The 54,673-nt window shown below is 69.0% G+C and carries 54 protein-coding genes and 1 pseudogene; 30 read left to right on the forward strand and 25 right to left on the reverse strand.

Annotation, left to right across the window (positions count from 1 at the left end):
* The first annotated feature begins 374 nt into the window (after positions 1-374).
* Both AX750_RS23005 and AX750_RS23010 read left to right on the forward strand, forming a co-directional pair.
* Positions 375-2,402: a M23 family metallopeptidase gene (locus tag AX750_RS23005; RefSeq protein ID WP_066734174.1), complete on the forward strand. Its 2,028-nt coding sequence runs from the start codon at positions 375-377 to the stop codon at positions 2,400-2,402.
* Between the two features lie 109 nt (positions 2,403-2,511).
* Positions 2,512-3,429 (forward strand): AEC family transporter, encoded by a 918-nt coding sequence (locus AX750_RS23010; RefSeq protein WP_066734178.1) that lies wholly within the window; start codon positions 2,512-2,514, stop codon positions 3,427-3,429.
* Between the two features lie 10 nt (positions 3,430-3,439).
* On the opposite strand, the gene gluQRS is transcribed toward AX750_RS23010, so the two are convergent.
* Positions 3,440-4,330: a tRNA glutamyl-Q(34) synthetase GluQRS gene (gluQRS, locus tag AX750_RS23015; protein WP_066734182.1), complete on the reverse strand. Its 891-nt coding sequence runs from the start codon at positions 4,328-4,330 to the stop codon at positions 3,440-3,442.
* 116 nt (positions 4,331-4,446) lie between these two features.
* Between gluQRS and AX750_RS23020 the strand changes: the two genes are divergently transcribed.
* Positions 4,447-5,091 carry a DNA-3-methyladenine glycosylase gene (locus tag AX750_RS23020; protein WP_066734184.1) on the forward strand — a complete coding sequence of 215 codons (645 nt, stop codon included), beginning with the start codon at positions 4,447-4,449 and terminating at the stop codon, positions 5,089-5,091.
* 7 nt (positions 5,092-5,098) lie between these two features.
* On the opposite strand, the gene AX750_RS23025 is transcribed toward AX750_RS23020, so the two are convergent.
* Both AX750_RS23025 and AX750_RS23030 read right to left on the reverse strand, forming a co-directional pair.
* Positions 5,099-5,878 carry an aldolase/citrate lyase family protein gene (locus AX750_RS23025; RefSeq protein WP_066734186.1) on the reverse strand — a complete coding sequence of 260 codons (780 nt, stop codon included), beginning with the start codon at positions 5,876-5,878 and terminating at the stop codon, positions 5,099-5,101.
* A 148-nt stretch (positions 5,879-6,026) separates the two neighbouring features.
* Positions 6,027-6,350, reverse strand: a complete 324-nt coding sequence (locus AX750_RS23030; protein ID WP_066734189.1) for a DUF1476 domain-containing protein — start codon at positions 6,348-6,350, stop codon at positions 6,027-6,029.
* A 338-nt stretch (positions 6,351-6,688) separates the two neighbouring features.
* On the opposite strand from AX750_RS23030, the gene purC reads away from it, so the two are divergent.
* From purC to purQ, 4 genes are all read left to right on the forward strand, one after another.
* Positions 6,689-7,483: a phosphoribosylaminoimidazolesuccinocarboxamide synthase gene (gene purC / locus AX750_RS23035; RefSeq protein WP_082733052.1), complete on the forward strand. Its 795-nt coding sequence runs from the start codon at positions 6,689-6,691 to the stop codon at positions 7,481-7,483.
* Positions 7,484-7,498: 15 nt separating this feature from the next.
* Positions 7,499-8,119 carry a hypothetical protein gene (locus AX750_RS23040; protein ID WP_068078829.1) on the forward strand — a complete coding sequence of 207 codons (621 nt, stop codon included), beginning with the start codon at positions 7,499-7,501 and terminating at the stop codon, positions 8,117-8,119.
* Positions 8,120-8,199: 80 nt separating this feature from the next.
* Positions 8,200-8,442: a phosphoribosylformylglycinamidine synthase subunit PurS gene (purS, locus tag AX750_RS23045; RefSeq protein ID WP_066734199.1), complete on the forward strand. Its 243-nt coding sequence runs from the start codon at positions 8,200-8,202 to the stop codon at positions 8,440-8,442.
* Positions 8,443-8,446: 4 nt separating this feature from the next.
* The gene (gene purQ / locus AX750_RS23050) at positions 8,447-9,142 is read left to right on the forward strand and encodes a phosphoribosylformylglycinamidine synthase subunit PurQ (protein WP_066734202.1); all 696 of its coding nucleotides are present in this window, start codon (positions 8,447-8,449) and stop codon (positions 9,140-9,142) included.
* Between the two features lie 152 nt (positions 9,143-9,294).
* Here purQ and AX750_RS23055 read toward each other — a convergent pair whose 3' ends face one another.
* Genes AX750_RS23055 through AX750_RS23060 form a run of 3 tightly spaced genes read right to left on the reverse strand, consistent with a single transcriptional unit; the run spans position 9,295 to position 10,845 of the window.
* Positions 9,295-9,900, reverse strand: a complete 606-nt coding sequence (locus AX750_RS23055) for a DsbE family thiol:disulfide interchange protein (RefSeq protein WP_066734205.1) — start codon at positions 9,898-9,900, stop codon at positions 9,295-9,297.
* On the reverse strand, positions 9,897-10,073 hold the full coding sequence (gene ccmD, locus AX750_RS25720) for a heme exporter protein CcmD (RefSeq protein WP_082735321.1): 177 nt from the start codon (positions 10,071-10,073) through the stop codon (positions 9,897-9,899). Before ccmD ends, AX750_RS23055 begins: the two co-directional genes overlap by 4 nt.
* A 10-nt stretch (positions 10,074-10,083) precedes the next feature.
* Complete coding sequence (locus tag AX750_RS23060; protein ID WP_066734208.1) at positions 10,084-10,845, reverse strand: heme ABC transporter permease; 762 nt, start codon at positions 10,843-10,845, stop codon at positions 10,084-10,086.
* A 319-nt stretch (positions 10,846-11,164) separates the two neighbouring features.
* On the opposite strand from AX750_RS23060, the gene AX750_RS23065 reads away from it, so the two are divergent.
* The gene (locus AX750_RS23065) at positions 11,165-11,407 is read left to right on the forward strand and encodes a hypothetical protein (protein WP_066734210.1); all 243 of its coding nucleotides are present in this window, start codon (positions 11,165-11,167) and stop codon (positions 11,405-11,407) included.
* Between the two features lie 2 nt (positions 11,408-11,409).
* Here AX750_RS23065 and ccmB read toward each other — a convergent pair whose 3' ends face one another.
* Both ccmB and ccmA read right to left on the reverse strand, forming a co-directional pair.
* Positions 11,410-12,078, reverse strand: a complete 669-nt coding sequence (gene ccmB / locus AX750_RS23070) for a heme exporter protein CcmB (RefSeq protein WP_066734212.1) — start codon at positions 12,076-12,078, stop codon at positions 11,410-11,412.
* Positions 12,075-12,671 carry a heme ABC exporter ATP-binding protein CcmA gene (ccmA, locus tag AX750_RS23075; protein WP_066734241.1) on the reverse strand — a complete coding sequence of 199 codons (597 nt, stop codon included), beginning with the start codon at positions 12,669-12,671 and terminating at the stop codon, positions 12,075-12,077. Before ccmA ends, ccmB begins: the two co-directional genes overlap by 4 nt.
* A gap of 258 nt (positions 12,672-12,929) precedes the next feature.
* On the opposite strand from ccmA, the gene acnA reads away from it, so the two are divergent.
* Entirely contained in the window at positions 12,930-15,629 is a 2,700-nt protein-coding gene (gene acnA / locus AX750_RS23080; RefSeq protein ID WP_066734214.1) for an aconitate hydratase AcnA, read from the forward strand.
* Positions 15,630-15,740: 111 nt separating this feature from the next.
* On the opposite strand, the gene AX750_RS26655 is transcribed toward acnA, so the two are convergent.
* Positions 15,741-17,675 carry a methyl-accepting chemotaxis protein gene (locus AX750_RS26655; protein ID WP_280939921.1) on the reverse strand — a complete coding sequence of 645 codons (1,935 nt, stop codon included), beginning with the start codon at positions 17,673-17,675 and terminating at the stop codon, positions 15,741-15,743.
* Positions 17,676-17,940: 265 nt separating this feature from the next.
* Between AX750_RS26655 and AX750_RS23090 the strand changes: the two genes are divergently transcribed.
* The 10 genes and pseudogenes from AX750_RS23090 to AX750_RS23130 all read left to right on the forward strand — a co-directional run.
* Entirely contained in the window at positions 17,941-18,222 is a 282-nt protein-coding gene (locus AX750_RS23090) for an acyl carrier protein (RefSeq protein WP_066473700.1), read from the forward strand.
* A gap of 180 nt (positions 18,223-18,402) precedes the next feature.
* Complete coding sequence (locus AX750_RS23095; protein ID WP_066734220.1) at positions 18,403-18,876, forward strand: 3-hydroxyacyl-ACP dehydratase FabZ family protein; 474 nt, start codon at positions 18,403-18,405, stop codon at positions 18,874-18,876.
* Positions 18,873-20,000 carry a beta-ketoacyl-ACP synthase gene (locus AX750_RS23100; RefSeq protein ID WP_066734223.1) on the forward strand — a complete coding sequence of 376 codons (1,128 nt, stop codon included), beginning with the start codon at positions 18,873-18,875 and terminating at the stop codon, positions 19,998-20,000. The genes AX750_RS23095 and AX750_RS23100 overlap by 4 nt, the downstream gene beginning before the upstream one ends.
* A gap of 10 nt (positions 20,001-20,010) precedes the next feature.
* Positions 20,011-21,324 (forward strand): beta-ketoacyl-ACP synthase, encoded by a 1,314-nt coding sequence (locus tag AX750_RS23105; RefSeq protein WP_066734225.1) that lies wholly within the window; start codon positions 20,011-20,013, stop codon positions 21,322-21,324.
* Complete coding sequence (locus AX750_RS23110; protein ID WP_066734228.1) at positions 21,321-22,067, forward strand: SDR family oxidoreductase; 747 nt, start codon at positions 21,321-21,323, stop codon at positions 22,065-22,067. Before AX750_RS23105 ends, AX750_RS23110 begins: the two co-directional genes overlap by 4 nt.
* A 112-nt stretch (positions 22,068-22,179) precedes the next feature.
* Entirely contained in the window at positions 22,180-22,362 is a 183-nt protein-coding gene (locus AX750_RS25725; RefSeq protein WP_197431921.1) for a ribbon-helix-helix protein, CopG family, read from the forward strand.
* Between the two features lie 115 nt (positions 22,363-22,477).
* The gene (locus AX750_RS23115; protein WP_066734231.1) at positions 22,478-23,500 is read left to right on the forward strand and encodes a zinc-binding dehydrogenase; all 1,023 of its coding nucleotides are present in this window, start codon (positions 22,478-22,480) and stop codon (positions 23,498-23,500) included.
* A 131-nt stretch (positions 23,501-23,631) separates the two neighbouring features.
* Positions 23,632-24,606: a lipid A biosynthesis lauroyl acyltransferase gene (locus tag AX750_RS23120; protein WP_280939922.1), complete on the forward strand. Its 975-nt coding sequence runs from the start codon at positions 23,632-23,634 to the stop codon at positions 24,604-24,606.
* A 67-nt stretch (positions 24,607-24,673) separates the two neighbouring features.
* The gene (locus AX750_RS23125) at positions 24,674-25,435 is read left to right on the forward strand and encodes a DUF1223 domain-containing protein (RefSeq protein ID WP_066734234.1); all 762 of its coding nucleotides are present in this window, start codon (positions 24,674-24,676) and stop codon (positions 25,433-25,435) included.
* Between the two features lie 142 nt (positions 25,436-25,577).
* Positions 25,578-25,931 (forward strand): annotated as a pseudogene (locus tag AX750_RS23130) (YbaN family protein); the annotation flags it as partial.
* 24 nt (positions 25,932-25,955) lie between these two features.
* Here the strand turns inward: AX750_RS23130 and AX750_RS23135 are convergent.
* From AX750_RS23135 to AX750_RS23145, 3 genes are all read right to left on the reverse strand, one after another.
* Positions 25,956-26,561, reverse strand: coding sequence for a TPM domain-containing protein (locus tag AX750_RS23135; protein WP_066734238.1), 606 nt, complete (start codon positions 26,559-26,561; stop codon positions 25,956-25,958).
* On the reverse strand, positions 26,561-27,352 hold the full coding sequence (locus AX750_RS23140; RefSeq protein WP_067255029.1) for a YgcG family protein: 792 nt from the start codon (positions 27,350-27,352) through the stop codon (positions 26,561-26,563). Before AX750_RS23140 ends, AX750_RS23135 begins: the two co-directional genes overlap by 1 nt.
* Before the next feature lie 109 nt (positions 27,353-27,461).
* A complete protein-coding gene (locus tag AX750_RS23145) occupies positions 27,462-28,022 on the reverse strand; it encodes a LemA family protein (RefSeq protein ID WP_245282501.1) in 561 nt (186 codons plus the stop codon).
* 191 nt (positions 28,023-28,213) lie between these two features.
* Between AX750_RS23145 and ggt the strand changes: the two genes are divergently transcribed.
* Positions 28,214-29,968 (forward strand): gamma-glutamyltransferase, encoded by a 1,755-nt coding sequence (gene ggt, locus AX750_RS23150; RefSeq protein WP_066735229.1) that lies wholly within the window; start codon positions 28,214-28,216, stop codon positions 29,966-29,968.
* Between the two features lie 142 nt (positions 29,969-30,110).
* Here ggt and AX750_RS23155 read toward each other — a convergent pair whose 3' ends face one another.
* The 3 genes from AX750_RS23155 to AX750_RS23165 all read right to left on the reverse strand — a co-directional run bounded on the left by AX750_RS23155 (position 30,111) and on the right by AX750_RS23165 (position 32,515).
* The gene (locus AX750_RS23155; protein WP_066735227.1) at positions 30,111-30,590 is read right to left on the reverse strand and encodes a hypothetical protein; all 480 of its coding nucleotides are present in this window, start codon (positions 30,588-30,590) and stop codon (positions 30,111-30,113) included.
* Between the two features lie 4 nt (positions 30,591-30,594).
* Positions 30,595-31,815: a 23S rRNA (adenine(2503)-C(2))-methyltransferase RlmN gene (gene rlmN / locus AX750_RS23160; RefSeq protein WP_066735225.1), complete on the reverse strand. Its 1,221-nt coding sequence runs from the start codon at positions 31,813-31,815 to the stop codon at positions 30,595-30,597.
* 85 nt (positions 31,816-31,900) lie between these two features.
* On the reverse strand, positions 31,901-32,515 hold the full coding sequence (locus AX750_RS23165) for a hypothetical protein (protein WP_197431975.1): 615 nt from the start codon (positions 32,513-32,515) through the stop codon (positions 31,901-31,903).
* Positions 32,516-32,719: 204 nt separating this feature from the next.
* On the opposite strand from AX750_RS23165, the gene AX750_RS23170 reads away from it, so the two are divergent.
* Complete coding sequence (locus AX750_RS23170) at positions 32,720-33,694, forward strand: NADPH:quinone oxidoreductase family protein (protein WP_066735223.1); 975 nt, start codon at positions 32,720-32,722, stop codon at positions 33,692-33,694.
* A gap of 4 nt (positions 33,695-33,698) precedes the next feature.
* On the opposite strand, the gene AX750_RS23175 is transcribed toward AX750_RS23170, so the two are convergent.
* Positions 33,699-34,034, reverse strand: coding sequence for a YkvA family protein (locus tag AX750_RS23175; RefSeq protein ID WP_066735246.1), 336 nt, complete (start codon positions 34,032-34,034; stop codon positions 33,699-33,701).
* 233 nt (positions 34,035-34,267) lie between these two features.
* Here AX750_RS23175 and AX750_RS23180 point away from each other — a divergent pair, with 233 nt between their 5' ends.
* A complete protein-coding gene (locus tag AX750_RS23180) occupies positions 34,268-35,053 on the forward strand; it encodes an SDR family NAD(P)-dependent oxidoreductase (protein ID WP_066735220.1) in 786 nt (261 codons plus the stop codon).
* Positions 35,054-35,055: 2 nt separating this feature from the next.
* On the opposite strand, the gene AX750_RS23185 is transcribed toward AX750_RS23180, so the two are convergent.
* Both AX750_RS23185 and ftsY read right to left on the reverse strand, forming a co-directional pair.
* Positions 35,056-35,673 carry a septation protein A gene (locus AX750_RS23185; RefSeq protein ID WP_066735243.1) on the reverse strand — a complete coding sequence of 206 codons (618 nt, stop codon included), beginning with the start codon at positions 35,671-35,673 and terminating at the stop codon, positions 35,056-35,058.
* A gap of 44 nt (positions 35,674-35,717) precedes the next feature.
* A complete protein-coding gene (gene ftsY / locus AX750_RS23190) occupies positions 35,718-36,899 on the reverse strand; it encodes a signal recognition particle-docking protein FtsY (protein ID WP_066735217.1) in 1,182 nt (393 codons plus the stop codon).
* Between the two features lie 169 nt (positions 36,900-37,068).
* Between ftsY and AX750_RS23195 the strand changes: the two genes are divergently transcribed.
* Positions 37,069-37,728, forward strand: coding sequence for an RNA pseudouridine synthase (locus AX750_RS23195; RefSeq protein WP_245282502.1), 660 nt, complete (start codon positions 37,069-37,071; stop codon positions 37,726-37,728).
* A gap of 9 nt (positions 37,729-37,737) precedes the next feature.
* Here AX750_RS23195 and AX750_RS23200 read toward each other — a convergent pair whose 3' ends face one another.
* The 4 genes from AX750_RS23200 to AX750_RS23215 all read right to left on the reverse strand — a co-directional run bounded on the left by AX750_RS23200 (position 37,738) and on the right by AX750_RS23215 (position 40,459).
* Positions 37,738-38,028, reverse strand: a complete 291-nt coding sequence (locus tag AX750_RS23200) for a 4a-hydroxytetrahydrobiopterin dehydratase (RefSeq protein ID WP_066735214.1) — start codon at positions 38,026-38,028, stop codon at positions 37,738-37,740.
* A 2-nt stretch (positions 38,029-38,030) separates the two neighbouring features.
* Positions 38,031-38,609 (reverse strand): RNA 2',3'-cyclic phosphodiesterase, encoded by a 579-nt coding sequence (thpR, locus tag AX750_RS23205; RefSeq protein ID WP_066735211.1) that lies wholly within the window; start codon positions 38,607-38,609, stop codon positions 38,031-38,033.
* Positions 38,610-38,695: 86 nt separating this feature from the next.
* Positions 38,696-39,751, reverse strand: a complete 1,056-nt coding sequence (locus AX750_RS23210) for an aldo/keto reductase (RefSeq protein WP_066735208.1) — start codon at positions 39,749-39,751, stop codon at positions 38,696-38,698.
* Positions 39,752-39,850: 99 nt separating this feature from the next.
* Complete coding sequence (locus AX750_RS23215) at positions 39,851-40,459, reverse strand: arylesterase (RefSeq protein ID WP_066735237.1); 609 nt, start codon at positions 40,457-40,459, stop codon at positions 39,851-39,853.
* Between the two features lie 174 nt (positions 40,460-40,633).
* Here AX750_RS23215 and AX750_RS23220 point away from each other — a divergent pair, with 174 nt between their 5' ends.
* The 4 genes from AX750_RS23220 to AX750_RS23235 all read left to right on the forward strand — a co-directional run bounded on the left by AX750_RS23220 (position 40,634) and on the right by AX750_RS23235 (position 45,592).
* Positions 40,634-41,371 (forward strand): ABC transporter ATP-binding protein, encoded by a 738-nt coding sequence (locus AX750_RS23220; RefSeq protein WP_066735205.1) that lies wholly within the window; start codon positions 40,634-40,636, stop codon positions 41,369-41,371.
* 1 nt (position 41,372) lies between these two features.
* Entirely contained in the window at positions 41,373-43,967 is a 2,595-nt protein-coding gene (locus tag AX750_RS23225) for an FtsX-like permease family protein (RefSeq protein WP_066735202.1), read from the forward strand.
* Positions 43,968-44,185: 218 nt separating this feature from the next.
* Positions 44,186-44,962, forward strand: coding sequence for a Bax inhibitor-1/YccA family protein (locus AX750_RS23230; protein ID WP_066735200.1), 777 nt, complete (start codon positions 44,186-44,188; stop codon positions 44,960-44,962).
* Positions 44,963-45,055: 93 nt separating this feature from the next.
* Positions 45,056-45,592 carry a GNAT family N-acetyltransferase gene (locus AX750_RS23235; protein WP_066735198.1) on the forward strand — a complete coding sequence of 179 codons (537 nt, stop codon included), beginning with the start codon at positions 45,056-45,058 and terminating at the stop codon, positions 45,590-45,592.
* Positions 45,593-45,601: 9 nt separating this feature from the next.
* On the opposite strand, the gene AX750_RS23240 is transcribed toward AX750_RS23235, so the two are convergent.
* Together AX750_RS23240 and AX750_RS23245 are read right to left on the reverse strand one after the other, a co-directional pair.
* Positions 45,602-45,970 carry a DUF2794 domain-containing protein gene (locus AX750_RS23240; protein WP_066735197.1) on the reverse strand — a complete coding sequence of 123 codons (369 nt, stop codon included), beginning with the start codon at positions 45,968-45,970 and terminating at the stop codon, positions 45,602-45,604.
* A gap of 342 nt (positions 45,971-46,312) precedes the next feature.
* Positions 46,313-46,861 (reverse strand): peroxidase-related enzyme, encoded by a 549-nt coding sequence (locus tag AX750_RS23245; RefSeq protein WP_082735121.1) that lies wholly within the window; start codon positions 46,859-46,861, stop codon positions 46,313-46,315.
* Positions 46,862-47,034: 173 nt separating this feature from the next.
* Here AX750_RS23245 and AX750_RS23250 point away from each other — a divergent pair, with 173 nt between their 5' ends.
* Both AX750_RS23250 and AX750_RS23255 read left to right on the forward strand, forming a co-directional pair.
* Positions 47,035-51,870, forward strand: a complete 4,836-nt coding sequence (locus AX750_RS23250; RefSeq protein WP_067255032.1) for an NAD-glutamate dehydrogenase — start codon at positions 47,035-47,037, stop codon at positions 51,868-51,870.
* Positions 51,871-51,896: 26 nt separating this feature from the next.
* Complete coding sequence (locus AX750_RS23255) at positions 51,897-52,097, forward strand: Trm112 family protein (RefSeq protein ID WP_066734022.1); 201 nt, start codon at positions 51,897-51,899, stop codon at positions 52,095-52,097.
* Positions 52,098-52,200: 103 nt separating this feature from the next.
* Here AX750_RS23255 and AX750_RS23260 read toward each other — a convergent pair whose 3' ends face one another.
* Positions 52,201-53,448: a ubiquinone biosynthesis hydroxylase gene (locus AX750_RS23260; protein WP_066734020.1), complete on the reverse strand. Its 1,248-nt coding sequence runs from the start codon at positions 53,446-53,448 to the stop codon at positions 52,201-52,203.
* Between the two features lie 142 nt (positions 53,449-53,590).
* Here AX750_RS23260 and tesB point away from each other — a divergent pair, with 142 nt between their 5' ends.
* A complete protein-coding gene (gene tesB, locus AX750_RS23265) occupies positions 53,591-54,460 on the forward strand; it encodes an acyl-CoA thioesterase II (protein WP_066734026.1) in 870 nt (289 codons plus the stop codon).
* Positions 54,461-54,673: the final 213 nt, after the last annotated feature.

Consider the following 54,673-nt stretch of genomic DNA (forward strand, 5'->3'; position numbering starts at 1 on the left):
CTCGATGGGCGGTTTATAGGCGGGGCCCTCACTCACTGTCAACACGGTTTTTGAAGTTTTTTCGACAGCCGCTCTTAGCCTCCCACAACAGGGCCCGCGCGACGTCCTTGGTGACTTCTCTCTACGCGCGCCGCGAGCGGAGACGCCCGACGCCCGCAAACAGCCGCATTCGCACCGCACAGGAGCGCCGCCCGCGCCGCCGGATTGATTCCGGCCGGCGAGACGGGCATGGTTCGCCCCGGCCGCGAGCACAGCCACGGCCGTCCGTTTTTCCGGTATCGTGCCGGCCCCGCGGCGCCGTCCGGCGTCCCCGCTCCGATGTGCTCGGACCTCACGGCCCGGGCCCTTCGCTCCAGGATCGCAGACCGCTCACGATGAACGCCCAGCCCGAGTTCAATCTGCCGGCCGAGCCGCTCGCCCCCGAGGCGGCGGCCCTTCTGGTCGATCTCGGGATCGAACCGCCGATCCGTCCCGACGGCGAGGATCCGCAGCCGCTTGACCGGCGCGGCGTTTCGCTGCGCTGGCTCGCCGCCTGCGCGCTGGTCGGATCCTGCGGCGCCGCTTTGCTGGGCGCCGCGATCCTGGTCGCGATGCGGGGCGACACGGGCGTACCGGAGCAGCCCGAGGCGATGACCGCGCGCGCCGCTTCCACCGCCGGCGACGGCGGCGGCGCCCGCAAAGGCGACAAGCTCGTCGCAGACCAGCCGGTCATGGCGGCGCGCCATTCGATTCGGGCCCCGATGTCGCAGCGCGTCGGCAATCGCGAGGTCATCCGCGTACGCCCCTTCGTGCGACTGGCGTCCAGCCTCTCGCTGACCACGGGCGTCTACGCCACCAACATTCCGCCCTTCAATCCGCTGCGCCTCTTCGCCGAGGGCGGCCAGCCCAATGAGCGCTACGCCGAGCCGATCGTCGACGTGCCCGATGCCGACGTCACCATCGTCAAGCGCGATCTCGCCGATATCGTCATCCCGGCCGGACGCCCGCAGCTCGGTGATGCCGAGGTCATCACCCAGATCGAGGAGGAGCGGGCCAATCTCGCCGCCTCCGGGCGCCAGCGCGCACTGCCGATTCCCCCGCAGCTCATGCTGAGCCGCACGCTCGGCAACGCCGCTGCCCCCGCCAGCACGCTCCTGTCCTATGCGCCGGCGACGGATACGCGGTTCTCCGGCATCGAGGTGCGCGTCGTTCCCGAGAACGTCACCAACGCGCCCAAGACGCCGATCGCCGCCTCGCGCGAGCCTCTGGTCGAGGAAAAGCTGCTGCTCGCCAAGCGCGGCGAGAATTTCGAGCAGGTGATGCGCGGCGCCGGCGCCGCGCCGGACCAGATCCGCTCGATGATGTCGGCCTTCGCCGGCCGGGTCCGCACCGCGCCGCTTCCCGATGGCCAGGTGCTGCAGGCACTCTACGCTCCGGGTCCCAATCCGGGCGACCCGCGCCAGATCGTGCGCGTCTCGCTGCTGACCAACGGCCAGCCGGACGGGACCGTCGCGGTCAATGATCGCGGTGTCTTCGTGCTGGTGACGCTGCCGCGCCAGGAACTCGCAGCGCCTCAGCGGCCCCAGCGCCGCTCGGAGGACAGCGAGGACGAGGATGAGGAGGAGAGCGGCGGCGCCCGTCTCTATGAGAGCATCTACGAGACCGGCATGCGCCACGACCTGCCGCGGCCGCTGATCGATGAGCTCGTCAGAATCTTCTCCTACGATCTCGACTTCCAGCAGCGCGTCCGCGGCGGCGACAATCTCGAGGTGATCTTCACCGAAGAGGACGAAGGCGAGCGCGCGGAGATCCTCTCGGCCTCGCTGACGATCGGCGGCGAGACGCGCCGTGTCTTCCGCTTCCAGGCGCCGGAGGACGGCCTCATCGATTATTTCGACGAGGAGGGGAAGTCGCTGAAGAAGTTCCTGCTGCGCAAGCCGATCGCCGATGGCGAGATGCGCTCGGGCTTCGGCATGCGCTACCACCCGATCATGCGCTATTCGAAGATGCATACCGGCGTCGACTGGGCCAACCGCATCGGCACGCCGATCCTCGCCGCCGGCAACGGCACCGTGATCAAGGCGGAATGGGATTCCGGCTATGGCCGCCGCATCGAGATCCAGCACGCCAACGGCTATGTTACCACCTATTCGCACCAATCGGCCTTCGCCAAGGGCATCGCGCCTGGCGTCAAGGTGCGCCAGGGCCAGGTCATCGGCTATCTCGGCTCGACCGGCCTCTCGACCGGGCCCCATCTCCATTACGAGGTCCTGGTCAATGGCAGCTTCGTCAATCCAATGAAGATCCGCGTGCCGCGCGGCCGCGAGCTGCAGGGCCCGGCGCTGGTCGAATACAAGCGCCAGCGCGACGAGATCCAGGGCCTCATCGAGCGGGCCGGCGGGGCGGTCGCGCAGCTGCGCTGAGCGCATGACGGAGGTTGCCGCCGCGGCGCGATCTGCTTGCGACGCTTGACTTGTCCCGGCTGAACCGACAGGCGCAGGGACAGTTCTCCTCCTGCGCCGGTGTCGCACCATGCTCGCCGCCCTGCTCGTCGTCCTGCCCGTCTTCGGGTTAATCGCCCTCGGCTATCTGGCGCGCTGGACGAAGCTATTGCGCGAGACCACGGGCGAGGGCCTGTCCGACTTCGTCTTCGTGCTGGCCGTGCCCTGCCTGCTCTTCCGCACGCTGGCCAAGGCCGATGTGCCGCAGACCCAGCCCTGGGGTTACTGGATCGCCTACTTCACCGGCCTCGCCATCGTCTGGGCGCTCGCCATGCTGATCGCGAGCCGCGTCTTCGCCCGCAAGGGGCCGGAACTCGTCGTCTCCGGCTTCGCCGCCGCCCAGTCCAACACCGTCTTCGTCGGCGTGCCGATGATCCTGAAGGCCTATGGCGAGGCCGGCGCCGTGCCGCTCGGCCTGCTGCTGGCGATCCACCTGCCGGTCACGATGACGGTCGCGACCTTGCTGGCGGAGGGCCGCACCGCCTCGCCCGCCCTGATGACCCGGCGCCTCTTCACCCATCCGATCATCATCGGCATCATCCTCGGCATGCTGGCCCGCCCCGTGGTCGGCCAGCTACCGACCCCGTTCTGGACGCTGATCGACCTGATCGCGGGCGCCGCCGTGCCCTGCGCCCTGATCAGTCTCGGCATCAGCATGCGCCGCTACGGGCTCGAATCGGGGCTCGGCCTGCCGGTGGCGCTGAGTGCGCTCAAGCTCGGCCTGCATCCGCTGATCGTCTATGTGCTGGCGACGAGGGTCTTCGACATGCCGCCGCACTGGTCGGGTGTGGCGGTTCTGTTCGCCGCCTGCCCCTGCGGGATCAACGCCTATCTCTTCGCCGAACGCTATCGCCAAGGCGTCGCCGACGCCTCCAGCGCGATCACGCTCTCGACCCTGATCTCGCTCTTCACCACGGCGGCCTGGCTGACCTGGCTCGGCGTCGGCTGAAGGACGGCGCTCAGAAGAAGCCGAGCTCGCGCCTGATCTCATGCGCCGTAACGCCCCTGGCTCGCAGATCGGCGAGACTTTCCGATCCGCGGCTTTTGGCGAGCTTGCGCCCCTCCGCATCCGCCAGCAGGTCGTGGAAGAGATAGAGCGGAGTCGGCAGGCGCAGCAGCCGCTGCAGCAGGACATGGATGTCGGTGGCGGCCTCGAGGTCGCGCCCGCGCACCACATGCGTCACGCCCTGCAGCGCATCATCGACCACGACCGAGAGGTGATAGCTCGTCGGCACGTCCTTGCGCGCCAGCACGACATCGCCCCAGCGGCGCGGCTGCGCGACCACGCGGGTCACACCGCCGGAGGCATCGAACACGTCATAGGCGAGCTCCTCCCCCGCGACCGCCAGCGCCCGCTCCAGATCGAGGCGCAACACATGCGGCCTCCCGATCTCGCCAGCCCCCTCGCTCCGGGCGCGCGCGCGACAGCTGCCGGGATAGAGCGGGGCGCCGTCCGGATCCGTCGGCCAAGGCTCACCCGTCTCGGCAGCGTGGACCGCCGCGACCGCCTTCACCTCCTGCCGCGAGCAGAAGCAGGGATAGACCAGCCCGCGCCGATGCAGATCGTCGAGGGCTGCGCGGTAGTCGCCGAAATGCTCGGACTGCCGCCGGACGCCGTCCTCGAAGATGATGCCGAGCCAGGCGAGATCCTCCCGCAGGGCGGTATCCAGCGCCGGCCTGCAGCGCTCGCGATCGATGTCCTCGATCCGCAGCAGCAGCCGTCCGCCCATCGCCTGGGCGAGGCGCTCATTCGTCAGGGCGGACAGCGCATGGCCGAGATGCAGCCGGCCGTTCGGGCTCGGCGCGAAGCGCAGGACCGGTTGTGCGGCGGCGGGAGGCGACGACGGCATTCGTCCTGTCTAGTGTCGCCGGGCGATGCGGCCAAGCGCTGGCCGTTCCGAGCGGGGAGCGGCGAGCGGCGACCTGCTGACAGCGATCGGCGGCAGCGTCCGGCAAATCAGGGGCTATGACCCAGCTCATCACCACGACAGCCGATCTCGAAGAGGGCATGGCGGCGCTTAGCCTGAGCGACCCCCGCTGGCAGCCCATCATCGCCCGCACCGGCATCCCGCCGCTGCGGCGCCGGGAAGGCGGCTTTCCGGGGCTGGCCGCCATCATCGTCTCGCAGCAGCTGTCGGTGGCCAGCGCGCGGGCCGTTTGGGCGCGCGTCGAGACGGTGCTGGCGCCGCTCACTCCCGAACGCATCCTGGTGGCCGACGACGAGGCGATGCGGCTGTCGGGCCTGTCGCGCCCGAAGCAGAAGGCGATGCGTGCGGTCGCGGCGGCGATCGTCGAGGGCCGGCTGCGCTTCGACCATCTGGCGGAGGCGACGGCCGAACAGGTCCACCATCATCTCACGGCGGTTTCCGGCATCGGCCCTTGGACGGCCGACATCTACCTGCTGTTCTGCCTCGGCCATCGCGACGGTTTCGCGCCTGGCGACCTGGCGATCCAGGAGGCGGCCCGGGTCGCCTTCGGCCTGCCGGCGCGGCCGGGAGCCGCCGCGCTCGAGGCGCTGGCCGAGGGCTGGCGGCCCTGGCGCGGCGTCGCCGCACGGCTGCTCTGGGCCTATTACGCCGTGCTGAAGGCCCGCGAAGGCGTGAACGCCTGAGCGATCGTCAGCGCCCCAGCACCGAAAGCGCGCTCTGCGCCGCCCCACGCAGGAAAGCGGTGTCGCTCATCACCGTCACGAGCTTCGCGCCCATCTGGAGGAACGCCTTCGCACGCTCGGCCGACTGCGCGTAGATCGCGACCGGCTTCCCGGCTGCCGAAGCCCGCGCGACGATGTGCCGGATCGCCTCGTCGACCTCGGCGGACAGCGCATTGACCGCCTTGCCGCCCGAGAGCGCGATGGAGAGGTCGGAGGGGCCGACGAAGACCGCGTCGATGCCCTCGAGCGCCAGAATATCGTCGAGGATCGCCATCGCCTCGCGGGTCTCGATCATCGCGAAGGAGAGCGAGAAACGGTTCGCCTCGCGCAGATAGCCGTTCTGATCGAGCCCGGAGGCGCCGAGCCCGCCATAGCTGCCCCAGCTCCGCTCGCCCATCGGCGGATATTTGGAATAGGCCGCGAAGGCGCGGGCGTCCTCCATGGTGTTGATCATCGGCGCGATCACGCCCGAGACGCCCGCATCGAACAACCGCGAGACATTCTGGAACTCGCCGACGGCGATGCGCGCCAGCGCCGGCTTGCCGGCGGCGTTGATCAGCGGGATCGCCCTGATCACCTCAGCCAGCGTGATCGGCCCGTGCTGCATGTCGAGGGTGACGGCATCGAAACCCTCCTTCGCCAGCAGGCCGGCAATGGCGGGATCCTGCAGGCCGCACCAGGCGGAAACGAGGCTGTCTCCCCGGGCGAGACGATCGGCGAGGGAGGACAGGACGGTCTGTGAGGCCATGGCGCATTTCATCCGTTGCAGATCCCGCTCTTGGCTGGGCCGGCGGGTCCGTCAGGTTGGACCGGGCCATGGCCGAAAAGCAAACGGGCGCCCATGCGCCCGTTTCAATCGCGACCTGCGTTTGGAGAGGTCGGCTCGGCCACCGGCCTCAGCGGCCGGCCTGGATCTCGTCCGCGGCGCGCAGCAGCAGCTCGCCCATCACGCGGCGAATCTCGTCCTCGCCGACCGCGACGTTGCCGGCGGCGAAATCGCCCTTCACCTTCCGCAGCACGTCGTCGTCCCCGGCCTCCTCGAAATCGGCCACCACGACGGACTTGGCATAGGCGTCGGCCTCAGTGCCCGACTTGCCGAGCTTTTCCGCCGCCCACAGGCCGAGCAGCTTGTTGCGCCGGGCCGTCGCCTTGAAGCGAAGCTCCTCGTCATGGGCGAACTTGTTCTCGAAGGCATCCTTGCGCTGATCGAAAGTCGACATGCGGTAAAGTCCTTTGCGGGGCATGGCCGGGACGGCTCTGGAAGCACGCCGCAGCCATATAGGGTGCCCCCGCGGAACAGGCCAGTCCGGATTGCGGCGGAAGCGCAGGGCGCACGCGAAAACACGCCGCGGCGGAGCGGTTTGTTGCGTTCGCAGTGCAGAAGCGCCATATAGCGCCGCATGGACGGCCCACTCGCCGTCCGCAAGATGAGCCGGCCGGGAGCGTGTTCCAGACCGATGTCGATTCTCTCGGATTCGACGCGGACGGGGGCCGAACCGGCTGATCAGGGGCCCAGATCCCGCCGCGGGGCCACCCGCGTCCAGAGAAAGGCCGACCTTTGGATTTCCTCAAGCCACGGTATATCCCAATGAATCGCCGCCGTCGCATCTACGAAGGCAAGGCGAAGGTCCTCTATGAGGGACCGGAGCCCGGAACGCTGATCCAGCACTTCAAGGATGACGCCACCGCTTTCAACGCCAAGAAGCACGAAGTCATCGACGGCAAGGGCGTGCTCAACAACCGCATCTGCGAGCACATCTTCTCCAACCTGAACGACATCGGCGTGCCGACGCATTTCATCCGCCGGCTGAACATGCGCGAGCAGCTCATCCGCGAGGTCGAGATCATTCCGCTCGAGGTCGTGGTGCGCAACGTCGCCGCCGGCTCGCTCTCGACCCGTCTCGGGCTCGAGGAGGGCACGCAGCTGCCGCGCTCGATCATCGAGTTCTATTACAAGAACGATGCGCTCAACGACCCGATGGTCTCCGAAGAGCACATCACCGCCTTCGGCTGGGCGACGCCGCAGGAGATCGACGACGTCATGGCGCTCGCCATCCGCGTCAACGACTTCCTCTCCGGCCTCTTCCTCGGCGCCGGCATCCGTCTCGTCGACTTTAAGATGGAATGCGGCCGCCTCTGGGAAGGCGAGATGATGCGCATCGTCGTCGCCGACGAGATCAGCCCCGATTCCTGCCGGCTCTGGGACATCAAGTCCAAGGACAAGCTCGACAAGGACCGGTTCCGCCGCGACATGGGCGGGCTGATCGAGGCCTATTCCGAGGTCGCGCGCCGGCTCGGCATCCTCGGCGAGAACGAGAAGCCCGGCCCCTCCGGCCCGCGGCTCGTCCAGTAAGCGTCGACGCCCCTGATGGCAGTCACCCAGCCGGCACTTCGGCTCATGACACGGGAGCGCCTGCGCTCCCGTTTTCATGTCGCGGGCCTGCTCGCGGCCCTGATGCTCCTGACGGGCTGCGCCGGATCCTTCGGTCGGGGCCTGGCGGAGCTGCCCGCCTCGCAGGGCTGGACGCCCCTCCCCATCGGCGACTGGGTGCTGAACGAGGGCATCGAGGCCCGCACCATGGTGTTCTGCCCGCGCGAGGCCTGCGCGCAGCAGGGCTTCGCCGCCGTGCTTGCCTTCTCCGGCCGCGAGGCCGGGCGAATGGAGCAGGCGCTGAAGGCCGAGCCGGAGCGCCTCGCCCGCCTGTTCTCGAAGCCGCCCCCCGATCCGGCGCGCAAGCCGGCCGCGACCAAGCCCGCCGCCGGCAAGGCGGATGCGCGGCCCGGGAGCACGACGCAGGTGAGTCGTTTCGAGGCCGGAGGCACGAGCGGCCTCGTCGTCGAGATCCGCGCCCGCGGCGACGGCGCCAAAAGCGCGACGACCGCCATCCTGCATGGACGCGAGGGCGGCCGGCTGGTCCTCGCCATCGCCGTCTCGCCCGATTCCGAGAGCGCCCGCCGCGATGCGGTGGCCGCATGGCGCAGCCGCTGATTCACGTGAAACCCGCCCCGGCGGTTGAGCCCGGTGCGATTCACGGTTAAGGCAGCCGCAGACCGCCTCCGGAGATCCCCATGAAAGCCCGCGTCACCGTCACCCTCAAGACCGGCGTGCTCGATCCGCAGGGTAAGGCGATCGAAGGCGCGCTGAAATCCCTCGGAATCGAGGGCGTCGGTTCCGTCCGCCAGGGCAAGGTCTTCGACATCGAGCTGGCGGGCTCCGACAAGACCGCGGCGGAAGCCGCGCTCAAGACCGCCTGCGAGAAGCTGCTCGCCAACACCGTGATCGAAAACTACCGCGTCGAGATCGGGGCCTGATCCGATGAAAGCCGCCGTCATCACCTTCCCCGGCTCCAACCGAGACGGCGACGTCGCCAAGGCGCTGAAGCAGGCCGGGGCCGAGGTGGCTCATATCTGGCACGCCGACACGGAGCTGCCGGCCGGCACCGATCTCGTCGTTCTGCCCGGCGGCTTCTCCTATGGCGATTATCTGCGCACCGGCGCCATTGCCGGTCGCGCCAACGTCATGGACGCGACGAGGGCGCACGCCGCCCGCGGCGGCTATGTGCTGGGCATCTGCAACGGCTTCCAGATCGCCTGCGAGGCGGGGCTCCTGCCCGGCATCCTGATGCGCAACGCCGACCTGAAATTCGTCTGCAGGCGCCAGCACCTCACGGTCGAGCGCGCCGACACGCCCTATACCGCAGCCTATGCGCCGGGTCAGGTCATCGATGTCTGCATCGCCCATGGCGAGGGCAACTACGTCGCCGACGACGAGACGCTGGCGCGGCTCGAGGGCGAGGGGCTCGTCGCCTTCCGCTATGCCGACGCGCAGGGGAAGGTCACGGCGGAGGCCAACCCGAACGGCTCGCTCAACAACATCGCCGGCATCTATTCGCCGGGCTTCAACGTGCTCGGCCTGATGCCGCACCCCGAGAACCTGATCGATTCGCTCACCGGCGGCACCGATGGCCTCGGCCTGTTCGAGAGCCTGATGGGCGGGAAGAAGGCGGCCTAAAGGCGTCACTCTCCTCGGAATCATCCCCGTCATCCCGGGCTTGCCCCGGGATCCATCGCAGGGCTCCGACGCTCGATGATGGATTCCGGACCTCCGCTTCGCTGCATCCGGAATGACGCGTCACGGTCGAGGCTTCGGCGAAGCGATCGGGCTCACTTGCCCGCCACCGCCCGCGCCAGCAGCCGCCCGGCGCTCGCGGCGTCGAGCGGGCCGACATGCTTGTCGAGGATCCGCCCGTCCGGACCGATCACGAAGGTCTCCGGCACGCCATAGACGCCCCATTCGATCGCGGCGCGGCCCGAGGCGTCGACGCCAACGGCGGAATAGGGATTGCCCAGCGCGCCCAGGAAGCGCCGCGCATTCTCCGCCTCGTCCTTGTAGTTGATGCCGACCACCGCGACGCGGCCCGCCTTGACCGGCGGCGCCTCGGCCATCGCCACCAGGAAGGGATGCTCGACCCGGCAGGGTGCGCACCAGCTCGCAAAGACATTGACGATCGTCGCCCGCCCGGCAGCGAGGTCTTTCATGGCGAAGGCCGGGACCGGCCGCCCCTCGCGTTGCAGGCCCTCCAGCGCCGTCAGCGTGATCGGCGGCGCGGGCTTTCCGATCAGCGCGGACGGCACCTTGCTGGCGTCGCCGGCGAACAGCCCGACGAGAAAGACGACCGCGAGCGCGCCGAACAGGATCAGCGGCAGCAGGAAGATCAGGGGCGAGCGCCGCCGCGGCGCGGCCTCGGCCGGGGCTTCGGTCTCGCTCATGACGGCTCCTTCCCGGAGCGGCGGCCGGCGCCGCGACGTTCCAACTCGGCGAGCGCCCGCTTCTGGGAGCGGTGATCGAGCAGGACGGACAGGACGAGCCCGCCCAGAACCACCACGACGGCGGCATAGGAGGCCAGGATGAAGGCGGCATGAGGCCCGAGCGCGCTCGTCATGCGGCCATCCTCACGCGGGAGAGCCGTCGGCGGCGAGCCGGTCGAGCCGCTCGGCCTCGAGGATCGTCAGCGTCCGCACGCGCCGCCGCATGATCTCGGCCCGCATCGCCACCAGATGAAGCGCCAGCGCCATCAGCGTGAAGCCGAGCGCGAGGATCAGCAGCGGCCACAGCATGGAGGCGTGGATCGTCGGCCCGTCTAGCCGCAGCACAGAGGCCGGCTGGTGCAGCGTGTTCCACCAGTCGACCGAGAATTTGATGATCGGCACGTTGACGAAACCGACCAGCGTCAGGATCGCGACCGCTCGTCCCGCCTGGGACGGCTCGTCCAGCGTCCGCCACAGCGCCATGATGCCGAGATAGATCAGGAGAAGCACAAGCATCGAGGTCAGCCGCGCATCCCAGACCCAGTAGGTCCCCCACATCGGCTTGCCCCAGAAGGCGCCCGTGAGCAGGCAGATCAGGGCAAAGGCCGCACCGATCGGGGCCGCCGCCTTCTGCGCGACATCGGCCAGCGGATGCCGCCAGACCAGCGTGCCCAGCGCCGAGAGCGTCATCATCGAATAGAACATCATCGCCAGCCAAGCGGCCGGCACATGCACGAACATGATGCGGATCGTCTCGCCCTGCTGGTAGTCGGGCGGGGCCACGAACCAGGCGAGGTAGAAACCGACGCCGAGCAGCAGCGCCGCCACCCCGGCGAACCAGGGCAGCAGGATGGCGGAGAGGCGCATGAAGCGCGTCGGGTTCGCGAGATCGATCAGGCCGGCCATGTCATCGCATCATGCTCGAAGGCTGCCGCCAGAGCTGCTCCCGCAGCCTTATCAAGGCCTGCCCCCCTCAGCAATCCGCGAGCCACCCATGCGACATCACAGCGTCATGCGCGGCTGCGATCCAGACGATCCGATGCTCACGGCCGGTGCGACGGGTTGCCTTCGGATCCGGCGGAGCGCGCCGCTCAGCGGCGCGGGTGATGACGGCTGCCCGATTGTTCAAATCCTAAGCAATTGGCGATATTGATATATCGGCTTCCGCGGGTTGCCGTCTCCCGGGTCGCTAGCTAGCATGTCGTCACTGTCGAGAGGAGCGGTCATGACGCGGCATCTGCCGGACGAGATCCAGCGTGAGGTCGAGACGACAATCCGCGCCAAGGCCGGCGAATCGCGTGTGGTCGATGTCGATGCGATGGCGCGGGAGATTCTCGGCCGGCATGCCCTGCCGGGCGTCGAGATCGGCACCGTCGCCGCCATCGTGGCCCGCCTCGCCGGCCGCTATGGTTGCGCCGCCGAATTCGGCGGTCGCCGCGAGGAACCCTGCCGGACCGGGACGGCCTGAAGCTAGTTCGACTGTCGCAGCGCCGCCGCAGCCGCCAGCGTTCCGACGACGATCGCCGCCAGCGACAGCGCGCACAGGATCAGGAAGGGCGTGCGGAACGGAATCGTCCCGCCCAATGCTGCATTGGCGGCGGACACGCCGAAGATCAGCACCGGCACCGTCAGCGGCGCCACCAGCACGGGCAGAATCAGACCGCCGCGCCGCAGGCTCGCCGTCAGCGCTGCGGCGCCCGCCCCGATGAAGCTCAGCGCCGGCGTGCCGACCAGCAGCGTCGCCGCCACCGGCAGCATCGCCTCGCCGGGCAGCGCCACAAGCAGGCCGAGCAACGGCGCCGCCAGCGCCAGCGGCAGGCCCGTCGTCAGCCAGTGCGCCAGCCCCTTCGCCACCACCGCGAGTTCCAGCGGCAAGACGCCGCTACGGATGAGATCGAGCGAGCCATCCTCCTCATCCGCCTGAAACAGCCGGTCGAGCCCGATCAGCACCGACAGCAGCGCCCCCAGCCAGAGGATCGCCGGACCGATCCGCGAGAGCAGGTTGAGATCCGGCCCCAGCGCGAAAGGCACCAGCACGACGATCGTCAGGAAAAAGACCAGCGCGAGTTCGCCGCCGCCGCCGGCTCGCGAGGCGAGGGCGAGGTCGCGCCTCAGAATGGCGAGGAAGGCGGCGGTCACAGGCCGATCCTCAGTTCGCGTGCGCCGTCGAGCCCCAGCGGTCCGTGCGTGGCCGCCAGGATGGCGCCGCCGTCCGACAGATGCGCGCGCATCAGCCCCGTCAGCATCGTCTGCGCCGCGACGTCGAGCGCGGCCATCGGCTCGTCCAGCAGCCAGAAGGGCCGGCGCGACACCAGAAGCCGCGCCAGGGCGACCCGTCGACGCTGGCCGGCGGAGAGATAGCCCACCGGCAGGCGCGCGACATGGGGCAGACCGACGGCCGCCAGCGCCTCGCCGGGCGAGAGCGCGGGATCACCCAGCAGCGCCTGGGCGAAGGCGAGGTTCTCCTGAGCCGTCAGCGCCGTCTTCAATCCGTCGCGGTGGCCCACGACATGGCTGAGCTCGACCGGGGCGACATCGGCCGCCCCCGCGATCCGGATCGTGCCGGCCTCCGGCCGCAGCCGCCCGCACAGCATCGCCAGGAGGCTCGACTTGCCGGCCCCGTTGCGGCCGGTGAGCGCGATCGCCTCGCCCGGCCCGAGGCGGAAGGAGAGCTCGGAAAAGATCAGCCTGCCCCCGCGGCGGCAGGCCAGCCGGTCGGCCTCCAGGGTCAGGATCGGGGCGGGCGAGGAGGTCAAGGGAGAGGCATCTTCCGCAGCGTCGGGTTCGCGCGCGAACGCGCTTCGTTCATGTAGCGGGCTTCTTGGAATTGCTCTATAGAGCCCGTGGCTACGCCGCACGCCGATCCGGCGCGGGGCTCGGGCACTCCCGGGGCGGCGCGCGCGACCTGCGCATCAGGCCTTCGAACCGGCGATCCCGCAAGGGGCCTCCGTCGGTTCGCGACCGCAACCCCTTGATCAGGATCAGCCCGCATGGCTTCCCTCGACTCTTTCAAGTGCCGCCAGACGCTCATCGTCGGCGACAAGACCTATGTGTACTACTCCCTGCCGCTCGCCGAGCAGAACGGACTCGCCGGCATCTCGAAGCTGCCCTTCTCGATGAAGGTGCTGCTGGAGAACCTGCTGCGCTTCGAGGACGGCCGCTCGGTCACCAAGACCGACATCGAGGGCTTCGTCGCCTGGCTCGACGACAAGGGCAGCGCCGGCAAGGAGATCGGCTTCCGCCCGGCCCGCGTCCTGATGCAGGACTTTACCGGCGTGCCGGCGGTGGTCGACCTCGCGGCGATGCGTGACGGCGTCAAGGCGCTCGGCGGCGACGCCCAGAAGATCAACCCGCTCGTGCCGGTCGATCTCGTCATCGACCACTCGGTCATCGTCGACGAGTTCGGTTCGCCCAAGGCTTTCGCTCGCAATGTCGAGCTCGAATATGAGCGCAACCAGGAGCGCTACAAGTTCCTGAAATGGGGCCAGCTCGCCTTCGACAATTTCCGCGTCGTCCCGCCCGGCACCGGCATCTGCCACCAGGTCAATCTCGAATACCTCGCCCAGACGGTCTGGACCCGGAAGGAGACGATCGACGGCGCCGAGGTCGAGGTCGCCTATCCGGACACGCTCGTCGGCACCGATTCGCACACCACCATGGTCAACGGCCTCGCCGTGCTCGGCTGGGGTGTCGGCGGCATCGAGGCGGAAGCCGCGATGCTCGGCCAGCCGCAATCGATGCTCCTGCCCGAGGTGATCGGCTTCAAGCTGACCGGCTCGCTCAAGGAAGGCATCACAGCGACCGACCTCGTGCTCACCGTCACGCAGATGCTGCGCAAGAAGGGCGTCGTCGGCAAGTTCGTCGAGTTCTTCGGCCCGGGCCTCTACAATCTGACGCTGGCCGACCGCGCTACCATCGCCAATATGGGCCCGGAATACGGCGCCACCTGCGGCTTCTTCCCGGTCGATACCGAAACGCTCGACTATCTCACGGTGACCGGCCGCAAGGCCGACCGGATCGCGCTGGTCGAGGCCTACAGCAAGGCTCAAGGGCTGTTCGCCACGCCGCAGACGGCCGACCCGGTCTTCACCGACACGCTCGAGCTCGACCTCGGCACGGTGAAGCCCTCCATGGCCGGCCCGAAGCGCCCCGAGGGCCGCGTCGACCTCTCGGCCGTCAAGGCCGGCTTCGCCGCCGCCATGGACAGCGACTATAAGAAGGGCGGCGAACTCTCGCGCCGCGTCCAGGTCGAGGGCGAGGATTTCGATCTCGGCCATGGCGACGTCGTCATCGCCGCGATCACCTCCTGCACCAACACCTCGAACCCCTCGGTGCTGATGGCGGCGGGCCTGCTCGCCCGCAACGCGGTCGCCAAGGGTCTGAAGGTCAAGCCCTGGGTCAAGACCTCGCTGGCGCCCGGTTCGCAGGTCGTCGCCGAATACCTCGCCAAGGCCGGCCTCCAGCCCGATCTCGACAAGCTCGGCTTCAACCTGGTCGGCTTCGGCTGCACCACCTGCATCGGCAATTCCGGCCCGCTGCCGGCGCCGATCTCGAAGACCATCAACGAGAAGGGCCTGATCGCGGGCGCCGTGATCTCCGGAAACCGCAACTTCGAGGGCCGCGTCTCGCCCGACGTGCAGGCGAACTACCTCGCCTCGCCGCCGCTGGTCGTCGCCTATGCGCTGGCCGGATCGGTCCAGATCGACCTGACGACCCAGCCGATCGGCCAGGGCTCCGACGGCAAGGACGTTTATCTGCGTGACATCTGGCCCTCAAACAAGGAGATCCAGGACTTCATCCAGAAGAACGTCACCCGCGCCATCTTCGAGGCGAAATACGCCGACGTCTTCAAGGGTGACGAGCACTGGCAGGCGGTGAACGCCCCCACCTCCGAGACCTATGCCTGGGACGACGAGTCGACCTATGTCCAGAACCCGCCCTATTTCCGCGGGATGGGCAAGCAGCCGGCGCCGATCGGCGACATCAAGGGTGCGCGCATCCTCGGCCTCTTCGGCGACAAGATTACCACCGACCACATCTCCCCGGCCGGTTCGATCAAGGCGGCCTCGCCCGCCGGCGCCTATCTCACCGAGCACGGCGTCGCGGTCGCGGATTTCAACCAGTACGGCACGCGCCGCGGCAATCACGAGGTGATGATGCGCGGCACCTTCGCCAACATCCGCATCCGCAACCATATGCTCGGCCCGAACGGGCGCGAGGGTGGCTACACCATCCACTATCCGAGCAAGGAAGAGCTGCCGATCTATGATGCGGCGATGAAGTACCAGCAGGAGAACGTCCCGCTGGTGATCTTCGCCGGCGTCGAATACGGCAACGGCTCCTCGCGCGACTGGGCGGCGAAGGGCACAAACCTGCTCGGCGTCAAGGCCGTGATCGCGCAGAGCTTCGAGCGCATCCACCGCTCGAACCTGGTCGGCATGGGCGTGGTGCCCTTCACCCTGCAGGAGGGCACGAGCTGGGCCTCGCTCGACCTGAAGGGCGACGAGACGGTCTCCATCAAGGGCCTCGCCACGGTCAAGCCGCGCCAGACGCTCGAAGCCGAGATCACCTATGCCGACGGCTCGGTGAAGAAGGTGCCGATCCTCTGCCGCATCGATACGCTGGACGAGATCGACTACTTCAAGAACGCCGGCATCCTGCACTACGTGCTGCGCGGGCTGGCCGCCTGAGCGACGGAACGGCCGGGCCCAGTCGCGGCCTTCTAGAGAAACACAAAAAAGGGCTGCGGCATCGCGTGATGCCGCAGCCCTTTTGCGTGGAAGGCACGGGATTGACTGTCGTCAGCTCGCCCGGCGCAGGGTGGTGGCAGCCTCCGGACGGTGCATCGGCCGCGCGGAGCTCGTGGTTCGGAACGTGGCGACGAGCGCGTCGAGTTCGGCGATCTTGCGGCCGAGCATGACGGCGGCGGCCGCGCTTTCCTCGGCCAGCGCGGCGTTCTGTTGCGTCATCTCGTCCATCCGCACGACGGTCTGGCTCATCTCGTCGATTCCGTTCGATTGTTCGCCGGAGGCCGCTGCAGCCTCCGTCACCGTACCGGCGACCTGCTGCGTCGCCTCGACGATCTCACCCAGCACCTCGCCCGCGCTGCGTACGAGCTTCACCCCGGCGGCAACCTCCTGCGTGGTATCGTTGATCAGGCCGGAGATGCTCTTGGCCGCGTCCGCAGATTGCTGAGCCAGCGCCCGAACCTCGGACGCCACGACCGCGAAGCCCTTGCCGGCATCCCCGGCCCTCGCCGCCTCCACCGCCGCATTCAGCGCGAGCAGATTGGTCTGGAAGGCGATCCCGTCGATCACGGAGGTGATGTCGGTGATCTTGCCGCTGGCCTGTTCGATGCGGTTCATCGCGCCGATCGCGTCGGTGACGATGGCACCGCCATTGCGGGCGACGCGCGTCGCGTTCTCGGCCAGATGGACAGCCTGCCGCGAAGCATTGGCCGAAGCCTTCACCGATGCCGCCAGTTGTTCGGTGGTGGCGGCAGTCTCCTCCAGAGACGAAGCCTGCTCCTCGGTGCGCAGCGAGAGGTTTTCCGCTCCCGACTTGATCTCCTCGGCGGCTGCGGCGATCTCGCGCGCCGTCTGCTTGATCACCGTCACGGTCAAGGCCAGCTTCTCGACCATCTCGTTGATCGAGCCGCTGACGGATCCAAGCTTGCCGGAGTAGTCCGTCCTGACGGTGCGGGTGAGATCGCCGTCGGCGATGGCCGCCAGCACATCGGCGAAAGTCGTCGTCGCGCCGTCGATCGCGGCGTTGATCTGGTTGATCCCCGTGACGAGCGCCGCCATCTCGCCCTGCTGCGCCCCAGGGTCGACGCGATGGCTGAAATCGCCATGCACGGCGGCATCGACCGCCCGCCTGATCTGGTGCGCGGTCTCGGCGAACGTCGCGGCCTGCCTCTGCGAAGAGAGCACCTCCTCGTCACGCCGCGACTGCTCCTCGGCCGCGCGTCCGGCCAGCACGTCCTGATAGGAGCCGATGGCCCGCGCCATTTCACCGATCTCGTCGCGGCGATCGCGATGCGGGATCAACACGGACCCCGGCTCCGATCCACGCCGACGCATCGTCTCGACGATCTGCGCGATCGGGCGGGCGATGCTGTGCAGGACCGCCGCATAGAGCCCGAGCGCCGTCAGCAGCGCCATGACGAGGCCGGACAGCGCGACGCTCGTGGCGAGACCACGGGCGCTGCCCGCACCCGACTGCGCCGCCATCGCCTCGGCCTCCAGCGCGTCGCCGGCCTCCTTCATCGACCTTTCGAGCGCCTCGAAGCGTTCGTCGAACAGCGCCATGCCCGCGAGAGCGGCCTTGCGGTCCCTGAAGGCGAGTTCGACCAGCGTCACCGCCTGGGCGATATAGCTGTTCAATGGCTCGTCGAGCGCCTGCAGGCGCGCGAGGGTCTCCGGCGAACTGACGATCGTCTTTGTCGCGGCGATGCGCTCCGAAAACTCCTGGGCGTGTGCCCGTGTCTCCGCGATCGTCTCTGTCCCGTCTGCTCCTTGGTCGGACCGGATGAGGGCCGCGTAGACATCGGCGCGCAGCCCGTCATGCAGCATGTCGCCGATGGTGTGGTTGCGGATCGCCGTGGCTGATTGGGCGAGATCGTCGATGGCTGAGCCCATGCGCGACGACGAATGAAGGCCGATTCCCGCGACCGCGCTGGTGATGAGGGCGAGCAGCAGGCACAGCAAGGCAAAGCGCGTTTTCAGCGATACCACGGCCAGTCCCCCGAGCGACTCGAAAGCAACGCAGAATTGCATCGGATCATTAACGTTACGTCACTTCGGCAATTCGGACGAGCTTCTCCCCGCACTTGCGTTCGACGGGCGAGTCCGGCCGCCGGACTCGCCGCAGTTGTCCTCTCACCCCCCGCGGTGTAAGGGGGCGTCACAGTCATCCTTGGCGGGGGGCTTGGGGCAGGCGCAGGACGATCGTCCGCGCCCGGATGTCGTCCGCCTCCATCATCACGACGGGAGCACCCGCATGTCCGCCACCTTCGAGACGGTCGCCGGAATCATTTCGGAGACCTGCGACATTCCGCGCGAGAAGATCACGCCGCAGAGCCACGCGATCGACGATCTCGGCATCGACTCGCTCGCCTTCCTCGACATCGCCTTCGCGATCGACAAGGCCTTCGGCATCAAGCTGCCGCTCGAGCAGTGGACGCAGGAGGTCAACGAGGGCAAGGCGCCGGCCGAGCAGTATTTCGTGCTCGAGAACCTCTGCAAGCGCATCGACGATCTCGTCGCCGCCAAGGCGGCCTGAGTTCCGCCACCTCCGTGATCACGGCCCTCATCCCGGGGCGCGGACGCGTTGTCCGCGGCGCCCCGGCATGGGGGCCGTCCTGCTTTGGCGGGCGCCGGCTTGAGCCCTGCCGGCTCAGCGTTTAGAGCAGAGCCGCGTCGGAGCCGGCTTCGACGCCCCGTGACCGACGATCGGAAGCGCATGCGCCTCGAATATTTCGACATGATCGACCGCGTGGTCGCCTTCGAACCGGGCGAGAAGCGGATCGCGACCCGCTCGACCGTGCCGGCGGCCGACGCCAGCCCCGTCTTCGAGGGTCATTTCCCCGGCCATCCGCTCGTCCCCGGCGTGCTGCTGACCGAAACCATGGCGCAGGCTTCCGGCTATCTGCTGCTCGCGCTCAACGGGCTGACGCAGATGCCCTTCCTGATGACCGTCGACAAGGCGCGCTTCCGCACCTTCGTCGAGCCGGATGCCGTGCTCGACATCGCCGCCGAACTCGTCATCGAGGGCTCGGGCTATGCGGCGACCAAGGCGCGCATCGCCATCGACGGCAAAGCGATCTGCGATGCGGAATTGCGCTTCCGCCTGATGCCCTTCCCCGCCGACATGCGCAGCCTGATGGAGGCACGCCTGGCCGCCATCGGCCTCGCCCCGGAGCAGGCCCGATCATGAAGCACGGCGTCGTCATCACCGGCATCGGCCTCGCCTCCAGCCTCGGCGAAGGCATCGACACCCATGCGGACGCGCTGGCGGCCATGGCCGCGCCCGTCGTCGACACGACGAGCTTCGCACCCTATCCGGTTCACCCGCTGAAACCGCTCGAACTCGACCGGCAGATCCCCAAGAAGTCCGACCAGCGCCAGATGGAGCCGTGGCAGCGCCTCGGCGTCTATGCGGCCGGGCTCGCACTCGACGGGGCGGGGCTGAAGGACGATGCCGAGGCCAAGGCGATGCTGCAGGTCATCGTCGCCGCCGGCGGCGGCGAGCGCGACCATGCCGTCGACAGCGCCATCCTGACCGGGCTGCGCGGCGCCAACGCGCCCGGCACCTTCCTGAACGAGCGGCTGATGGGCGATCTGCGCCCCACCCTGTTCCTGGCCCAGCTGTCCAACCTGCTCGCCGGCAATATCGGCATCGTCCACGGCATCACCGGCGCCTCGCGCACCTTCATGGGCGAGGAGCAGGCCGGCGTCGACGCCATCCGCACCGCCCATGCCCGCATCGCCGCCGGCCAGGCGGAGGTCATGCTGGTCGGTGGCTCCTACAATGCCGAGCGGCAGGACATGCTGCTGCTGTTCGAGCTGGGCGGCTTCCTGCGAAAGGGCGATTTCGCCCCCGTCTTCGAGCGCGAGACTGCGCCCGGCCTGATCACGGGCAGCGCCTCGGCCTTCCTCGTGCTGGAGTCGGCCGAACGCGCAGCCGCCCGCGGCGCCACCATCCTGGCCCGGCTCGACGCCGTCGTCGCGACCCGCTCGAAACGCCAGCCCGGCGCGGTCGAGGCGGCGCTGCGCGGCCTGCTCGCCGATCTCGGCCCCGTCGCCCCCGGCGCGCTCGCCGTCTCGGCCGCCACCGGCGTCGCCGGCGTCACCGCCGAGGAAGCGGCTGCGCTGGCGACCTTGCCGCAGGCGCGCCGCGTCGCGACCGGCGATCTGCTCGGCCATGCGGTTGAGGCCGCCTTCCCCGTCTCGGTCGCGCTCGCCGCCGCCGCCTTGTCGAAGGGCCAGGCCCGCGAGGCCGTCGTCACCGGCGCCGGTCACTGGCGCGGCGAGGGTGCGGCCCACCTGGTGGCCCCGTGAGGAGCGTGCGATGAGCGAAACCACCCCCTCCAAACCGTCTCCCGCCGTCGGCCGCCGCGATTCCCGGGGCAGGCCCGTCGTCGCCGTGACCGGACTCGGCATCGTCACCTCGCTCGGCCAGGGCAAGGCGGCGAACTGGGAGGCGCTCACCGCCGGCCGCTCCGGCATCCACGCCATCGAGCGCTTCCCGACGCAGGGCCTGCGCACCACCATCGGCGGAACCGTCGATTTCCTGTTCGACGGCCCCTTCACCGCCCCGCAGCTCTCCGAGAAGCTCGCGATGCTCGCGGCCGAGGAGGCTGTCGGCCAGAGCGGCATCGGCCAGCCGGGCGATTTTCCGGGCGAGCTCTTCATGGCGGTCCCCCCCGTCGAGATGGAATGGCCGCAGAAGCAGGAGCTCGCCGCCTCACTGGACGGCGAGGTCGACTATCGCGGCCTGCTCAGCGCCGCAGCCTCGCAGCGCTTCAAGGCGATGCACGAGATGTTCCTGTTCGGCACCGTCGCCGATCATGTCGCCGACGCCTTCGGCACCAAGGGCTCGCCGATCTCGCTCTCGACCGCCTGCTCATCTGGCGCCACCGCGATCCAGATGGGCGTCGAGGCGATCCGCCGCGGCGAGACGAAAGCCGCGCTCTGCATCGGCACCGACGGCTCGATCCATGCCGAGGCGCTGATCCGCTTCTCGCTGCTCTCGGCGCTCTCGACCCAGAACGACCCGCCGGAAGCCGCCGCCAAGCCCTTCTCGAAGAACCGCGACGGCTTCGTCATGGGCGAGGGCGCGGGCGCGCTGGTGCTGGAGGATTACGACCATGCCCTGGCGCGCGGGGCGACCATCCTCGGCATCGTCGCCGGCTGCGGCGAGCGCGGCGACGGCTTCCACCGCACCCGCTCCAGCCCGGACGGCAAGCCCGCCATCCTCGCCATGCAGGATGCGCTGGCCGATGCCGGCCTCAGCCCCGACGATGTCGACTACATCAACGCCCACGGCACCTCGACGCCGGAGAACGACAAGATGGAGGCGATGAGCTGCGCCGCCGTCTTCGGCGAGCGCATGGCGCGCCTGCCGATGTCCTCCAACAAGTCGATGATCGGCCATACCCTGACCGCGGCCGGCGCGGTCGAGGCGGTGATCTCGTTCCTCACCATCGCGCATGGTCGCATTCCGCCGACGATCAACTACGTCACGCCCGACCCTGCGATCGCGCTCGATGTCGTCCCCAATGTCGCCCGCGACGCCAAGGTGCGGACGGTCCTGTCCAACTCCTTCGGCTTCGGTGGGCAGAACACCAGCCTCGTCCTGACCGCGGAGCCGACCCGCTCATGACCAAGGTTCTCGTCACCGGCGGCGCCAAGGGCGTCGGCGCGGCCATCGTCCGGGCGCTGGCCGCGGCCGGCCACGATGTCGATTTCACCTATCGCTCCTCGGGCGAGCAGGCCCTGGCGCTGGCCGCCGAGATCGCCGCCGCACATCCCGGCCGCGCCATCCAGGCCCTGCCGCTCGACCTCGCCGACAAGGCGGCGCTCGACGCCTTCTGCGAGGACCGCGAAAGCGAGAGCTATTTCGGCCTCGTCCACAATGCCGGCCAGCCCTATGACTCGCTGGCCGCGATGATGGCGCAGGACAAGGCGGAAGCGGCCATGCAGGTCAATTTCTGGGCCTTCACCCGCCTCGCCAAGAGCCTGATGCGGTCCATGATCCGCGCCCGGGCCGGCCGGATCGTCGCCATCGGTTCGGTCGCGGCGCTGCGCGGCAACCCCGGCAATGCGGCTTACGCCGCCTCCAAGGGCGCGCTGATCTCCTATGCGAAGACGCTCGCGGTCGAGACCGGCAAGCGCGGCGTCACCGTCAACGTCATCGCGCCCGGCTTCGTCGATACCGACATGATGGCGCCCTACGCCGCCTATCGCGACAAGATGCAGGGGCAGATTCCCGCCGGCCGCTTTGCCAGGCCAGAGGAGGTCGGCGGCCTCGCCGCCTTCCTGATGAGCGAGCCCGCCGCCTACATCACCGGCACCGTCATCCCGATCGACGGCGGCGTGACCGCGCAGCTCGGCGTCCACCGCTGAGATGACCCGCATCCGTCGTTGCGGGGAGCGTGTCTACGGCGCAATCTAGTCGCCTCCGGCCGCGAAGTGATGGCTGCGCTCTGCTCGGAATGGCGACATGAGGAGTCGTGCTATGGACATAACAATCGAGCTGGAACCTCAGATCGCTGCCATCGTAAAAGAACTGGCTGCTCAAACGGATCGTTCGCCGGAATGGATTATTGCAACCGCGATCGAAAATTACGTCGATGCGGTTCACCACAAGAGCCCAGAGCAGCCCGCCTTGCCGCATGGCACAGCGACGAACAGTCACTGAGCCGCTGATCAGACCCCTTGTCGCGCCGTCGCAACAACAGATTGCCTTGAACTGTGATGGACCGGCGGCACCCCGCGCCGCGCTGCAGCGACTGAAAAAGAGACTCCGTCTTCCCATGCGTTCACTTCAACTTCACGGCGACCGCGACCTCCGTCTCGAGGAGATCGACCCGCCGCCGCCTCCCGCCGCCGGCGAGGTCCAGATTCGCATCCGTGCCGTCGCGCTGAACTATCTCGACGTCTGGGGCTTCCGCGGCATGGCCTTCGCCAAGCGCAAGATGCCGCAGGCGGCGGGCGTCGAGGCCTCGGGCGAGATCGTCTGCGTCGGCGAGGGCGTCACCGGCCTCGCCGTCGGCGACACCGTCACCGCCTATGGCGCCGAGACCTGCGGCCACTGCAAGGCCTGCCGCGAGGGCCGCGACAATCTCTGCGAGAACGTCGCCGGCATCATGGGCTTCCATATCGACGGCTTCGCTCGCGAATTCCTGAACAAGGCGGCAAGGCTCGTGGTCAAAGCACCCGCCGGCGTCTCCTTCGAGGACGCGGCCTGCGCGCCGATCGGCTTCGGCACGGTCCAGCACATGCTGTTCGACAACGCCAGGCTCGAGCCCGGAGAGTCGGTCCTGGTCCATGCCGGCGGCTCCGGCATCGGCACGGCCGCGATCCTGATGGCCAAGGCGATCGGCTGCACGGTCTTCACCACGGTCGGCGACGACGAGAAGGGTCGCAAGGCCGCCGAACTCGGCGCCGACCACGTCATCAACTACAAGACCGAGCGCTTCGAGGGCGAGGTCCGCCGCCTCACCAAGCGAAAGGGCGTCGATGTCGTCTTCGAGCATGTCGGCGCCGACACCTGGAACGGCTCGCTGCTCTGCCTCAAGCGCGGTGGCCGTCTCGTCACCTGCGGCGCGACATCCGGCCCCTCGGCCACGATCAACCTGATGCAGCTGTTCCAGCAGCAGTACCGCATCACCGGCTCCTTCGGCTGCCGCATCGAGAACATCCGCCAGTCCCTCGACAAGATGGCGGCCGGCATGAAACCGGTCATCGATTCCGTCTTTCCGCTGGAGGATTTCGAGAAGGGGCTCGCGCGTCTCGAGGGCCGGCAGGTCTTCGGAAAGGTCGTCGTGACCTTCTGAGGACGCTGCGGAACGCGCTGCCGCAAGCGGATGGCCGCCGCTGAAAACTTGACGAAAGCGCCGTCCTGCCGCAAGTCGCGCCGTCAGCCCGGCCGCGACGGCCAGAGGGGCGCGAGAGGACCGGGCCGATCTTGAGACGCTTGAAAACAATCGCCGCACGCGCAGGCGCGGCGGTGATGATCGGCCTGATCCGGGCCCTCTTCGGCTTCCTGCGCCTGCTCGGACCGGAGCGGTCGAGCGATCTCGGCGGCTGGCTGCTGCGCACGGCGAGCCCGCTGATTCCGGTCAACCGCGTCGCGCTCGCCAATATCCGCGCGGCCTTTCCGGGGATGGACGAGGCCGAGGTGCGCCGCATCGCGCGAGGCGCCTGGGAGAATCTGGGCCGCACCGCCGCCGAATACGCCCATCTCGCCACCTTGTTCGACTACGACTACCTCAACCCCGACGCGCCCTCCCGCGTCGAGGTCGAGGGCATCGAGCATTTCATCGCGCTGAAGGACGATGCCAGGCCCGGCCTGATCTTCTCGGCGCATCTCGCCAATTGGGAACTGCCGGCGATCTGCGCGCAGGCCTACGATCTCGAAACGACGGCCGTGTTCCGGGCGCCCAACGACCCGGCGATCGCCGCCGTCGTCCACGAGATCCGCTCCGGCGCGATGGGCGGGCTCGCCGCGGCGAAGCAGGGCGCCGCCTTCGCCATGCAGGGCGTGCTCGAGCGCGACGGCCATCTCGGCATGCTGATCGACCAGCACTTCACCCGCGGCGTCGTGGTGCCCTTCATGGGCCGCCCGGCCCTGACCAACCCGATCCTCGGCAAATTCGCCCGCCGCTTCGAATGCCCGGTGCATGGCGTGCGCGTCATCCGCCTGCCGAACCAGCGCTTCCGGCTGCAGCTGACGCCGCCGCTCGACCTGCCCCGCGACGCGGCCGGCGAGATCGACGTCCAGGGCGCCATGGCGATGATGACCGCCGTGGTCGAGGGCTGGGTCCGCGAACATCCCGAGCAATGGCTCTGGATGCATCGCCGCTGGCGCCCGAACATGATCTCGGCCGCCGCCGCCGAGGCACCAGCCGTTGCACCCTCCCCTGTTTTCAAGGCAACGTGATTTTGAAGTGAGACGAATGGGGCGCTTTGGTAACGCCTGAGATGCAAGATCTCGCCGAGTTCAGGCCATGAAACGTTCCGCGCCCCTCCTCTCCGCCGCTGCCGCCCTGCTCCTGCTGGGCGCAGACGCGGCGCGCGCTCAGGTGCCGGACCTCCAGCCCCGGGCGGTGGTGGAGCTCTTCACCAGCCAGGGCTGCTCTTCCTGCCCGCCGGCCGACGCCCTCTTCGTCGACCTCGCCAAGCAGCGGGACATCATCACCCTGACGCTGCCGGTGACCTACTGGGATTATCTCGGCTGGAAGGACACGCTCGGCAAGGACAGCTTCGCCAAGCGCCAGAAGTATTATGCCAAGGCGCGCGGGGACGGACAGGTCTACACGCCCCAGGCCGTGATCAACGGTGCAGCGCATGTCGTCGGATCGGATCGAGGCGAGATCGAACGCGCCTCGAAAGCCCCCCCGGGCGGCGGCTTCGTCGCGAAGCTGGCCGTGAAGGAAGCCGATGGGCAGCTCGTGGTGACATTGGTCCCGGTTGGTGATGTGCAGGAGCGCACCGCTGGCGTCTGGGTCGCGACCACGACAAAGATGGTCACGGTGCCGATCGCCCGCGGCGAGAACCAGGGCAAGACGGTGGCCTATGCCAATGTCGTACGCGGCATGACCCGCATCGGCGATTGGGACGGCCGGCCTGCGACTGTCACGGCTCCGCTCGGCGTCACGCAAGGCCCCGAAGTCGACAGCTACGTTGTCCTGATCCAGGCCGAGCGGCAGGGAAAATCCGGCGTCATGCCGTCCACGGTGCTTGCGGCGGCGCGCGGCGTCGACCGTTGATCACGGATCCACCGCTGCAGCGCGGGGTGGTTGCAAGGCGCGTCACGCTGCGGCAGAAGCTCCGGCGTCTCGATCGAACGTCCAGAGGGCGGCCGTGGAACCTACCCCCTCGCTAAAGCCGGCATGACAACGTCCGCTCTACGTTGCTCTCGGCTGCCTCTGTGTCGCCATCGGCGTCGTTGCGCTGGTCGTGCCGCTGGTTCCCGGGATCGTCTTTCTCGTCCTCGCCACGGCCTGCTTCTCGCGGTCCTCGCCGCGGATGGAGACGTGGCTGACGACGCATCCGCGTTTCGGCAAGCTGATTCGCAACTGGCAGACCTCGGGCGCCGTCTCGCGCCCCGTAAAATGGATCGTCACGTTCAGCATGCTGGCAAGCTTCTCGCTGATCTTCCTCGAGACCGCTTCCCGCCAGCTTCAGGCCGTCGTAGCGGCGGGGATGATCGGCGTTCTCATCTATGTCTGGCGACGGCCGGAACCGGCGGACGTCTCCGCCTGACGCCCGCTCCCGCGCTCGGGGTACTCAGAGCAGGATGACGCTGTTCGGCAGCTCGTCGATGTCGTCGGGCGAGCGCGGCGTATGGTTCGCCAGGACGGCGCCGATCGCCCGCACCGCGGTGACGACCCCTTCGCGAAGCCGGTCGTCACGTCCCGCGATGACGACCGCCTCGACGATCTCGTCCCACACTGCCTGCTCGACCCGGCCGTCGATGCCGCTGTCGGCGATGATCTCGGCATAGCGCTCCTGGATCGCGATGTAGAGCAGCACGCCCGTGCGCTGCCGCGTGCGGCTCAGCCCCCGCGCCGTGAACTCGCGCAGCGCCACCTCGTGCGCCCGCCTGCGCTTGATGAAGCCGGGCACGAAGCGCCCGCCGCGGCCATACCAGAGCAGCGTCGCGAGCAGCAGCACGGCACAGATCAGCTGGATCAGGAAGATGCGCGGCGCGCTCGTCTCCGTCATCGCGAGCAGCGGCCAGGGCACCAGCAGCGCGAGCGTCAGCGCCATCACCACCGGTATCGTCCGATAGCTCCCCGCAGCGCGGTCGATCATGACCACGATCTCGCCCGCTGTCTGGCCCTCGGCCTCGCGCACGGCGTCGGCGATCGCCTGCCGGTCCTGCTCGTCCATCACCAGTCTCCCGAAGCCCCGCCGCCGCCCGACGATCCGCCCCCCCCGGAGAAGCCGCCGCTCGAACTCGACCCGCCACCGGATCCCGAACTCCAGCTTCCGCCCGACCCCGTGCTCCAGCCGGAGCTTTGCGGCAGCGTCACCCAGCGCCCGTTGCGCAGGCGGTGCCGACGCGACGCATCGGTACCGCCGAATTCCCGGATGAAGGCCGCGACGATGATCAGGACCAGCGCGATCATGACCACCATCGCGATGATGTCGACCGTGGATGTCTCGTCGCTGCGCACGCTCGCGCGCCGCTGCCACTCCTCGGCGTCGCCGGCGAGGATGCTCAGGATGGCGTCGACACCGCCCTCGATGCCGCCGGCGAAGTCGCCCGCCTTGAACTTGGGCGCCACCGCCGTCGTGATGATGACCTTGGAGAGCGCGTCAGTGAGCGCCCCCTCCAGCCCATAGCCCACCTCGATGCGGACCTTGCGCTCGGTCGGCGCGACCAGCAGCAGGACGCCGTTATTGGTCTTGGCCTGGCCGAGCTTCCAGAACCGGAACAGGCCGTTGGCGTAGTCCTCGATACTCAGCCCCTGCAGGGACGGCACCGTCGCGACCACGATCTGGTCCGAGGTCTTGTCCTCATGGGCCTTGAGCTTGCCCTCGATCCGCTGGCGCGGCTCCGCCGCGATCAGCTTGGCGCCATCGACGATGCGGCCGGAGAGGGCCGGGTAGGAGGGATCGGCGGCCAGCGCGAGCGAACCAATCAGGGTCGTCAGCAGAGCGAGGCACACAGCCGCCATTCTCGGGCGCAGCGAAGCGAGGACCCGAGAATCTCTTCCAAAAGATGCTCGGGTCGAGCCCGAGCATGACGGAGAGGTCAGCAGCATGGCCCTGCCCCGTCGAGCGCCCTCAGAACTTCACAGCCGGCGGCCGCTCGGCCCCCGCCGTCGCCGCGAAGCTCTCCATCGGCTTCGCGCCCCAGAACAGCCGGGCCCAGATGACGCCCGGAAAGGTGCGGATCTCGGTGTTGAAGGCCTGGACAGCCTGGATGTAGTCGCGCCGCGCCACGGCGACGCGGTTCTCTGTGCCTTCGAGCTGGGACTGGAGCGCCAGGAAGTTCTGGTTGGATTTCAGCTCCGGATAGCGCTCGACCGTGACCAGCAGCCGGCCCAGCGCCCCGCTGAGCTGGTTCTGCGCCTCCTGATATTCCTTGAATTTGGCCGGATCGGTGATCGTCGAGGCGTCGACCTTGACCTGGCTCGCCTTGGCGCGCGCCTCGATGACCGCGGTCAGCACCTCGCGCTCCTGCGCGGCGAAGCCCTTCACCGTTTCGACCAGGTTCGGGATCAGGTCGGCCCGCCGCTGATACTGGTTCTGCACCTCGCCCCAGCTCGCCTTAGCCTTTTCCTCCAGCGTCGGGACATTGTTGACGCCGCAGCCGGCGAGGGCGAGGCCCAGCAGGGCGGCCATCAGCACCGCGAACGGATGGCGGGTTTTCGAGACGGACGAAAGCGACATGCCGGGCCCCCTTGGCACGATCGGACGACGAAGACGAACGCGACCTTAGACGCCGCATGGGATCGCTCCAAGCGGCACGGGGTGATGGCGCGCTCGCCGGCTTGCGCTAGGCTGGCGGCAGGACCCGCCAGCGGACCATCGCCATGCCCCTGATTCCCGGCCACCGCCCCCGCATCCTCGCCTGCGCCCTGCTCCTGCTGATGGCGGCGCCGGCCAAGGCCCAGCCGCTTGCCCCGGCGCCCGAGGCCGCGACGGGTCGGACCGCGAAAGCCACCGCCACCGCCCAGCGCTTCATGGTCGCCGCCGCCAATCCGCTCGCCGCCGCCGCGGGGCGCGACATCCTGCGCGCCGGCGGCAGCGCGGTCGATGCCGCCATCGCCGTCCAGCTCGTGCTGAACCTGGTCGAGCCGCAGAGCTCGGGCCTCGGCGGCGGCGCCTTCCTGGTCCATTGGGACGAGGCGGCCCGGCGGGTGATCACGCTCGACGGCCGCGAGACGGCGCCCGCCGCGGCGAAACCCGACCGCTTCATCGGACAGGACGGCAAGCCGATGCGATTCGTCGACGCGGTCGTCGGTGGGCGGTCGGTCGGGGTTCCCGGCACGCCGAGGCTGCTGGAGGAGGCGCATCGCCGCTGGGGGAAACTGCCCTGGCCACAGGTGCTCGCTCCGGCGATCAGACTGGCGGAAGACGGCTTTGCCATCTCCCCGCGCCTGAACGGGCTTTTGTCCGGCGAAAGGAACCTGGCGAAGGACGCCCGTGCCGCGGCCTATTTCTACGAGGCCGACGGCCGGGCGAAAGCGGTCGGCACGATCCTTCGCAACCCCGCCTTCGCCGCGACGCTGCGCGCTCTGGCCGAGCACGGCGCGGGCGCCTTCTACGAGGGCGAGATCGCGCGCGACATCGTCGCGACCGTGACCGGCCACGCGACCAATCCCGGCGACATGACGATGGCAGATCTCGCCGCCTACCGCGTCGAGGAGCGCGAGCCGGTCTGCGGCGCCTACCGGGTCTGGCGCCTCTGCGGCATGGGCCCGCCGAGTTCGGGCGCGGTCGCCGTGCAGCAGATGCTCGGCATGCTCGAAACGCGCGATCTCCCACGGATGGGTCCCGGCGCGGAGGCCGCGCACTGGTTTTCGGAGGCCGGCCGCCTCGCCTTCGCCGACCGCAACCTCTATCTCGCCGATCCCGCCTTCGTCGGCATTCCCCTGCCCGGCCTGATCGACCGCGACTACATCCGCTCGCGCGCCGGGCTGATCAGCCCCGAACGCTCGATGGGCCGCGCCAAGGCCGGCGAACCGCCCAACAAGCGGGCGGGGTTGCTGGCGCCCTCGGAGGGCATCGAGAACGGAACCAGCCACATCTCGGTCGTCGACGGCGATGGCAACGCCGTCTCGATGACCACCACCATCGAGGACGGCTTCGGCGCAAGGCTGATGACGGCGGGCGGTTTCCTGCTCAACAACGAGCTGACCGATTTCTCCTTCGTGCCGGAGGAGGACGGCAAGCCGGTCGCCAACCGCGTCGAGCCGGGCAAGCGCCCGCGCTCCTCGATGGCGCCGACGCTGGTCTTCGACGCCTTCGGCCGGCTTTATGCCGTGGTCGGCTCGCCCGGCGGCAGCCAGATCATCGGCTATGTCGCCAAGACGCTCGTCGCCCTGCTCGACTGGAAGATGGACCCGCAGGCCGCCGTCGATCTCGGCAATTTCGGCAGCCGCAACGGCCCGACCGAGCTGGAGAAGGGCACCGAGGCAGAAGGGTGGAAGGCGGCGCTGGAGACGAAGGGCCACGAAATCCGCCTGCTCGAGATGACATCGGGCATCCAGGCGATCGTCAAGACGCCGGAAGGCTTCGTCGGCGGAGCGGATGGGCGCCGGGAGGGTGTTGCGATCGGGGATTAGCAAGGGGCTGCGAACGCGCGTGCTAATGGCCAAAGCCGAACTGAGATCAGGGATGGCCGCAGATTTTGGCTGGAAAACCAGCGTGTTGGCGCGGCGGTAGCACTGGGTCATACCCAGCCGAACCCGGTCGAACCCCTGCCGGTCAGACCGGCTCGCGCCGCTCGCCGCCGGCGCTGCGCCCCGCGATCAGCCAGTAGACGAAGCCCGTCGCCGCGCCGACCAGCACGAGCCCGCCGAGGACCTGCACCTCGGCTCCCGTCGGGGCACGCGCCAACCCGAGCATGCCGAGCGGCAGCAGCGCCGCGAGCAGGCCGGTGAGCCCGCTCTGGATGAGGCCGCTGCGCAGCGAGAACAGCTCGCAGCCGACCGCAACCAGCACGACCGGCGCGACGATGATCGCAAAGCCCAGCCGGCCGAGCAGCACGAAGGCGGCCTCCGCGGTCGGCCCCGGATCGATGCCCAGGTCAGCCAGTCCGAACAGCGCGTCGAGCAGACGCTCGAAGCCGCCGCCGATCAGCAGCGCGAGGCCCGGCGAGACGACGCTGGCGACCATCATCGCGACGAGGCCGGCAGCCATCGCCATCACCAGTGCGAACGGAATCAGCAGGAGCCAGCGCAGCATCGGGTCAGCCGGCGTTCGCCGCGGCCGCTTCCTCCTGGTCCAGCATCAGCCGGGCCCGGGCGGAGAGCTTCTCGGTCTCGCTCTTGAGCTGTCCGCAGGCGGCGAGGATGTCGCGCCCCCGCGGCGTGCGCACCGGCGAGGCATAGCCGGCGCGGAAGACGATCTCGGAGAAGCGCTCGATCCGGTCCCAGTCTGAGCATTCGTATTTCGTGCCGGGCCAGGGATTGAACGGGATCAGGTTGATCTTGGCCGGGATGCCCTTGAGCAGCCGCACCAGCTCGCGCGCCTCGGCATCGCTGTCGTTGACGCCCTTGAGCATGACATACTCAAACGTGATGCGCTTGGCGTTCGAGACGCCGGGATAGGTCCGGCAGGCCTCGAGCAGTTCGGCGATCGGGTACTTCTTGTTCAGCGGCACGAGTTCGTTGCGCAGATCGTCGCGGACCGCATGCAGCGAGATCGCCAGCATCGTGCCCATCTCGTCGCCGAGCGGGCCGATCTGGGGCACGACGCCCGAGGTCGACACCGTGATGCGACGGCGCCCGAGGGACAGCCCCTCATTGTCGGAGATGACGTCGATCGCGTCGCGCACGCCGTCGAAATTGTAGAGCGGCTCGCCCATGCCCATGAAGACGATGTTGGAGACGAAGCGCCCGCCATCCTTCGGCACGAAGGCGCCGCCGGGGGCCTCGCGGTTCGGGAAATCGCCGAGCCGGTCGCGCGCCACCATCAGCTGCGCCACGATCTCCTCGGTGGTGAGGTTGCGCACCAGGCGCTGCGTGCCGGTGTGGCAGAAGGTGCAGGTCAGCGTACAGCCGACTTGGCTCGAGACGCAGAGCGTGCCGCGATCGACCTCGGGGATGTAGACGCATTCGATCTCGGCGCCGCGGTCGCGCGGGCCGGTCGGCGCCATCCGCATCAGCCATTTGCGGGTGCCGTCGGTCGAGATCTGCTCGGCGGTAACCTCCGGCAGATCGAGCGTGAAGCGCTCGGCCAGGGCGCCGCGCAGCCCCTTGCCGATCGTGGTCATCGCCGCGAAGTCGCGCACGCCGTAATGATAGATCCAGTTCCAGAGCTGGCCGACGCGCATGCGCCGTTCCTTCTCCGGAACGCCGATCTCGGCCAGCGCGGCGGCGAGGCCGGCGCGCGTGCGCCCGACCAGCGAAGGCCGCTGCAAAACGGGTTCGGCCGCCGGGGCGGCGGGTTCAAGGACGGTCACGGTCATCGGAACTCTGGCTCGGGGCGGACGGTCGCGGCCCGCATTGGGGCGGGCTCATAGCACGAGAACGCGCGCCAGAGAAATCGCAGGCCTATTTGCAGGCGTCTTCAGCGCGCTTCACCGTCTGGCTCATGCCTGCGAGCGAATACTTGTCCGAGGTCGGATTGCCGCGCTTCGAGGTGCCCTTGATCTCGAGCCCCGAGCCTCTGCGCAGCGAATCCAGCATGCGCGGCTCCTCGGCCGGGTTCTTCAGCCACATGTTCTGGCCCTTGGCGACCAGCGCGAAACGCTCCGAACCGATGATCGCCTGATGCTCGACATCTTCCTTGAGATCGAAATTCATCACGAAGCTGATCTCGTTGCGCACGCCCTCGGCCGGGCGTGTCGCGACGAAGAGCAGCCCCTCGACGTCCTTGAGATTCGCAGGCAACCGCGTCTCGGCCTTGGAAAGGGCGTAGCATACTTTGGAGCGGCCCTGCTGCGAGGTGAAGGCCTGCCATTTGCCGGCGGTCTCCAGCAGCATCGCCTGGCCCTGGCCAGCGGCGGCGGGCGCTGCTGCGGCGGCCGCAGGGCGTCCACGCTGCTGCTGCTGGGCCTGCGCGGCCGAGGCAAGGAGCGCGACGCCGAGGCAGCCTGCGAGCAACGTCGGCAGAAGGGGGACGCGGCGCGAGGCGGGAACGCCGGGACGAAGAATCGAGCTGATCATGGCCGCCATCAATCATTAAAAATCTTAACACTGCCTTTACCACCCGTTGACGGGCGCGATGGCTGAGGCAGGCGGATAGAGTGCCATGATCCTGGCGAAAATGCGAATGCCGGCGCGGTCTCCGCCACGTTTCGCAGGCGCCGCCGCCATGGCACAGTCGCACCCGAAACGGGTGAAGCCGGCGGCGGCGAGGGAGATGTGACGATGAAGGCGCTGCTCTGCGAACGCCACGGCCCGGCCGAGATGCTGGCCCTGCGCGACCTTCCCGAGCCGCAACCCGGCCCCGGCGAGATCGCGATCGCGGTCAAGGCGGCGGCGCTCAACTTCTTCGACACGCTTATCATCGAGAACCGCTACCAGACCAAGCCCGACCTGCCGTTCTCGCCGAGCGCGGAATGCGCCGGCACGGTCGTGGCGCTGGGCGAGGGCGTCTCCGGCTGGCGCATCGGCGAGCGCGTCGCCGCCTGGCTCGGCTATGGCGCCGCCCGCGAGCGCGTCGTCGTCCCGGCCGAAAATGTCATTCCCATTCCCGATGGCCTCTCGGATGCACAGGCGGCGGGGCTTTTCGTCACCTATGGCACGGCCCTGCACGGGCTGATCCAGCGCGCGCAACTCCAGCCCGGCGAAACGCTGGCGGTGCTCGGCGCCTCCGGCGGTGCCGGCCTCGCCGCCGTCGAGATCGGCGCTCTGCTCGGCGCCCGCGTCATCGCCTGCGCGTCCTCGGCGGAAAAGATCGCCCTCGCCCGCGAGCACGGCGCCATTGAAGCCATTGATTACGGAAGCGAGGATCTGCGCGCCGCGCTGCGCCGCCTCACCGAGGGCCACGGCGTCGACGTGCTCTACGACACGGTCGGCGGCGATCTCGCCGAGCCGGCGCTCCGCTCGATGGGCTGGGAAGGGCGCTATCTCGTCGTCGGCTTCGCCGGTGGCGGCATTCCGAAAATCCCGCTCAACCTGCTGCTGCTGAAGGGCTGCGACCTTCGCGGCGTCTTCTGGGGCGACTTCGTCAAGCGCCAGCCGGGCGCCCAGCGCGCCAATATGGAGCGGCTGCTGGGCTGGGTCGCGGAGGGTCGAATCCGCGCCCATGTCCATGCCGAGATCCCGCTCGAGCGCTGGACGGAAGCCTATGCGCTGATCGGCGACCGCAAGGCGCGAGGCAAGATCGTGCTGACGCTGTGAGCCTTCACAGCTCCGCCATGGCCCGCTTGGCCTTCTCGCGATGCTCGGGCGTGATCGAACCGGCGACAGCCGCGACGGCGGCCGCGATGACCGCCGCATCGTCGGTAAAGCCGAGCAACGGCATGATGTCGGGCAGCGCGTCGAGCGGCAGCACGAAATAGCCGAGCGCCGCCAGCAGCGTCATCCGCACGCGTCGCGGCGTCGACGGATCGCGCGCGCAAATCCAGGCGGCCAGCAGATCCTCCGAAAACGGGATGCGCTTCGCGACGCGCTTCAGCCGCGCGAAGAACTCCGACCCGAATCGCGCCTCGTCGCGCAGGCTCTTGCGGATCGCCGCCATTTCCTCCTCGGTGAAGCGGGAGGTGAAACCGTCGCTCATCTGGCCCCTCCTGAGGGCGCGTTGCGGGACATCATCATGACGTCATGAGACGGGGCCCGCCCTGTCGAAAGATGTGGCCCCGCGGATATCCGCTGCAAGAGGTCTGCCCAGCGGGCGGTGCAAGAAACCGCCTTGGAGGACGGAGCCACGGCCACTAAACGCTGAAAGCGTCGCATCAGATCCCGGGACACGCCATGCAGATCGATTCCTCCGTCGCCGCGATCGTCACCGGCGGCGCGTCCGGCCTCGGCGAGGCCACGGCCCGCATGCTCGCCGCGCAGGGCGCCAAGGTCGCGCTGTTCGACCTCAACGCCGAGCGGGGCGAAAAGGTCGCGGCCGAGATCGGCGGCCTCTTCGTTCCCTGCGACGTCACCAGCGAAGCGTCCGTCGACGAGGCTCTGGCCAAGGCGCGGGCGGCCCAGGGCGTGGCGCGAATCCTCGTCAACTGCGCCGGCATCGCGCCCGGCCGCCGCATCGTCTCGAAGAAGCGCGAGACCGGCGAACTCGTCGCCCATGACACGGCCCTGTTCGAGAAGGCGCTCGCCATCAACCTGACCGGCACCTTCCGGATGCTCGCGAAATCGGCGGCGGCGCTGGCCGCCCTCGAGCCCGTCACCGCCGATGGCGGGCGCGGCGTCTTCATCTGCACCGCCTCGATCGCGGCCGAGGACGGCCAGATCGGCCAGGCTGCCTATGCCGCCTCGAAAGCCGGCGTCGCCGGCATGACGCTCCCGATCGCGCGCGAACTCGCCGCCTCCGGCATCCGCGTCATGACGATCATGCCCGGCCTGTTCGAGACGCCGATGTTCGACGGCCTGCCCGAGGAGGCGCGCGCCTCGCTCGCCGTCTCCGTCCCGCACCCCTCGCGTCTGGGCAAGCCGGCGGAATATGCCAGGCTGGTGAAGAGCATCGTCGAGAACGACATGCTCAATGGCAGCGCCATCCGCCTCGACGGCGCCCTGCGCATGGCGCCGAAATAGCCTTACTCGCCCGCCTTCGCCGCCTTGATCTCGTGCTTCAGGATCAGCGGCGTCTGCGCCAAGGCAAAAACCATGGTCAGCGGCATCACGCCCCAGACCTTGAAGGCGACCCAGAAATCCTGGCTCTGCGTGCGCCAGACGATCTCGTTCAGCGCCGCCAGCACGAAGAAGAACAACCCCCAGCGCAGGGTCAGCTTGCGCCAGCCCTCCTCGTCGAGCTGCATCACGGATTCCAGCACCAGCGCCAGCAGCGAGCGGCCGAAATACAGGCCCCCCAGCAGCACGCAGCCGAACAGCGCGTTGACGATGGTCGGCTTCACCTTGATGAAGAAGGCGTCGTCCAGCGCGATGGTCAGCCCGCCGAAGACGGTGACCACGACCGCGTTCACGATCGCCATGCGCGGCAGATAGCCCATCAGGATGCGCGACGCCGCCAGCGCCACCAGCGAGGCGACGATGAAGATGCCGGTGGCGACGAAGATGCGCCGGTCGGAGGCGACGCCGAACAGCCGGTCGCCATAGGAATTGGCGAAGAAGAAGATCGCGAGCGGCCCGAATTCCAACGCCAGCTTGAGCAGCGGGTGGATCGGGCGGCCCTTCGCCGCGGGGGGCTGCGCCATGCTGTCGCTCATCTCGTCCTGCCTGTTCATGTCGCCGGCCGCTCTCACGCCGCCTCGTCCAGCCCCGACACGGCGCGGGCGAAATCACGCGCCGAGAACGGCTCCAGATCCTCGACGCCTTCGCCGACGCCGATGAAATGCACCGGCAGGCCGAACTTCGCCGCCAGCGCCACCAGGATGCCGCCGCGCGCCGTGCCGTCGAGCTTGGTCATCACCAGCCCGGTAACGCCGGCCGTGTCGCCGAAAGCCTCGACCTGACTGAGCGCGTTCTGGCCGACGGTGGCGTCGAGCACGAGCAGCGCCGCATGCGGCGCCTCCGGATCGAGCTTGCGGATGACGCGGACCACCTTGGCGAGTTCGTCCATCAGCCCCGTCTTGTTTTGCAGCCGCCCGGCGGTGTCGACCAGCAGTACGTCTGTGCCGGCCGACTTCGCCTTCTGCAGCGCCTCGAAGGCGAGCCCCGAGGCGTCCGCGCCCTGGTTGCCGGAGACGACCTCCGCCCCCGTGCGCTCGCCCCAGACCTTGAGCTGCTCGATCGCCGCCGCGCGGAAGGTATCGCCTGCCGCCAGCATGACCGACCGGCCCTCGGCCCGGAACTTGGCCGCCAGCTTGCCGATCGTCGTCGTCTTGCCGGAGCCGTTGACGCCGACCATCAGGATCACGAACGGCTTTTTCGTGGCGTCGATCACCAGCGGCTGGGCGACCGGCGACAGGATCGCCTCGACCTCGCGCGCCAGGATCGCCTTGACCTCGGAGGGCTCGATCTGCCGGTCGTAGCGCCCCTCGCCGACCGCCTTGGCGACGCGCGCGGCGGTAGCGAGCCCGAGATCGGCCTGGATCAGGATGTCTTCGAGGTCTTCCAGCGTTCCCGCATCGAGCTTGCGCTTGGTGAAAAGGTCGGTGATGCCGGTCGTCAGGGCCGAGGAGGTCCGCGACAGGCCCTCCGTCAGGCGCCGCCACCAGCTCCGCTTCGGCTCGGGCGCAGGCGCCGGGACGGGAGCGCTCAGGACCGGCGCGGCCTGGACCGGCGCCGGTTCGGGCATGGCGATCGGCAGCGGGCTCGCCGCCTCGGACGCGACCTCGTCTGCCGGACGCGGAGCATCGGCCGGCGCCTCGGGAAGCCTCTCCGCAGCCTCCGGCGTGGCCGGGGCGGGAGCCGCCGGTTCGGGCTCGCTGCCGAACAATCTCGAAAAGAAGCCGCGCTTCTTCGGTTCGTTCTCGCTCATCACTCGTTCCGTCGCCTCTGCCGCGCAGCGGCTCGTGCTTGCGCCCAAGGGAGGCCTTCGCTAGCGCAATGCCATGACCACGCCCGAGCGACCAGAGATTTCGCAGCCGAGCCCGGATCCCGGCCGGCCGGAGCCCGAACTGCCGGTCCCGCTGCTCTACCGCGACGCGATGATGCTGGTCATCGACAAGCCGGCCGGCCTGCCCTCGCATCGCGGGCCCCAGGCCAAGCGCCGGGTCATCCCCGTCCTGACCGACCATCTCGACGCGCTGCGCTTCGGCCTGCCGCGCCGGCCCGAGGCCGCGCACCGCCTCGACAAGGACACCTCGGGCTGCCTGATCCTCGGCCGCCACCCGCGCGCCATGGCCGAGCTCAACCAGATGTTCCGTGACGGAACGATCGACAAGAGCTATTGGGCGATCGTGCAGGGCAGCCCGGCCGCCGAGTCAGGGCTGATCGACCTGCCGCTGGCCAAGCGGGCACCCGATCGCGGCTGGTGGATGAAGGTCGATCCCGACGGCCTGCCCTCGCAGACGCGCTACCGCGTGATGGGGCATGGACAGGGCGAGGCCGGCCCGCTCGCCTGGCTCGAGCTGGAGCCGTTGACCGGCCGCACCCACCAGCTGCGTGTCCATTGCGCGGAATCGGGCTGGCCCATGCTGGGCGACGAGATCTATGGCGATGCCCCGCGCGAGGGCGGCCCGGGCCTGCAGCTTCACGCCCGCTCCGTCACCGTGCCGCTCTATCGAAAGAAACCGCCGATCCGGGTCGAGGCACCGCCGCCGCCGCATATGCTGGCAGCTCTGCGGGCCTGCGGCTGGAGCGGATAGCGCCTCGCGCTATAGGCGCAGCGCATCCATCGCATGGGCGAGGCGGACGTCGAGCTCCGTCAGCCCGCCCGCATCATGCGTGGCCAGCGTCACTTCGACCGTCCGGTAGACATTGAACCATTCGGGGTGGTGGCCCATCGTCTCGGCCACCAGCGCGACCCGCGTCATCCAGCCGAAGGCCTCGCTGAAATCGCGGAAGACATAGCGCTTGGTGATCGCCTCGCGCCCTTCGACGCGTGTCCACCCGGTCAGCGTCGTCAGCGCCTCCTTCAGGGCGTCGGGTCCGAGGCGCTTGGGCATGGTCATCTCCGCTGATGATCCCCCCGCATCGGCCGGTTCGGATAGGACGGGCCGAGCGGATAGGCCGCCTCCAGCACATAGGGCCCGCCGCCGACCGAATCGCGCGACGACATCAGGGCGAGACGCCGCGCCGTGAAGCTGATCGGCCGCACGATCGGGTGCAGGCTGAGAAAATGCGCGACGTCGAGCGGGGAGGTGTCCCGCAGCCGCGCCAGCGTCACATGCGGCACGAATTTGCGGCCCTCCGCCGGCAGGCCGAGGCGCCGCATCAGCCGCTCGAGATCGGCCTGGAGTTCGGTCAGCCGCGGCGTCGGCTGGACCCGCGCATAGACCGCACGCGGCTTGTCCCCGCCGAACGTGCCGAGCGCGTCCAGCGTGACCTCGAAGGGATAGGACTGGATGTCGCCCAGAAAAGCATCGACATCATTGGCCGTGCGCCGGTCGACATCGCCCAGGAAGCGCAGGGTGATGTGGTAATCCGGTGGATCGATCCAGCGCGCCCCGGATAGGCCGCCCCGATGGGGCGTGAGCGCCGCAGCGACCTCGGCGGGAATCTCAAGCGCTGTGAACAGCCTCGGCATGCCGAATCAGTGCCAGTTTTTTGTGACTCTGGCGAGACGAAATGCCGGGCAGGCGCTGCCCGACAGGGCAGCGCCCTTGAGGCGTCTCAGGGGCAGGGATTGCCGACGAGCTGGTGGATCGCGTCGATTCCCGCCTCGAGCTCCGGCGACAGCGTGACGTCGATCGAGGCGATGTCGGTCCTGAGTTGCTCCATCGAGGTCGCGCCGATGATGTTGGCGGTGACGAAGGCACGCGAGTTGACGAAAGCCAGCGCCATCTGCGCCGGATCGAGTCCATGCTCCCGCGCCAGGGCGATGTAACGCTTGATCGCATCCTCCGCGCCCGGCGTCTGGTAGCGCTGGCCGCGGTCGAACAGCGTCGTGCGCGCGCCGGCCGGCCGCGCCCCGTCGAGATACTTTCCGGTCAGGAACCCCTGGCCGAGCGGCGAATAGGCGAGCAGCCCGACATCCTCCCGGATCGCGATCTCGGCCAGCGCCGTCTCGAAGGTGCGGTTGAGCAGGTTGTAGGCATTCTGGATCGACTGCACGCGCGGCCCGCCACGCGTCTCGGCGTCGCGCACGAAGCTCATCGTGCCCCAGGCGCTCTCGTTGGAGAGGCCGAGATGGCGGATCTTGCCCTCCTTCACGATCTCCGCGAAGGCGTCGAGCTGCTCGGCGATCGGCGTCTCATCGGCGGGGCGCTCGAAGGCGGCCTTGGAGAAGCGCGTCGGGTTCGAGCCCCAGGGCATCGGCCGCTCGGGAAAATGGATCTGGTAGAGGTCGATATAGTCCGTCTGCAGCCGCTGCAGGCTCTTCTCGACCGCCTCGCGGATCTGCTTGCGCGTGACACGCGTCGGGCTCTTGTCGTCGCGGAACCAGGTGTTGCCGCCGCGCCCGCAGACCTTGGAGGCGAGGATCACCTTGTCACGGTTGCCGCGCGCCTTGAACCAGTTGCCGATGATGCGCTCGGTGGACCCTTGCGTCTCCGCCTTGGGCGGGATCGAGTAGAGTTCCGCCGTGTCGAAGAAGTTCACGCCCTGGTCGAGCGCGTAGTCCATCTGCGCATGCCCCTCGGCCTCCGTGTTCTGCTCGCCCCAGGTCATGGTTCCGAGGCAGATCACCGAGACCTTGAGATCGGTGCGGCCGAGACGACGATAGTCCATGACGAAGTCACTCCGGAAAGAACGGGCGAAAGGTACAAAAAGAGCGGGGTGCGACGCTCCGGACGGTGAAGACCGCCCGGAAAGATCGGGAGGGGACGATCAGCCTTTGGCCGGCAGCGTCGCGAGGAAGCGCTCGACCGTGGGCAGGATGTTGCGGACGATGACGCGAACGCCCTCGGCCGTGGGGTGGAGCAGGTCGGGCTGGTTGAGCGCGCGGTCGCCGGCGATCCCTTCGAGGAAGAACGGGTACAGCACCAGCCCGTGCGCCTTCGCGAGATCGGGATAGATGCTGTCGAAGCGGGTAGCATACTCCGTGCCGAGATTGCGCGGGGCGTACATGCCCGCGAGCAGCACCGGGATGCCGCGCGCCTTCAGTCGCGTGATGATCGCCTCGAGACCCTTGCGCGTCACCGCCGGATCGAGCCCGCGCAACGCGTCATTGGCACCGAGTTCGAGGATGACGCCGTCGGTGCCATCCGGCACCGACCAGTCGAGCCGATCGAGCCCGCCCTGGACGGTGTCGCCGGAGACGCCGGCGTTCACGATCTCGACAGCATGGCCCTTGGCCCGCAGCGCCTGCTCCAGCACCGGCGGGAAGGCGGCACTGGCCGGCAGATTGTAGCCGGCGGTCAGACTGTCGCCGAGAGCGACCAGTTTCAGCGTGCGCTCCGGAGCGGAACCGGGGCTCGGGGGCGGTGTCTGGGCCATGGTCGCGACCGGCAGCAGGGAGAGACAGAGCAGAAAAGCGGCGCAGAGAGATTGGACAAGCGCGCGGCGGCGCCCATATCGCGGCTCTGGGGCACGGCATGGCGGCTGGCCCTGCTCGGACCGCGTTTGGCTGCGAGCAGGGTCGCTGATGAAGATCGAAGTCAGGATCATGGAATGATGAGCGATACGCGCGTCCCGCCGACGGATCAGCCGGCGATCGAATTGCGGGATGTCGAGCTTAGTTTGGGGCGTGCGGCCGCCCGCGTCCATATCCTCAAGGGTGTTTCTTTGTCACTGGCCGCCGGGCAGGCGACCGGACTCGTCGGCCCCTCCGGCTCCGGCAAGTCGACCCTGCTGATGACGATGGCCGGCCTGGAGCGCCCCGACCGCGGCATGGTCAAGGTCGCGGGGCAGGATCTCGGCGCGCTCGATGAGGACGGCCTCGCCGTGTTCCGCGGCCGCCATATCGGCATCGTCTTCCAGTCCTTCCACCTCGTCCCGACGATGACGGCGCGCGAGAACGTCGCCTTGCCGCTCGAACTCGCCGGCATCGGCGATGCCTTCGCCCGCGCCGAGGCCGAACTGCGCAATGTCGGCCTGGGCGACCGCATGGACCATTACCCTGCCCAGCTCTCCGGCGGCGAGCAGCAGCGCGTCGCCATCGCCCGCGCCGTCGCGCCCGACCCAGCGATCCTGGTTGCGGACGAACCGACCGGCAATCTCGACGAGAGCACCGGCCGCTCGATCGTCGATCTGATCTTCGCGCTGCGCCGCGAGCGCGGCGCGACGCTGGTCCTCGTCACGCATGACCTGTCGCTGGCCGCGCTCTGCGACCGCACGGTGCGCCTGCGGGCGGGACGCATCGAGGCTGCGGCGCAGACCGAAGCCTCCGCCGACATGGCGGCGCGCTGACATGCACGGCACGATCAAGCCCCTTCCCGCCTCTCCGGCCGGCGCACCGCTGGTCGCCCTGGCGCTGCGCCTCGCCTGGCGCGACCTGCGCGGCGGCTTTCGCGGCTTCGGCGTCTTCATCGCCTGCCTCGCGCTCGGCGTGATGACGATCGCCGCCGTCGCCTCGGCCTCGCGCGGCCTGACCGAGGGGCTCTCCCGCGAGGGCCGGCGCATTCTCGGCGGCGACGCGGCCTTCGGGCTGATCCACCGCGAGGCGACGCCACAGGAACTGGCCTTCCTCACCGGGCGCGGCACCGTCTCGACCATCGCCACCATGCGCGGCATGGCCAATGCCGGCGACAAGGGCACGGCGCTCGTCGAGATCAAGGCGGTCGATGCCAGCTATCCGGCCATTGGCGAGCTTGTGACGGAGCCCAGCGCCCCGTTGGCCGACCTGCTCTCGGCGCGTGACGGCGTTTTCGGTGCCGTCGCCGATCCCGTCCTGTTCGGCCGTCTCGAGCTGAAGCCGGGCGACACCATCCTCGTCGGCTCGGCGCGCGTCCAACTTCGCGCCAATCTCGTCTCGGAGCCCGACAAGATCGCGGCGGGCGTCGGCTTCGGCCCGCGGCTCATGATGTCGCAGGACGCGCTGCGCGCCACCGGCCTGCTCCAGCCGGGCAGCCTGGTGCGCTGGACCTACCGCGTCGCCCTGCCGCCGCAGGCTTCGAGCGATTCCGATCTCGCCGCCCTGATCGCCGATGCGGGCACGCAACAGCGCGACGCCGGCTGGGAGATCCGCTCCCGCGCCAACGCGAATCCGGGCTTCCAGCGCAATCTCGAACGCTTCACCCAGTTCCTGACGCTGGTCGGCCTCACCGCCCTGCTGGTCGGCGGCGTCGGCGTCGCCAATGCGGTGCGCCGCTTCGTCGAGGCCAAGAAGCTCGACTTCGCCACCATGAAGGCGGTCGGTGCCACCGGGGGCCGCGTCGTCGCGATCCATCTGACAGAGGTGATGCTGGTCGCGGCGCTCGGCACCGCGATCGGCCTCGTTCTCGGCGCAGCCGCACCCTTCGCGCTCGGCGCCGCGCTGACCTCCGTCCTGCCGGTGCCCTTCGAGCCGACGCTGGCGCCGGGCGAACTCGGCGTCGCCGCCCTCTACGGGCTGCTCACGGCGCTTGTCTTCGCCATCCTGCCGCTCGGCCGGGCCCATGACGTGCCCGTCTCGGCGCTCTTCCGCGATCAGATCCAACCCGATGCGCGCCGCCCGCGCGCGATCTACCTCGCGCTCTGTCTGGCGGCGGTGGCCGGGCTCGTCGCCGTGGCGCTGCTCTTCGCCTATGACCGGCGTATCGCGCTGATCTACATCGCGGTGATGACGGGCATCTTCCTGCTGCTGCGCGGCGTGTCCTGGGGCCTGATGGCCCTGGCCCGGCGGCTGCCGCGGCCGAAGAGCCCGGCACTGCGCATGGCGCTGGCCAACAGCCACCGCCCCGGCGCGCTGACGCCCTCGCTCGTACTCTCGCTCGGGCTGGGCGTCGCCCTGCTCTCGGCGCTCGCCTTCATCGATACGAGCCTGACGCGGCAATTGACGCAGGCTCTGCCCCAGAAGGCGCCGAGCTTCTTCTTCCTGGACATTCCCAATGCCGAATCGGCGCGTTTTGATGCGCTGCTGCGCGAGGAGCGCCCCGGCGCGACCCTCGACCGCGTGCCGATGATGCGGGGTCGCATCGTCTCCATCAACGGCGTCCGCGCCGAGGACATCAAGGCCAGCGAGCAGGCGGCCTGGATTCTCGATGGCGACCGCGGCATCACCTATGCGCAGGATCTGCCCGAGGGCTCGAAACTCGCCGCGGGAGAGTGGTGGCCGGCCGATTACCGCGGCGAGCCGCTGGTCTCGTTCGACGCCCAGATCGCCGCCGGCATCGGCCTCAAGATCGGCGATCGCCTGACCGTCAACGTGCTGGGCCGCAACATCACCGCTCGCGTCGCCAATCTGCGCAGCATCGAATGGCGCTCGCTCGGCATCAATTTCGTGATGCTGTTTTCGCCCAACACCTTCGCCGGCGCGCCTCACACCAATCTCGCGACGATCACACCGGCCGGTGGCGCGGCGGCGGCGGGCGCCTCCTCCGACGCTGCCCTCCTGCGCCGGCTGGCGGTCGAATTTCCCTCGGTCACGGCCGTGCGCGTCAAGGATGCGCTCGAGGCGGTGAACACCATCGTCGCCCAGCTCGCTCTGGCGATTCGCGGCGCCTCCGGCCTCGCCATCGCCGCCAGCCTGCTGGTTCTGGGCGGTGCGCTTGCCGCCGGACAGCGGGCGCGACTCTACGACGCCATGATCCTGAAGACGCTCGGCGCCACCCGCCGCTTCATACTTTCGTCGTACGCCCTCGAATACGCCGCCATCGGCCTCGTCTCGGCGCTCTTCGGCGTTGTCGCGGGCGCTCTCGCCGGCTGGGGCGTCGTCACCCAAGTGATGAAGATCGAATTCGTCAGTGACCCGACCGGCGCATTACTGGCCGCGACTGCCGCCATCGGTGTGACCGTCCTGTTCGGGTTGACGGGCACGCTGCAAATACTGTCGAAAGCGCCGGCTTCTCACCTGCGCAATTTGTGACGACTGGCCGGTGACGACTCTGGCTAAACATGGACGGCCCGCCGTTTTGCATGGCGGCGCCGTCGCGTTTCTATGCGTCGCGCCGTTTAACCATGAGGCCCCCTTGTAAGGGCCGGGCAACCCCCTCATATTCTGCGCATCGCCACTGTTGTGAGCGACGACCGGACCCCGCCCGCGGGGTGTCGGTCCGGACATCAACCTCAGGGGAAACTCGCTCCATGAGCAACTTCGACCGCAATGCTCCAGTCTGGGGTGCCGGCCGCGCACAGCAGACCAGCGCCGTCGAGATGGATCAGGGCCTGCGCTCGTTCATGCTCGGCGTCTACAACAACATGACGATCGGCCTGGCCATCACCGGCCTCGTCGCCATCGGCATCTCGATGCTCGCCATCGCCGGCGTCTCGCCCACGGGCAAGGTCACGGCGCTGACGCCGCTCGGCCAGGCGCTCTATCTCAGCCCGCTGAAGTGGGTCGTGATGCTGGCGCCGCTCGCCTTCATCCTCTTCTTCTCCTTCAAGGCGGAGAGCATGAGCTCCTCGACGGCGCGGGCGATGTTCTTCGCCTTCGCGGCGGTGATGGGCATTTCGCTGTCGTCGATCTTCATCGTCTTCACCGGTGAGTCGATCGCGCGCGTGTTCTTCATCACGGCGGCGGCCTTCGGTGGTCTCAGCCTCTTCGGCTACACCACCAAGAAGTCGCTATCGGGCATGGGCTCGTTCCTGATCATGGGCCTGATCGGCCTGGTGATCGCCTCGCTGGTCAACATCTTCCTGGCCTCGAGCGCGCTCGGTTTCGCGATCTCGGTCATCGGCGTGCTGGTCTTCGCCGGCCTGACCGCCTGGGACACCCAGCGTCTGAAGGAGATGTATCTCTACTCGGATCTGGACGCGGAATCGGCCGCGAAGCTCTCGGTGAACGGCGCGCTGTCGCTCTACCTGAACTTCGTCAACATGTTCCAGATGCTGCTCTCGCTCTTCGGCAGCAGGCAGGAGTGACCAAGCCCGCCTTCGGGCGGCCATGCCAGAATATCGAGCCCCGGCCGCAAGGCCGGGGCTTTTCTTTTGCCGCGGCGCGGCGATGATCGACGCATGACGACGCCTTCGATCCGCCCGGCCGTTGCTGCCGACATCCCCGCCATCACGACGATCTACGCCCATGCCGTCCTGCACGGCACCGCGAGCTGGGAACTCGATCCGCCCGACGAAGCCGAGATGCTGAGGCGCTTCAAGGCGATCGCCGCCGGCGGCTATCCCTATCTCATCGCCGAGGAGGCAGGCCGCCTGCTGGGCTATGCCTATGCCGGCGCCTACCGGCCGCGCCCGGCCTATCGCTCGACCGTCGAGAACTCGATCTACATCGCCCCGGACAGCCAGGGCCGTGGCGTCGGTGGCGCGCTGCTCGACGCGCTGATGCAGGAGTGTACCCGCCGCGGCTTTCGCCAGATGATCGCGGTGATCGGCGACGGCACCGGCGCCTCGCTCGGTTCACGCCGCCTGCATGAACGCGCCGGCTTCCGCCTGATCGGGGTAGCCGAGAAGGTCGGCTTCAAGCACGGCCGCTGGCTCGACCAGATGCTGATGCAGAAGGATCTCGGCGAGGGGGATCGCACCCCGCCCTCGCTCTGAGCGGCGTCCTCAGCCGACGACGCTGAGCTTTTTGTCCAGCACGCGCAGCACGCGCGACAGCTCGGCGCCGCGCTTCAGCACGAGCCCCGTCGCCGCGACGACCGAATAGGCACCCTGGCGCTTGGCGAGCGCCGGATCCTTGACGATCCGATAGAGCGGCACCTCCGAAGAGCGGCGATAGACCGAGAACTGCGCCTGATCCTTGAGAAAGTCGATCGCATAGTCGCGCCATTCGCCGGCCGCCACCATGCGCCCGTAGAGATTGAGCAGTTCGGACAGTTCGCGGCGGTCGAAGGTGACGGTGGCCGGCTTTGCGGGGGCGGGAAAGGGGATCACCCCGTTTCCCGCCTGCGATTGCGGCGTCTCGCTCTCGCTCATGGCGCCTCCCGATTCGCGGCCGCGAGGGCTCGCTTTGAGACTGGGCGGAGGATGATGCGCCCGAGATGCTGTGCTGGCAAGCAATCGCCGCTGCTCCGCCACAAGCCGGGGACGGCCGGTCGGGCCATCACGGCTTCGTCAGAACCGCCGCATTTTCGCCGCGAACGGGTCAAGCGTCCGCCCTGTTGCTTGGGTCAGATGTCGTCGTTGCCTCGACGGCCCGGCTTCGCCGATCTTCGGTTTGTCAGCCCCCCAGCCCCCCGCGGATCGTGCGGGGCCGGGCCAGTTCAGTCGGGGCCAACTCAGCGGCTGGCGTTTCGCGCCGGCCGTTTTTCTTTGGCGTCAGCGCGCCTGCCGGTGATACTCGGCATTGGGCCGCATATCGACCGCGGACGCCATGCGGTTCGACATGTTGAAGAAGGCGGCCACCGCCGACACGTCCCAGATGTCCCGCTCCGAGAAGCCGGCCTCGCGCAGGCCCTTTCGGTCGGCCTCGCCGACGAGGTGCGGCGCCTCCGTCAGCTTGACCGCGAAGTCGAGCATCGCCCGATGGCGAGCCGGCAGATCCGCGGCGCGATGATTCATCGCCATCAATTCGCCGAGCACCGGATCCTGGGAGAGCTGCCGCACCGCCGCGCCATGGGCGGTCAGGCAGTAATAGCAGCGGTTCACGCTCGACACCGCGACCGCGATCATCTCGCGCTCCAGCTTCGACAGCCCCGACGGCGCCAGCATCAGGTCGTTGTAGAAGGCGGCGAAGGCGGAGAGCTTGGCGTCATCATGGGCGTAGGCCACCAGCACATTCGGCACGAAACCCAGCTTTTCCAGGCACTTGTCGAAATAGGCCTGATTCTCGGCCGAGAGCGCGCCCGGCGGCAGGTCGAGCGCCATGGCCGGTTCGTCGAGGCCCTGCCGCGGCGGCGTCTCGCCGGGCTTCGATTTGTCATGATGGGCCGCCATGCTAGGTCCTGTCGTGTCGTCGGGAGGCTGATCCCGGCGCTGCGCCGAGATTGAAAGGCGCCCCAGCCTATGTCATCGCTGCGGCAAAAGAACAGGGGTGGACCATGGGCAAGCGCGTGAACCAGGCGGCGGCGGCCGTTTCCGCCATCGAGGGTGCCGCTTCCGGCCTGTCGGGTTCCATGCCACCGGAATTCCCCCGCTTGCTTTACGGACGCGCCGTCGCCGAGGATCTCGAGGCGCTCCCGCCCGAACTGCTCGCCCGCTCCGCAGCCGCAGCCTTCGAGCATCTGAGCGCACCGCGCCTGCCCGAGGCCATCCATCTGCGTTTCCGGGACGAGGCCTATGCCGAAGAGGGGCGCGAGCGCCAGCTCACGATTCTCGAGGTCGTCAACGAGAACAAGCCCTTCCTGCTCGATTCGACGCTGGCCGAGCTGGCCGAGCAGGGCTACGAGCCGCGCCTCGTCTCGCATCCGATCCTGGCCCTCGCCCGAGCCGCCGACGGCGCCTTCCTCTCGCTCGCCGGCGAGGCCACGGGGCGCGCCCCCGAAGGCACCCGCCGCGAAAGCCTGATCCAGATCGTGCTGGAGCGCATCGATTCGCCCGAGGCGCGCGACCGTCTGCGCCTCGGGCTGGAACGCGTCTATGCCGATGTCGGCCTGGCGGTGGAGGACTGGGCCGCGATGCGCGGCCGCATCACCGAGGTGATCCAGGCCTATCGCGCCAACCCGCCGCCGCTGCCTGAGGACGAGGTCTCCGAGGCGCTGCAGTTCCTCGAATGGATCGCCGGCGACAACTTCACCCTGCTCGGCATCCGCGCCTACCGCTTCCCCAACGGCGATGCGGCGGCCGATCCGATCGAAGGCTCGGGCCTCGGCATCCTGCGCGATCCTGCGGTCAAGGTGCTGCGCAAGAACCGCGAGATGGTCACCGTCACGCCGGAGATTCGCGCCTTCCTGGCCAAGCCGCAGGCGCTCATCATCACCAAGGCCAACGTCAAGAGCCGGGTCCACCGCCGCGTCCATCTCGACTATGTCGGCGTCAAGCTGTTCACGCCCGACGGGCGGCTCGACGGCGAATTGCGCATCGTCGGCCTGCTGACCTCGAACGCCTATACCGGCAGCGCGCTCGCCATCCCCTATCTGCGCCTCAAGGTCGCCCGCGTCGCCAAGAACATCGGGTTCGATCCGGCGAGCTATTCCGGCCGCGCCCTCTACAACGTGCTCGACGCCTATCCGCGCGACGAGCTCTTCCAGATCGACGCCGCGACGCTGGAGAGCTTCGCGCTCGCCATCCTCCAGCTCACCGAACGGCCGCGCATCCGTGCGCTGGCGCGCGTCGACGAGTTCGACCGCTTCGTCTCGATCCTCGTCTTCATTCCGAAGGACCGCTACGACACCCGCGTGCGCCGTCGTGTCGGCGAGTTCCTGGCGGGCATCTATCAGGGCCGGATCTCGGCCGCCTATCCGGCCTATCCGGAGGGCCCGCTCGCGCGGACGCACTACATCATCGGCCGCGACGAGGGGAAAACACCCCGCATCGACCGCCCGACGCTGGAAGCCGGCATCACGGCGATCGTGCGGACCTGGAGCGACGGGCTGAAGGACGTGCTCGACGCGCAGCGCTCGGGCCCCGCCGCTCGCGCGCTGGCGGAGCGTTATGCCGAGGCCTTCGGCGCCGCCTATCGCGACCGCTTCTCGCCCGCCGAGACGCTGGCCGACATCGACGTCTTGCAGCGCATGAGCGCCGAGCGGCCGCGCTCGGTCGATCTCTACCGTCGCGAGGGCGACCCGGCGACGCGCGCCAACCTCAAGGTCTTCTCCCGCGGCACGGCGATCTCGCTCTCGGCCCGCGTGCCCGTGCTCGAGAATATGGGCTTCCGCGTCGTCAACGAGCGGACCTACAACATCACGCCGCAGCCGGCCGCCGGCGAAGCCGCCGACAGCACCCGCGTCTGGCTCCATGACATGACGCTGGAGCGCGCCGACGACGGCGAGATCGACGTCGCCCGCCTCGGGCCCGCGCTCGAAGCGGCGATGATGGCGCAGTTCCGGGGGCTCGCCGAGTCGGACCGCTTCGACCAGCTCGTGCTGGCGGCAGGGCTGGCCTGGCGCGAGGCCTCGCTGCTGCGGGCGCTCGGCCGCTATCTGCGCCAGGTCGGCGCGCCCTACGCCCAGGGCTACATCGCCGACGCGCTGGCGCGCCATCCGGCGATCGCCGCCGGGCTGGTTGCGCTGTTCATCGCGAAATTCGATCCCCGCCTCGGCGAGGGCGATCGCGGGCAGAAGATGGAGGCCGAACGCAAGGCGATCGAGACGGCCCTCGACGCCGTCAGCAGCCTCGACGAGGACCGCATCCTGCGCCGCCTCGTCAACCTGATCGACGCCGCGTTGCGCACCAATTTCTTCCAAATCGGCCCCGACGGGCAGCCGCGCGGCACGATCTCGATCAAATACGACTGCGCGAAGGTCGATTCGCTGCCGCTGCCGCGTCCGCTCTACGAGATCTTCGTCTATTCGCCGCGCGTCGAAGGCATCCATCTGCGCTTCGGCAAGGTCGCGCGCGGCGGCCTGCGCTGGTCCGACCGGCCGCAGGATTTCCGCACCGAGGTGCTCGGCCTCGTCAAGGCGCAGCAGGTCAAGAACGCGGTCATCGTGCCCGTCGGCGCCAAGGGCGGCTTCGTGCCCAAGCACCTGCCGCCGGCCTCGGACCGCGCCGCCTGGTTCGCCGAAGGCACCGAGAGCTACCGCATCTTCGTGCGCACCCTGCTCGAACTCACCGACAATCTCGACGGCGAGACGGTGATTCCGCCGCCCGACACGGTGCGCCATGACGGCGACGACCCCTATCTCGTCGTCGCCGCCGACAAGGGCACGGCGACCTTCTCCGACACCGCCAACGCGCTCTCGCTCGAAAAGCACCACTGGCTCGGCGACGCCTTCGCCTCCGGCGGCTCGCAGGGCTACGACCACAAGAAGATGGGCATCACCGCCCGCGGCGCCTGGGAGGCGGTGAAGCGCCATTTCCGCGAGATCGACATCGACATCCAGACCACGCCCTTCACGGTCGCGGGCGTCGGCGACATGTCGGGCGACGTCTTCGGCAACGGCATGCTGCTATCCCCGGCGATCAAGCTGGTCGCGGCCTTCGACCACCGCGACATCTTCCTCGATCCCGATCCCGACCCCGCGAAGTCGCTGGCCGAGCGCCAGCGCCTGTTCGACCTGCCGCGCTCCTCCTGGCAGGACTACGACAAGAGCCTGATCTCGCCCGGTGGCGGCGTCTTCTCGCGCCAGGCCAAGAGCATCCCGCTCTCGCCGGCGGTGCAGGCTCTGCTCGGCCTGTCCAGGGCTGAGGTGTCCCCGCCCGAACTGATGACCGCGATCCTGAAAGCGCGCGTCGATCTGCTCTGGTTCGGCGGCATCGGCACCTATATCCGCGCCTCCGACGAGAGCGACGCGCAGGTCGGCGACCGCGCCAACGACCCGATCCGCATCACGGGCGGCGAGGTCGGCGCCCGTGTCATCGGCGAGGGCGCCAATCTCGGCGTCACCCAGCGCGGCCGCATCGAGGCCGCCCGCGCCGGCATTCGTCTCAATACCGACGCGATCGACAACTCCGCCGGCGTCAACACCTCGGACGTCGAGGTCAACATCAAGATCGCCCTCGCCGGACCGGTCAAGGACGGCCGCCTGCCGGAAGAGGCCCGCAACGCGCTGCTGGCGGAGATGACCGACGAGGTCGGCCAGCTCGTCCTGCGCAACAACTATCTGCAGACGCTGGCGCTCTCCCTCACCGAGGCCCGCGGCACCGGCGCGACGCCGGGGCTGCGCTATCTGATGCAGACGCTGGAGGCGCAGGGCCGGCTCGATCGCACGGTCGAGTACCTGCCGAGCGACGCCGTGCTGGCCGAGCGCGAGAAGCGCGGCGAGGCGCTGACACGGCCCGAACTCGCGGTGCTGCTGGCCTATGCCAAGCTCGCCCTGCACGATGCGCTGCTGGAATCCGAGGTTCCGGACGACCTCTATCTCAACAGCGAACTCGTCCGGTACTTCCCGCAGGCGCTGCGCGAGCGCTATGCCGGCGACATCGCCGGCCACAAGCTGCGGCGCGAGATCGTCGCGACGCAGCTCGCCAATGCCATCGTCAACCGGGGCGGACCGACGCTCGTACCGGTGCTCTCGGCGCTCACCCATGCCGAAATCCCCGCCATCGCTGCCGCTTATGCCGTGGCGCGCGACGCCTTCGACCTGATCTCGCTCAACGGCGCGATCGACGCACTCGACGCGAAGCTCTCCGGCAAGGTCCAGCTCGCGCTCTACGGCGCCGTTCAGGACCTGCTGCGCGACCGCATGGGCTGGTTCCTGCGCCGGGGTGCGGCCAGGCCCGGTACGATCGAGGCGACGGTCTCGCATTACCGCGCCGGCGTCACCGCCCTGGCCGGGACGCTCGAGACGCTGTTGCCGGAGGTGCAGGCCCAGGCCCGGCAGGCGCGCATCGCCGTGCTGACCGCGGAGGGCGTCCCCGCCGACCTCGCCGCGCGGATCGCCAGCCTGCCGACACTGGCCCAGGCGACCGAAATCGTCGACATCGCCGGCCAGACAGGCGGCGACATCGCCTCCGTCGCCGCGATCCATTTCGGCGTCGATTCGATCTTCGGCCTGTCGCCTCTCGCGGCGGCCGCGGCCGCGGTACCGGCGACGGATGATTACGAGCGCCTCGCCCGCGAGCGGGCGATCGAGACGCTGTTCGATGCTCAGGCCGGCCTGACCCGTGAGATCGCCGCCGGCGGCATGGGGCTCGACGCCTGGCAGGAGGCGCGCCGGGCGGATGTCGAGCGCAGCCGCTCGACCGTGCAGGCCATCGCGGCGTCGGGCCTCTCCCTGCCGAAACTCATGGTCGCCGCCGGCATGCTGGCCGATTTGCCCCGCAAGGGCGCCTGAGCGCCCGCCCAACCGAAAGTCCCGCAATGACCGAGTCCGTCACCGAAACCGCCAACCGGATCGACCCGAAGCTGCTGGAAATTCTCGTCTGCCCGCTGACCAAGGCGACGCTGGAATACGACGCTGCGAAGCAGGAACTGATCAGCCGCGCGGCGAAGCTCGCCTACCCGATCCGCGACGGGATCCCGATCATGCTGCCCGAGGAAGCGCGCCCGCTGGACGAGTAACGAGCGGCGTCATTCTCGGGCGGAGCGCAGCGGAGACCCGAGAATGACGCCGATCACGTCCGGAAAGAGATGGTCGGATCGAGCCCGACCATGACGTACCCCTTCACAGCGCCTCGCCACGGAGCAGCCGGGGCGGCGCGCCGGCGACGCCGGCCGCCTCGCGGATGAAGAAGCGCTTCAGCCCCGGCAGCCGGTCGACCAGCCCGAGCCCCAGATCGCGTGCCAGCCGCAACGGCGTCGCGTCGTTGGAGAACAGCCGGTTGAGCCCGTCGGTGACGGCTCCCATCGCCACCGTGTCGAAGCGCCGGGCCCGCTCATAGCCCTCCAGCACGTCGGCGGTTCCGGGATCGAGCCCGAGACGCGCGGCATCGACGATGACCTCGGCCAGCGCCGCGACATCCTTGAGCCCGAGATTGAGACCCTGGCCGGCGATGGGGTGGATGAGATGGGCGGCGTCGCCGAGCAGGGCCAGGCGCTCGCCGACGAAGCGGCGCGCCACGCCGAAGCCGAGCGGATGCGCGCTCACCGGGCTCTCCAGCGCGATCTCGCCGAGTTCGAGCCCGAAGCGCCGCTCGATCTCCGCGAGCATGCCCTCTTCATCCAGTGAAAGCAGCGCCGGCACATTCTCGCTGCGCTCGGTCCAGACCATCGAGGAACGATGGCCGAGCCGCCCGCCATCGCTCAGCGGCAGGATCGCGAAGGGGCCCGACGGCAGGAAATGCTCGACCGCCCGCCCGCCATGCGGCCGCTCATGGCCGATCGTCGCCACCAGCCCCGACTGGCCGTAATCCCAGCCGACCCAGCCGATGCCGGCCTGCTCGCGCAACCGGGACCGGGCGCCGTCGGCGGCGACCAGCAGACGGGCCCGCAGCGTCTCGCCGCCCGCTAACACGACACCAACGCCGGCATCGCCGCTGTCGAAGCGCGTAACGCCCTCGCCCCGCAACGCGACCCCCGCCGCGCGGCAGGCGGCGGTCAGCGCCTCGATCAGCGCTCCGCTGCCGACCATATGGGCGAAGGGCTGCCCGGGCTCGACCTCGCCGTCGAAGGTCAGGAACACCGGGCGGATCGCATCGCCGCTGCGGCTGTCGGAGACGACCATCTCGGTCATGGCCTGCGCACCGTCCGCGATCCGCTCCCAGATGCCGAGCGAGGCGAGCATCGCCTGCGCCGCGGCCGCGACCGCATAGGCACGGGTGTCCGGGCGGGCCTCTCGGGCGAAGGCTGGGTCGGCGACGATCACCGCAAAAGCCGCCCCGAGCGCCTGTTTCAGCGCCAGCGCCAGCGAAAGCCCGGCAATGCCGCCGCCAGCGATGACGATCGCCTCGCCCGGCCGTGTCTGCCCGCTCATCTCACTCTCCTCGGCGCCGCGGGGGAACCACCCTCCCGCCTTGACGATCCGGGACGGGTCGGTGCTGATGCGGCGAAACCGGCGGCTGCTGTGCGCGCAAGCCGGCTTCACCGTCAACCCGCCCGCCGCCAGAGCCTGTTCCATGTCCCAGATCAGCGACTCCCTGATGTCGATCCTCGACCTCGAGCCGCTCGAGCGCAATCTGTTCCGGGGTCGCAGCCCCCGCGTCGGGTGGCCGCGCGTCTTCGGCGGGCAGGTCATCGCGCAGTCGCTCTACGCCGCCTGCAAGACGGTGGAGGGCCGCCAGCCGCATTCGCTGCACGCCTATTTCCTGCTCGGCGGCGATCCCGAAATCCCGATCATCTACGAGGTAGACCGCCTGCGCGACGGCCGCTCCTTCACGACAAGGCGCGTGCTGGCGATCCAGAAGGGCGAGGCGATCTTCGCCATGTCCGCCTCCTTTCAGATCGAGGAGCCGGGCTACGACCACCAGATGCCGATGCCGGACGTCCCTCCGCCGGAGGCCCTGCCCGATCGCGACGCGATGAGCCGCGATATCCTGCCCAACATGCCCAAGGCGGTGCGCGCCTATTACCAGCGCGAGCGGCCGATCGAGATCCGGCCGGTCGAGCTGCGCCGCTATGCGGGCACCGGCGAAGCGATGGAGCCGCGCTTCCATGTCTGGATCCGGGCGATGCAGCCGCTTCCCGACGATCCGGCCACCCACCAAGCGGTGCTGGCCTATGCCTCGGACCTGATGCTGCTCGATTCGAGCCTGATCGCTCACGGCACCACCGTCTTCGACCCGCAGGTCCAGGCCGCGAGCCTCGACCATGCGCTCTGGTTCCATCGTCCCTTCCGCGCCGACGACTGGCTGCTCTACGCGCAGGACAGCCCCTCGGCCTCGGGCGCGCGCGGTTTTTCGCGCGGGCTGGTGTTCGACCGGCAGGGCCGGCTCGTCGCCTCGGTGGCCCAGGAAGGCCTGGTGCGGCCGCGACCAGACCGCGTCTGACGCCGTTTTAGGCAACAGCCCACAAATTCATCATTCGCTCGATTTCTGGGCAGGTTGCCCGCGCCGGAATCACTCCGGCGCGGCGATTCCCGCTGCATGCCGAGTTTCCATGCCCCCTCGTCGCCAGTTGGCACGGGCCTTGAATTGCGTCCGCCGACGCGCCGCGATGACAGGCGCGCGAGGCGCAACAGGATCGCCGGGGCTGACTTCCGG

Origin of the sequence: Methylobacterium sp. CCH7-A2 (assembly GCF_001557075.1) — a bacterium.
Lineage (GTDB): Bacteria > Pseudomonadota > Alphaproteobacteria > Rhizobiales > Beijerinckiaceae > Allobosea > Allobosea massiliensis.

Bases quoted from the DNA above. Each gene is read 5' to 3' on its own strand.
- AX750_RS23040 (WP_068078829.1), top strand. From the start codon at position 7,499: ATGGCAGTCACCCAGCCGGCACTTCGGCTCATGACACGGGAGCGCCTG.
- acnA (WP_066734214.1), top strand. From the start codon at position 12,930: ATGGCTTCCCTCGACTCTTTCAAGTGCCGCCAGACGCTCATCGTCGGC.
- AX750_RS23065 (WP_066734210.1), top strand. From the start codon at position 11,165: ATGACGCGGCATCTGCCGGACGAGATCCAGCGTGAGGTCGAGACGACA.
- tesB (WP_066734026.1), top strand. From the start codon at position 53,591: ATGTCCCAGATCAGCGACTCCCTGATGTCGATCCTCGACCTCGAGCCG.
- AX750_RS23025 (WP_066734186.1), bottom strand. From the start codon at position 5,878: ATGGCCTCACAGACCGTCCTGTCCTCCCTCGCCGATCGTCTCGCCCGG.
- AX750_RS23245 (WP_082735121.1), bottom strand. From the start codon at position 46,861: ATGGCGCTCGACCTGCCGCCGGGCGCGCTCTCGGCCGAGAATCAGGCC.
- ftsY (WP_066735217.1), bottom strand. From the start codon at position 36,899: ATGAGCGAGAACGAACCGAAGAAGCGCGGCTTCTTTTCGAGATTGTTC.
- AX750_RS23225 (WP_066735202.1), top strand. From the start codon at position 41,373: ATGCACGGCACGATCAAGCCCCTTCCCGCCTCTCCGGCCGGCGCACCG.
- AX750_RS23005 (WP_066734174.1), top strand. From the start codon at position 375: ATGAACGCCCAGCCCGAGTTCAATCTGCCGGCCGAGCCGCTCGCCCCC.
- AX750_RS23250 (WP_067255032.1), top strand. From the start codon at position 47,035: ATGGGCAAGCGCGTGAACCAGGCGGCGGCGGCCGTTTCCGCCATCGAG.
- AX750_RS23185 (WP_066735243.1), bottom strand. From the start codon at position 35,673: ATGGCGCAGCCCCCCGCGGCGAAGGGCCGCCCGATCCACCCGCTGCTC.
- AX750_RS23240 (WP_066735197.1), bottom strand. From the start codon at position 45,970: ATGAGCGAGAGCGAGACGCCGCAATCGCAGGCGGGAAACGGGGTGATC.
- AX750_RS23115 (WP_066734231.1), top strand. From the start codon at position 22,478: ATGCGTTCACTTCAACTTCACGGCGACCGCGACCTCCGTCTCGAGGAG.
- AX750_RS23195 (WP_245282502.1), top strand. From the start codon at position 37,069: ATGATGCTGGTCATCGACAAGCCGGCCGGCCTGCCCTCGCATCGCGGG.
- AX750_RS23220 (WP_066735205.1), top strand. From the start codon at position 40,634: ATGATGAGCGATACGCGCGTCCCGCCGACGGATCAGCCGGCGATCGAA.
- AX750_RS23200 (WP_066735214.1), bottom strand. From the start codon at position 38,028: ATGCCCAAGCGCCTCGGACCCGACGCCCTGAAGGAGGCGCTGACGACG.
- AX750_RS23210 (WP_066735208.1), bottom strand. From the start codon at position 39,751: ATGGACTATCGTCGTCTCGGCCGCACCGATCTCAAGGTCTCGGTGATC.
- AX750_RS23105 (WP_066734225.1), top strand. From the start codon at position 20,011: ATGAGCGAAACCACCCCCTCCAAACCGTCTCCCGCCGTCGGCCGCCGC.
- AX750_RS23155 (WP_066735227.1), bottom strand. From the start codon at position 30,590: ATGCTGCGCTGGCTCCTGCTGATTCCGTTCGCACTGGTGATGGCGATG.
- AX750_RS23175 (WP_066735246.1), bottom strand. From the start codon at position 34,034: ATGGCGGCGATCCGCAAGAGCCTGCGCGACGAGGCGCGATTCGGGTCG.
- ccmD (WP_082735321.1), bottom strand. From the start codon at position 10,073: ATGACGAGCGCGCTCGGGCCTCATGCCGCCTTCATCCTGGCCTCCTAT.
- AX750_RS23235 (WP_066735198.1), top strand. From the start codon at position 45,056: ATGACGACGCCTTCGATCCGCCCGGCCGTTGCTGCCGACATCCCCGCC.
- AX750_RS23055 (WP_066734205.1), bottom strand. From the start codon at position 9,900: ATGAGCGAGACCGAAGCCCCGGCCGAGGCCGCGCCGCGGCGGCGCTCG.
- AX750_RS25725 (WP_197431921.1), top strand. From the start codon at position 22,180: ATGGACATAACAATCGAGCTGGAACCTCAGATCGCTGCCATCGTAAAA.
- AX750_RS23165 (WP_197431975.1), bottom strand. From the start codon at position 32,515: ATGATCAGCTCGATTCTTCGTCCCGGCGTTCCCGCCTCGCGCCGCGTC.
- AX750_RS23215 (WP_066735237.1), bottom strand. From the start codon at position 40,459: ATGGCCCAGACACCGCCCCCGAGCCCCGGTTCCGCTCCGGAGCGCACG.
- purQ (WP_066734202.1), top strand. From the start codon at position 8,447: ATGAAAGCCGCCGTCATCACCTTCCCCGGCTCCAACCGAGACGGCGAC.
- AX750_RS23110 (WP_066734228.1), top strand. From the start codon at position 21,321: ATGACCAAGGTTCTCGTCACCGGCGGCGCCAAGGGCGTCGGCGCGGCC.
- AX750_RS23125 (WP_066734234.1), top strand. From the start codon at position 24,674: ATGAAACGTTCCGCGCCCCTCCTCTCCGCCGCTGCCGCCCTGCTCCTG.
- AX750_RS23135 (WP_066734238.1), bottom strand. From the start codon at position 26,561: ATGGACGAGCAGGACCGGCAGGCGATCGCCGACGCCGTGCGCGAGGCC.
- AX750_RS23255 (WP_066734022.1), top strand. From the start codon at position 51,897: ATGACCGAGTCCGTCACCGAAACCGCCAACCGGATCGACCCGAAGCTG.
- ggt (WP_066735229.1), top strand. From the start codon at position 28,214: ATGCCCCTGATTCCCGGCCACCGCCCCCGCATCCTCGCCTGCGCCCTG.
- AX750_RS23180 (WP_066735220.1), top strand. From the start codon at position 34,268: ATGCAGATCGATTCCTCCGTCGCCGCGATCGTCACCGGCGGCGCGTCC.
- AX750_RS23010 (WP_066734178.1), top strand. From the start codon at position 2,512: ATGCTCGCCGCCCTGCTCGTCGTCCTGCCCGTCTTCGGGTTAATCGCC.
- thpR (WP_066735211.1), bottom strand. From the start codon at position 38,609: ATGCCGAGGCTGTTCACAGCGCTTGAGATTCCCGCCGAGGTCGCTGCG.
- AX750_RS23140 (WP_067255029.1), bottom strand. From the start codon at position 27,352: ATGGCGGCTGTGTGCCTCGCTCTGCTGACGACCCTGATTGGTTCGCTC.
- AX750_RS23020 (WP_066734184.1), top strand. From the start codon at position 4,447: ATGACCCAGCTCATCACCACGACAGCCGATCTCGAAGAGGGCATGGCG.
- AX750_RS23145 (WP_245282501.1), bottom strand. From the start codon at position 28,022: ATGGCCGCCCTGCTGGGCCTCGCCCTCGCCGGCTGCGGCGTCAACAAT.
- rlmN (WP_066735225.1), bottom strand. From the start codon at position 31,815: ATGACCGTGACCGTCCTTGAACCCGCCGCCCCGGCGGCCGAACCCGTT.
- AX750_RS23060 (WP_066734208.1), bottom strand. From the start codon at position 10,845: ATGGCCGGCCTGATCGATCTCGCGAACCCGACGCGCTTCATGCGCCTC.
- AX750_RS23100 (WP_066734223.1), top strand. From the start codon at position 18,873: ATGAAGCACGGCGTCGTCATCACCGGCATCGGCCTCGCCTCCAGCCTC.
- AX750_RS23230 (WP_066735200.1), top strand. From the start codon at position 44,186: ATGAGCAACTTCGACCGCAATGCTCCAGTCTGGGGTGCCGGCCGCGCA.
- AX750_RS23260 (WP_066734020.1), bottom strand. From the start codon at position 53,448: ATGAGCGGGCAGACACGGCCGGGCGAGGCGATCGTCATCGCTGGCGGC.
- purS (WP_066734199.1), top strand. From the start codon at position 8,200: ATGAAAGCCCGCGTCACCGTCACCCTCAAGACCGGCGTGCTCGATCCG.
- AX750_RS23170 (WP_066735223.1), top strand. From the start codon at position 32,720: ATGAAGGCGCTGCTCTGCGAACGCCACGGCCCGGCCGAGATGCTGGCC.
- gluQRS (WP_066734182.1), bottom strand. From the start codon at position 4,330: ATGCCGTCGTCGCCTCCCGCCGCCGCACAACCGGTCCTGCGCTTCGCG.
- AX750_RS23095 (WP_066734220.1), top strand. From the start codon at position 18,403: ATGCGCCTCGAATATTTCGACATGATCGACCGCGTGGTCGCCTTCGAA.
- AX750_RS23090 (WP_066473700.1), top strand. From the start codon at position 17,941: ATGTCCGCCACCTTCGAGACGGTCGCCGGAATCATTTCGGAGACCTGC.
- AX750_RS23030 (WP_066734189.1), bottom strand. From the start codon at position 6,350: ATGTCGACTTTCGATCAGCGCAAGGATGCCTTCGAGAACAAGTTCGCC.